General features: G+C 64.2%; 49 protein-coding genes, 2 tRNA genes, 1 other RNA gene and 2 pseudogenes (1 of these 54 cut by a window edge). 32 read left to right on the plus strand and 22 right to left on the minus strand.

All coding sequences use genetic code 11. From position 1 onward, the window contains the following. Positions 1–384 (plus strand): DUF2200 domain-containing protein (locus HMPREF0307_RS04740; protein WP_066488321.1); only part of this gene is annotated, 384 nt, incomplete at its 5' end. Here the strand turns inward: HMPREF0307_RS04740 and HMPREF0307_RS04745 are convergent. The 4 genes from HMPREF0307_RS04745 to HMPREF0307_RS04760 are packed head-to-tail and all read right to left on the minus strand — an operon-like array spanning position 365 to position 5832. Continuing rightward, positions 365–1477 (minus strand): aminotransferase class I/II-fold pyridoxal phosphate-dependent enzyme, encoded by a 1113-nt coding sequence (locus tag HMPREF0307_RS04745; RefSeq protein ID WP_066488324.1) that lies wholly within the window; start codon positions 1475–1477, stop codon positions 365–367. The two genes, HMPREF0307_RS04740 and HMPREF0307_RS04745, sit on opposite strands and share 20 nt — an antisense overlap. Further along, entirely contained in the window at positions 1477–2118 is a 642-nt protein-coding gene (locus tag HMPREF0307_RS04750; RefSeq protein WP_066488329.1) for a DUF3239 domain-containing protein, read from the minus strand. Before HMPREF0307_RS04750 ends, HMPREF0307_RS04745 begins: the two co-directional genes overlap by 1 nt. Continuing rightward, positions 2115–3755, minus strand: a complete 1641-nt coding sequence (locus HMPREF0307_RS04755; protein ID WP_066488334.1) for a DNA repair helicase XPB — start codon at positions 3753–3755, stop codon at positions 2115–2117. The genes HMPREF0307_RS04750 and HMPREF0307_RS04755 overlap by 4 nt, the downstream gene beginning before the upstream one ends. Positions 3756–3765: 10 nt before the next feature. Next, positions 3766–5832 carry a helicase-associated domain-containing protein gene (locus tag HMPREF0307_RS04760; protein WP_066488337.1) on the minus strand — a complete coding sequence of 689 codons (2067 nt, stop codon included), beginning with the start codon at positions 5830–5832 and terminating at the stop codon, positions 3766–3768. A gap of 65 nt (positions 5833–5897) precedes the next feature. Between HMPREF0307_RS04760 and HMPREF0307_RS04765 the strand changes: the two genes are divergently transcribed. Beyond that, a complete protein-coding gene (locus HMPREF0307_RS04765; RefSeq protein ID WP_066488345.1) occupies positions 5898–6086 on the plus strand; it encodes a hypothetical protein in 189 nt (62 codons plus the stop codon). Positions 6087–6290: 204 nt separating this feature from the next. Here the strand turns inward: HMPREF0307_RS04765 and HMPREF0307_RS04770 are convergent, their stop codons facing one another. After that, entirely contained in the window at positions 6291–6932 is a 642-nt protein-coding gene (locus HMPREF0307_RS04770) for a resuscitation-promoting factor Rpf1 domain-containing protein (RefSeq protein WP_066488353.1), read from the minus strand. Between the two features lie 406 nt (positions 6933–7338). On the opposite strand from HMPREF0307_RS04770, the gene HMPREF0307_RS04775 reads away from it, so the two are divergent. Further along, positions 7339–7719: a cold-shock protein gene (locus HMPREF0307_RS04775; RefSeq protein ID WP_066488595.1), complete on the plus strand. Its 381-nt coding sequence runs from the start codon at positions 7339–7341 to the stop codon at positions 7717–7719. 60 nt (positions 7720–7779) lie between these two features. On the opposite strand, the gene HMPREF0307_RS04780 is transcribed toward HMPREF0307_RS04775, so the two are convergent. Together HMPREF0307_RS04780 and HMPREF0307_RS04785 are read right to left on the minus strand one after the other, a co-directional pair. Further along, positions 7780–8352 (minus strand): DUF2771 domain-containing protein, encoded by a 573-nt coding sequence (locus HMPREF0307_RS04780; RefSeq protein ID WP_066488362.1) that lies wholly within the window; start codon positions 8350–8352, stop codon positions 7780–7782. A gap of 25 nt (positions 8353–8377) precedes the next feature. Further along, complete coding sequence (locus HMPREF0307_RS04785; RefSeq protein ID WP_082723237.1) at positions 8378–9244, minus strand: glutaminyl-peptide cyclotransferase; 867 nt, start codon at positions 9242–9244, stop codon at positions 8378–8380. A gap of 44 nt (positions 9245–9288) precedes the next feature. Here HMPREF0307_RS04785 and HMPREF0307_RS04790 point away from each other — a divergent pair, with 44 nt between their 5' ends. From HMPREF0307_RS04790 to HMPREF0307_RS04800, 3 genes are all read left to right on the plus strand, one after another. Beyond that, positions 9289–9948 (plus strand): DUF3027 domain-containing protein, encoded by a 660-nt coding sequence (locus HMPREF0307_RS04790; protein ID WP_066488368.1) that lies wholly within the window; start codon positions 9289–9291, stop codon positions 9946–9948. A gap of 91 nt (positions 9949–10039) precedes the next feature. Beyond that, positions 10040–11443: an NCS2 family permease gene (locus tag HMPREF0307_RS04795; RefSeq protein WP_066488597.1), complete on the plus strand. Its 1404-nt coding sequence runs from the start codon at positions 10040–10042 to the stop codon at positions 11441–11443. A gap of 34 nt (positions 11444–11477) precedes the next feature. After that, positions 11478–12287: a TrmH family RNA methyltransferase gene (locus HMPREF0307_RS04800; RefSeq protein ID WP_066488370.1), complete on the plus strand. Its 810-nt coding sequence runs from the start codon at positions 11478–11480 to the stop codon at positions 12285–12287. A gap of 210 nt (positions 12288–12497) precedes the next feature. Here HMPREF0307_RS04800 and HMPREF0307_RS04805 read toward each other — a convergent pair whose 3' ends face one another. The 3 genes from HMPREF0307_RS04805 to serC form a co-directional block, all read right to left on the minus strand. Then, positions 12498–13364: a DUF6928 family protein gene (locus tag HMPREF0307_RS04805; protein ID WP_066488372.1), complete on the minus strand. Its 867-nt coding sequence runs from the start codon at positions 13362–13364 to the stop codon at positions 12498–12500. Positions 13365–13410: 46 nt separating this feature from the next. After that, the gene (gene sepH, locus HMPREF0307_RS04810) at positions 13411–14544 is read right to left on the minus strand and encodes a septation protein SepH (protein WP_066488373.1); all 1134 of its coding nucleotides are present in this window, start codon (positions 14542–14544) and stop codon (positions 13411–13413) included. A gap of 66 nt (positions 14545–14610) precedes the next feature. Beyond that, positions 14611–15747 (minus strand): phosphoserine transaminase, encoded by a 1137-nt coding sequence (gene serC, locus HMPREF0307_RS04815; RefSeq protein WP_066488376.1) that lies wholly within the window; start codon positions 15745–15747, stop codon positions 14611–14613. A gap of 245 nt (positions 15748–15992) precedes the next feature. On the opposite strand from serC, the gene HMPREF0307_RS04820 reads away from it, so the two are divergent. From HMPREF0307_RS04820 to HMPREF0307_RS04845, 6 genes are all read left to right on the plus strand, one after another. Further along, positions 15993–17288 (plus strand): citrate synthase, encoded by a 1296-nt coding sequence (locus HMPREF0307_RS04820; protein ID WP_077210084.1) that lies wholly within the window; start codon positions 15993–15995, stop codon positions 17286–17288. A 169-nt stretch (positions 17289–17457) separates the two neighbouring features. Then, positions 17458–17817, plus strand: a complete 360-nt coding sequence (gene fkpA, locus HMPREF0307_RS04825; protein ID WP_066488386.1) for an FKBP-type peptidyl-prolyl cis-trans isomerase FkpA — start codon at positions 17458–17460, stop codon at positions 17815–17817. Positions 17818–18011: 194 nt separating this feature from the next. Next, complete coding sequence (locus HMPREF0307_RS04830; protein WP_066488396.1) at positions 18012–18875, plus strand: aldo/keto reductase; 864 nt, start codon at positions 18012–18014, stop codon at positions 18873–18875. A gap of 390 nt (positions 18876–19265) precedes the next feature. Further along, on the plus strand, positions 19266–19598 hold the full coding sequence (locus HMPREF0307_RS04835) for a DUF485 domain-containing protein (protein ID WP_066488599.1): 333 nt from the start codon (positions 19266–19268) through the stop codon (positions 19596–19598). Between the two features lie 3 nt (positions 19599–19601). Beyond that, positions 19602–21254: a solute symporter family protein gene (locus tag HMPREF0307_RS04840; RefSeq protein WP_066488399.1), complete on the plus strand. Its 1653-nt coding sequence runs from the start codon at positions 19602–19604 to the stop codon at positions 21252–21254. A gap of 147 nt (positions 21255–21401) precedes the next feature. Then, the gene (locus HMPREF0307_RS04845) at positions 21402–22241 is read left to right on the plus strand and encodes a hypothetical protein (RefSeq protein ID WP_148140168.1); all 840 of its coding nucleotides are present in this window, start codon (positions 21402–21404) and stop codon (positions 22239–22241) included. Here the strand turns inward: HMPREF0307_RS04845 and HMPREF0307_RS04850 are convergent. Next, complete coding sequence (locus HMPREF0307_RS04850; RefSeq protein WP_066488403.1) at positions 22238–23203, minus strand: DUF1906 domain-containing protein; 966 nt, start codon at positions 23201–23203, stop codon at positions 22238–22240. The two genes, HMPREF0307_RS04845 and HMPREF0307_RS04850, sit on opposite strands and share 4 nt — an antisense overlap. Before the next feature lie 228 nt (positions 23204–23431). Between HMPREF0307_RS04850 and HMPREF0307_RS04855 the strand changes: the two genes are divergently transcribed. The 4 genes and pseudogenes from HMPREF0307_RS04855 to HMPREF0307_RS04870 form a co-directional block, all read left to right on the plus strand. After that, positions 23432–23505, plus strand: a tRNA-Ile gene (locus HMPREF0307_RS04855). A 371-nt stretch (positions 23506–23876) separates the two neighbouring features. Further along, a complete protein-coding gene (locus HMPREF0307_RS04860) occupies positions 23877–25538 on the plus strand; it encodes a mechanosensitive ion channel family protein (protein WP_066488406.1) in 1662 nt (553 codons plus the stop codon). 94 nt (positions 25539–25632) lie between these two features. Next, complete coding sequence (locus HMPREF0307_RS04865; RefSeq protein WP_066488409.1) at positions 25633–26757, plus strand: trimeric intracellular cation channel family protein; 1125 nt, start codon at positions 25633–25635, stop codon at positions 26755–26757. A 37-nt stretch (positions 26758–26794) separates the two neighbouring features. Beyond that, positions 26795–27076 (plus strand): annotated as a pseudogene (locus HMPREF0307_RS04870) (SDR family oxidoreductase); the annotation flags it as partial. 88 nt (positions 27077–27164) lie between these two features. Here the strand turns inward: HMPREF0307_RS04870 and HMPREF0307_RS04875 are convergent. Beyond that, positions 27165–28421: an amino acid permease gene (locus tag HMPREF0307_RS04875; protein ID WP_066488415.1), complete on the minus strand. Its 1257-nt coding sequence runs from the start codon at positions 28419–28421 to the stop codon at positions 27165–27167. A 139-nt stretch (positions 28422–28560) separates the two neighbouring features. Here HMPREF0307_RS04875 and HMPREF0307_RS04880 point away from each other — a divergent pair, with 139 nt between their 5' ends. Then, complete coding sequence (locus tag HMPREF0307_RS04880) at positions 28561–29358, plus strand: serine hydrolase domain-containing protein (protein ID WP_066488418.1); 798 nt, start codon at positions 28561–28563, stop codon at positions 29356–29358. Positions 29359–29417: 59 nt separating this feature from the next. On the opposite strand, the gene HMPREF0307_RS04885 is transcribed toward HMPREF0307_RS04880, so the two are convergent. After that, positions 29418–30404, minus strand: coding sequence for a CE1 family esterase (locus HMPREF0307_RS04885; RefSeq protein ID WP_070594081.1), 987 nt, complete (start codon positions 30402–30404; stop codon positions 29418–29420). 304 nt (positions 30405–30708) lie between these two features. On the opposite strand from HMPREF0307_RS04885, the gene HMPREF0307_RS04890 reads away from it, so the two are divergent. Then, a complete protein-coding gene (locus HMPREF0307_RS04890) occupies positions 30709–31086 on the plus strand; it encodes a hypothetical protein (protein WP_066488431.1) in 378 nt (125 codons plus the stop codon). On the opposite strand, the gene HMPREF0307_RS04895 is transcribed toward HMPREF0307_RS04890, so the two are convergent. Beyond that, positions 31056–31364, minus strand: a complete 309-nt coding sequence (locus HMPREF0307_RS04895; protein ID WP_066488436.1) for an acyl carrier protein — start codon at positions 31362–31364, stop codon at positions 31056–31058. The genes HMPREF0307_RS04890 and HMPREF0307_RS04895 overlap by 31 nt on opposite strands. Positions 31365–31402: 38 nt before the next feature. Between HMPREF0307_RS04895 and HMPREF0307_RS04900 the strand changes: the two genes are divergently transcribed. Then, on the plus strand, positions 31403–32371 hold the full coding sequence (locus HMPREF0307_RS04900) for an alpha/beta fold hydrolase (RefSeq protein WP_066488449.1): 969 nt from the start codon (positions 31403–31405) through the stop codon (positions 32369–32371). Between the two features lie 71 nt (positions 32372–32442). On the opposite strand, the gene aceE is transcribed toward HMPREF0307_RS04900, so the two are convergent. Then, positions 32443–35199, minus strand: coding sequence for a pyruvate dehydrogenase (acetyl-transferring), homodimeric type (gene aceE, locus HMPREF0307_RS04905; protein WP_066488455.1), 2757 nt, complete (start codon positions 35197–35199; stop codon positions 32443–32445). A gap of 276 nt (positions 35200–35475) precedes the next feature. Between aceE and HMPREF0307_RS04910 the strand changes: the two genes are divergently transcribed. Together HMPREF0307_RS04910 and HMPREF0307_RS04915 are read left to right on the plus strand one after the other, a co-directional pair. Next, positions 35476–35886: a DUF3052 domain-containing protein gene (locus tag HMPREF0307_RS04910; protein WP_066488459.1), complete on the plus strand. Its 411-nt coding sequence runs from the start codon at positions 35476–35478 to the stop codon at positions 35884–35886. A 77-nt stretch (positions 35887–35963) separates the two neighbouring features. Continuing rightward, positions 35964–36039: transfer RNA gene (locus HMPREF0307_RS04915), tRNA-Val, on the plus strand. A gap of 702 nt (positions 36040–36741) precedes the next feature. Here the strand turns inward: HMPREF0307_RS04915 and HMPREF0307_RS04920 are convergent. The 4 genes and pseudogenes from HMPREF0307_RS04920 to HMPREF0307_RS04930 form a co-directional block, all read right to left on the minus strand. Next, a complete protein-coding gene (locus HMPREF0307_RS04920; protein WP_066488461.1) occupies positions 36742–37167 on the minus strand; it encodes a hypothetical protein in 426 nt (141 codons plus the stop codon). 204 nt (positions 37168–37371) lie between these two features. Continuing rightward, a pseudogene (locus HMPREF0307_RS13280) lies at positions 37372–37673 on the minus strand (helix-turn-helix domain-containing protein); the annotation flags it as partial. A gap of 349 nt (positions 37674–38022) precedes the next feature. Further along, positions 38023–39009 carry an SURF1 family cytochrome oxidase biogenesis protein gene (locus HMPREF0307_RS04925; RefSeq protein ID WP_066488467.1) on the minus strand — a complete coding sequence of 329 codons (987 nt, stop codon included), beginning with the start codon at positions 39007–39009 and terminating at the stop codon, positions 38023–38025. Between the two features lie 11 nt (positions 39010–39020). Beyond that, positions 39021–39521, minus strand: a complete 501-nt coding sequence (locus tag HMPREF0307_RS04930; protein WP_066488471.1) for a low molecular weight protein-tyrosine-phosphatase — start codon at positions 39519–39521, stop codon at positions 39021–39023. 46 nt (positions 39522–39567) lie between these two features. Here HMPREF0307_RS04930 and HMPREF0307_RS04935 point away from each other — a divergent pair, with 46 nt between their 5' ends. The 8 genes from HMPREF0307_RS04935 (at position 39568) to HMPREF0307_RS04965 (ending at position 47573) form a co-directional block, all read left to right on the plus strand. After that, on the plus strand, positions 39568–40701 hold the full coding sequence (locus tag HMPREF0307_RS04935; protein ID WP_066488474.1) for a Nif3-like dinuclear metal center hexameric protein: 1134 nt from the start codon (positions 39568–39570) through the stop codon (positions 40699–40701). A 3-nt stretch (positions 40702–40704) separates the two neighbouring features. Further along, positions 40705–41412 carry a zinc ribbon domain-containing protein gene (locus tag HMPREF0307_RS04940; RefSeq protein ID WP_066488477.1) on the plus strand — a complete coding sequence of 236 codons (708 nt, stop codon included), beginning with the start codon at positions 40705–40707 and terminating at the stop codon, positions 41410–41412. Between the two features lie 21 nt (positions 41413–41433). Next, positions 41434–42585, plus strand: a complete 1152-nt coding sequence (locus HMPREF0307_RS04945; protein WP_066488489.1) for a bifunctional RNase H/acid phosphatase — start codon at positions 41434–41436, stop codon at positions 42583–42585. Positions 42586–42596: 11 nt separating this feature from the next. Next, positions 42597–43032, plus strand: an RNA gene (rnpB, locus tag HMPREF0307_RS04950) — RNase P RNA component class A. A gap of 28 nt (positions 43033–43060) precedes the next feature. Next, positions 43061–44470 (plus strand): RNB domain-containing ribonuclease, encoded by a 1410-nt coding sequence (locus HMPREF0307_RS04955; protein ID WP_066488493.1) that lies wholly within the window; start codon positions 43061–43063, stop codon positions 44468–44470. A gap of 76 nt (positions 44471–44546) precedes the next feature. After that, positions 44547–44912 carry a hypothetical protein gene (locus tag HMPREF0307_RS04960; protein WP_066488496.1) on the plus strand — a complete coding sequence of 122 codons (366 nt, stop codon included), beginning with the start codon at positions 44547–44549 and terminating at the stop codon, positions 44910–44912. A gap of 236 nt (positions 44913–45148) precedes the next feature. After that, complete coding sequence (locus HMPREF0307_RS12875) at positions 45149–45808, plus strand: hypothetical protein (protein ID WP_156435903.1); 660 nt, start codon at positions 45149–45151, stop codon at positions 45806–45808. A 397-nt stretch (positions 45809–46205) separates the two neighbouring features. Next, entirely contained in the window at positions 46206–47573 is a 1368-nt protein-coding gene (locus HMPREF0307_RS04965) for a hypothetical protein (protein WP_156435904.1), read from the plus strand. Between the two features lie 62 nt (positions 47574–47635). On the opposite strand, the gene HMPREF0307_RS04970 is transcribed toward HMPREF0307_RS04965, so the two are convergent. Continuing rightward, a complete protein-coding gene (locus HMPREF0307_RS04970; RefSeq protein WP_066488504.1) occupies positions 47636–48901 on the minus strand; it encodes a galactokinase family protein in 1266 nt (421 codons plus the stop codon). A 192-nt stretch (positions 48902–49093) separates the two neighbouring features. On the opposite strand from HMPREF0307_RS04970, the gene HMPREF0307_RS04975 reads away from it, so the two are divergent. Next, complete coding sequence (locus HMPREF0307_RS04975) at positions 49094–49282, plus strand: hypothetical protein (RefSeq protein WP_066488506.1); 189 nt, start codon at positions 49094–49096, stop codon at positions 49280–49282. Positions 49283–49377: 95 nt separating this feature from the next. Here the strand turns inward: HMPREF0307_RS04975 and HMPREF0307_RS04980 are convergent, their stop codons facing one another. After that, positions 49378–51093, minus strand: a complete 1716-nt coding sequence (locus tag HMPREF0307_RS04980) for a CYTH and CHAD domain-containing protein (protein ID WP_066488508.1) — start codon at positions 51091–51093, stop codon at positions 49378–49380. A 95-nt stretch (positions 51094–51188) separates the two neighbouring features. Beyond that, a complete protein-coding gene (locus tag HMPREF0307_RS04985; protein WP_066488518.1) occupies positions 51189–52235 on the minus strand; it encodes a DUF2786 domain-containing protein in 1047 nt (348 codons plus the stop codon). A gap of 184 nt (positions 52236–52419) precedes the next feature. Here HMPREF0307_RS04985 and HMPREF0307_RS04990 point away from each other — a divergent pair, with 184 nt between their 5' ends. Next, a complete protein-coding gene (locus HMPREF0307_RS04990) occupies positions 52420–53757 on the plus strand; it encodes a glutamine synthetase family protein (protein WP_066488603.1) in 1338 nt (445 codons plus the stop codon). A 3-nt stretch (positions 53758–53760) separates the two neighbouring features. Then, positions 53761–55639, plus strand: the 5' portion of a protein-coding gene (locus tag HMPREF0307_RS04995; protein ID WP_066488521.1) for a bifunctional [glutamine synthetase] adenylyltransferase/[glutamine synthetase]-adenylyl-L-tyrosine phosphorylase. The gene runs 1232 nt beyond the window's last position; 1879 of the gene's 3111 nt are visible here — the first part of the coding sequence; it begins with the start codon at positions 53761–53763; its stop codon lies off the right edge, out of view.

Genomic DNA, 55639 nt, shown 5'->3' on the forward strand with positions numbered 1-55639 from the left:
CCCCCGACGTGTCTACTTTCCAGGGGTCAGGCCCAGCATAAGATTTACTCGTTTGCGTTTGGTGACATCTACGACGCCTATGTGGCGAAGGCCGAGCGGAAGGAGCCCACGGAGTCGGAGGTGCGTGAGCTCATCCAGTGGATGACGGGCTACGACGATGACGGCCTGGACGAGGTGCGTGCTGATGGCACGACCATGCGGGAGTTCTTTGAGAAGGCGCCGGCGCTCAACCCTGCCAGGGAACTGGTGACGGGCAGCATCTGCGGCGTGAAGATTCAGGAGTTGGAAAGCCCGCTGATGAAACTGATTCGCCAGCTCGACAAGGTCATTGACGAGCTGGCGAAGGGCAAAGCAATGGAAAAGATTAAGCGGTCAAACGCTTAACGGCCTCGCGGATGACCTCGGGGCGCTTGCAGAAGGCGAAGCGCACGAAGTTCTTCCACGGCTCGGGGTTGTCCGTAAAAGGGGACAAAGGGATGGCGGCGACGCCGCGCTCGGCAGGTAGGCGGGTGCAGAATTCGATGGCGTCTTCGTGGACGTCGGCCACCAGGTAATAGGTGCCAGGGGTAGCGAAGACTTCGTATCCCAGCGAGGCCAGGCCTTCAGCGAGGATGTCGCGGCACTCTTCGAGGCCGGTGACCATGTTGGTCTGCCACTGCTGCTCGTGGGTGAGGGCGTGGGCGACGGCGGGCTGGAAGGGCGTCGTGGAGACGAAGGACATGAACTGCTTGGCCTTGATGACGCCGTCGAGTAGCTCCGGAGTCGCGATAGCCCAGCCGGTCTTCCAGCCGGTCGCGTTGAAGGACTTGGCGGCAGACGAGATCTTGATGGTGCGCTCGGCCATGCCCGGCAAGTCGCGCACGGAGGTAAAGGAGCCGTGGAAGACGAGGTCCTCGTAGACTTCATCAGCGAGGATAAGGAGGTCGTGCTCGACGCAGAGCTCGGCAAGGGCGTCGAGTGCGGGGCGGGAGAAGACGGAGCCCGTCGGGTTATGCGGAGAGTTGATGATGATCATCGCCGTCTTGTCCGTCACGGCGGCGCGCACGGCGTCTACGTCGAGGTCCCACGTGCCGGCGGTAGGGGTGAGGGGGACGGGGACGCGGGTGGCATCGGCAAGCGCGATGGCCGCGGCGTAGGCGTCGTAGTAGGGCTCGAGGACAATGACCTCTTGGCCGGGCTCGACGAGGCCGAGGACGGTGGCCGTGATGGCCTCCGTGGCGCCGGCGGTGACCACGAGGTGGTCGGTGGGGACGCCGTAGTGGGCGGAGAGGGCATCGAGAAGCTGGGGCACACCGCGCAGGGGCGCGTACTGGTTATGGCCGGTGGCGATCTGCTCCTGGGCGATCTCGAGCATGCGGGCGGGGCCGTCGGTGTCTGGGAAGCCCTGGCCAAGGTTAATTGCGTTGTGCTTGGTGGCGAGGGCGGTCATGGTGGAGAAGACGGTCTCGCCACACTGCTGGAGGCGCTGGACTGTCATTAGAGCACCAATAGATCGAACTTGGTGGCCTTGACGTCCGTGAGGCGCTTGCGGGCGCGGTCGAGGCGGTGCCACTCTTCCTCGGGGATGGAGGTGCGCGCGATCTTGACGATGTCCTGGTCAGGCGTGCCCCAGGCGATGGGCATGGGGGTGATCTGCTGCCAGTGGTCCTGGTCGCTGCTGGCGCGGTGGCCGGAGACGGCGGCGACGGGAATCTTCGTGCCGACGGTGCGGTTCGCCAGGCCCGGGATAGTGGTGACGGTGCGCAGTGCTGCGCCCCAACGCGGTGGGAGGTTCGGGTCGACGTTGGTGTTGACGAGAGCCATGAGGACCATGTCGCGCTCGTTGACCTCGGCGATGACGGCGGGGGCGAGCGGATACGCGTTGTAGAGCTCCTGGGCGGTGCCGACCTTGCGGGAGGCGACGACGCCGACGATGGCCATCATGATGCCGAAGAGCGCTAGGCCGATGCCGATGGTGATGGACCAGATGGCGTCTACGAGGACGTAGACGGCGATGCCGGCGAGGATGAGCACGAGGCCCATGACGAGACCCGAATTGCGTAGACGTACGGAGTCGCGGAGAAGTTCGTTGTTTTTCTTGGCGAACGCCTCGTCGACGTCGAATTTGAAGATCTTCATAGTTCCTCCAAGTCTAGTGCGTCCACGAGCCGGTACGCGTAACCCTGCTCCGCGAGGAAGCGTTGGCGGTGGACGGCGTATTCGGCGTCGAGGGTATCGCGGGTGACCAGCGTGTAGAAATGCGCCTCGCGCCCGTCCGACTTAGGCCGCAGCAGGCGGCCCAGCCGCTGGGCCTCCTCCTGGCGGGAGCCGAAGGTGCCGGAGACCTGGATGGCCAGGGCGGCCTCGGGAAGGTCGATCGAGAAGTTGGCGACCTTGGAGACAACGAGGGTGTGGATCTCGCCGTCGCGGAATTGCTGGAAGAGTTTCTCGCGCTTGGCATTGGAGGTCTTTCCATGAATGACGGGTGCGCCTATGCGCTTTCCGATGCCCTCGAGCTGCTCGAGGTAGCCGCCGATGATGAGGGCTTGCTGGCCTTCGTGCTGCTTGAGCAAGGTTTCGACGACATGGTCCTTGGCTTCGGCGGAAGCGGCGATGCGGTAGCGGTCGCGCGGCTGGGCGGTGGCGTAGAGCATGCGTTCCTCGGGGCCGAGGTCGACGCGAACCTCGACGCAGTCGGCGGTGGCGATAAAGCCCTGCTGTTCGAGCTCCTTCCAAGGCGCGTCGTAGCGCTTGGGGCCGATGAGGGAGAAGACGTCACCCTCGGCGCCGTCCTCGCGGACGAGAGTGGCGGTAAGCCCGAGGCGACGGCGAGACTGGAGATCCGAGGTCATGCGGAACACGGGTGCGGGCAGGAGATGGACCTCGTCGTAGATGATAAGGCCCCAGTCGCGGGAGTCGAAGAGCTCGAGCGCGCGGTATTCGCCCTTCGTCTTGCGGGTGACGACCTGGTAGGTGGCGATGGTGACGGGTTTTATTTCCTTCTTCTCGCCGGAGTATTCGCCGATTTCATTCTCGGTAAGCGTGGTGCGCTTGAGCAGCTCATCGCGCCATTGCCGGCCGGCGACGGTGTTAGTGACGAGGATGAGCGTGGTGGCCTGGGCCTTGGACATGGCGGCCGCGCCCACGACGGTCTTGCCGGCGCCGCAGGGCAGCACGACGACGCCGGAGCCGCCGGCCCAGAAGGAGTCCGCGGCGTACTGCTGGTAGTCACGCAGGTGCCAGTCATCCTCGGTGAGCGCGATGGGGTGGGACTCGCCGTCGACGTAGCCGGCGAGGTCCTCTGCGGGCCAGCCGACCTTGAGCAGCTCCTGCTTGAGGCGGCCGCGCTCTGAGGGCGGGACGGCGATGGTGTTGCCGTCGATGCGCGCGCCGAGCATGCCGCCGACCTTCTTGTGACGTTCGAGCTCGACGAGGATGGCAGGCTCATCGGATTCGAGGATGAGTCCGTGGGCCGGGTGGGCCTGGAGGCGCACGCGGCCGTAGCGCGACATTGTCTCCGCGACGTCGATGAGCAGCGCCTGCGGGACGGGGAAGCGCGAATACGTCTCGAGGACGTCGACGACTTGCTCCGCGTCGAAGCCGGCGGCGCGGGCGTTCCACAGCGCGAGCGGGGTGATGCGGTAGGTATGGATATGCTCCGGGGCGCGCTCGAGCTCGGCGAAGGGGGCCAGGGCTGCGCGGGCGGCATCGGCAAGCTCGTGGTCGACCTCAAGGAGGACGGTCTTATCCGACTGGACGATAAGCGGGCCATTCATTCGGCCCAGTTTAGTCCTTAAGCCGCGCGCTCATAATCCGGTGGAGGGGGAAGCGGACGGGGTGGCCGTCGCGGTCGAGGGCGTCGACCTGGCCGCCGGCGACGGTGAGCGGGGTGACGGTGACCTCGCGCGGGCGGCCGTTGCGGTCCGCGTAGCCCACGACGATGAGTCGGGAGCCGCGGGCGGCTGCCTCGATGAGTCCGATGTCCGGTCCTTCTGGAGTTTGATTGGGCTCGGCGGTGCGGATGGCGGCGACGGCACGCGCGACATCGGGCTCCTCGCGGCGGGGCGCGTGCGCGCGAGGCGTGGGCAGGAGCGCTGGCTCGGGGTGGACAGCGATGGAGGCGCCATGCTCGTCTTCGGCGGCGGGGGCGAAACCGTTGCTTCGTAGCTCTTCGAGGACGAGCCTTAAGCGTTGCTGGGAGATGGCGACGGTGGGCGCAAGCAGCCTAAGGGAGTCCACGGCGGCGACGGCTTGGGCGAGCAGGGCCTCGTCCTCGCAGCGGACGTAAGCGAGCGCCGTGCCGGAGCGCAGTGTGCCGTGCCGGCGGGCGACGTCGTCGATGAGGAATTCCACGGCCTGAGGGACCTCGCCGAGGGCATGGGCCTGGAGGAAGTCCTTGATCTCCTGGGCCGTCATACCGGAGTCCATGCCGCGGCGCAGCGACTCGGTGGAGATGCGGTAGACGCTGGCCAGGCCCGGTGACTCGAGATCCGCGAGATTCTCCAGCGTGCGCAGCAGCTCCGTGACGAGCGGGCCCGGGGTGAGCACCGTCATGTCAGCCTGCATGATGAATTGCTCGACGGCCTCGGGCACGGGGCGCTCCTGGACGAGGGCGCCGCGGGCGGTAACGCCCAGCCACTGGGCCTCGGCGTGGAGGCGCTCGATGGTGGCCGGTTGCGTGTGCGCGGCGAAGAGAGGACTGGCAAAGCGGAGGTCTTCCCAGAACTCTTCGAGGTTGAGCGGTTGGCTGCTGTTCCTGTAGACGTCGAGGATTCTCGCCCGGTGGCGCGGCAGATAGTCGTGAGCGGTCTCCTGGTCGAGGCCGCGCTGCGACTCCCACGCGGCCCACGGGGAGGTCTCCCACGCGTCGAGGAGGACCTGGAGGCGGTCGGGGAGTGGGGCGTCGGCCCATTCTTGTGCCGCCTGCGTGGGAGCCAGGAAGTTGCCCTCCGGACCGCCCTTCGGTTCTCCGCGGCCGAGGAGGCGCGCGTGGAAGCCGAGCGCGATGAGTTCCTTGACGTAGTCCGTGTCGAGTTTCCTGGCCAGGTGTGCGAGGGGGCGGACGCCCACCGTCTTGTCCTTGAGCAGCTCGACCGGCTCTTGGCCCAGGATGTCGATGAGACGGCCCATGAGACGCACGACGTCGAGGCCCGCGGCGGCGCCGGCTTCGCTAGTCTTCTGGTCCTGTACCGGCCCACCTTGGCGGCCGGACGGCTCCAGCGGGATGTTGAGCGGCGCTTGGCCTCGGAGCGCGAGGCGCGTGGCCCGCGGCAGGCGGACGGTCCGCGCGTCGACGCGCTGGAGGAGCCCCGCCGCGATAAGCCGGGGGATGGGGCGCGCCGGGTCCGCGTCTGGGGCAGCGTCGCGCGTGGTGCCCAGGCCCGTGGGCGCGAGGGTCTCCAGCACGCGGCGTTGTTCATTGTCGAGTTTTTCGATATCCGCCGGGTCCACGGCATGCTGTTCGAGCAGCGACCAGTCTGCGGGAAGCGCCGCCATGACCTCGCGGGGGACCATGACGCGGGAGTCGTCGGTGTTAAAGACGAGGGCTTTGTCTTTCAACGCGTCGATGACCGCGGCGGTGCCTGAAGGAGCGAACTCCACGGGTTCGAATTCTGCACCGGCAGCCACGAGTCGTTCCAGTATGGCCAGTTCTGCTGCGGTGCACGTGGCGAGCGCGCGGGCGAGGGAGGTGCGCAGGAGCAGGCGCGTGGCGAGCGGGGCAATGCCTGGGGGTAGCGGATGCGTGGCATCGGGGCGGTGAGTGAGGATGCGCGCGAGTTCATCGTCGCTGCGTTTGCCCAGCCAGGAGCGGAAATCAGTGGCTGGGGTGGCCGGCGTGTGAGAAGAAACCATATCGGGTGACAAGTCTAACCCCGATTAAGTTACGTTTTCCGCGCAGGTTTGGCAGAATATAGGGCATGTCGAATGTAGAGAAGAAGGGCCACGTGTCCCCGGCTTGGCCGAAGAACGACGCCCGCGAGCACGCAATTACCGAAATTTCCGCTCCGTTTGCCGGCGCTTCGAGCCCGTACGGTGACGACACTGTTCTGCCTCTCCCGGCTGAGAAGCTGAACTACGTTCACCCGTACACGCGCATCAACCGCTAAGGTTTCGGCGCACGCATGGCACCCTTCGGGGTGCCTTTCGTCGTTTTCGGGTGGAGCAGGCGAGCAGAATCTGCCTCACTTCGTGGCTGCAGAGCCTCACTGGGCGCAGACTGTGGCGACTTTTGTTCGTGGCTACGCGACCCCAAAACCACGAAAGCCCACGCCGCTCCGCAGGGGAGCGCGTGGGCTGAACGCTATCGGTGCTTACAGGGAAGCGATGACAGCGGCAATCGGGTCGACCGAGTTGCGGTTGGCCGCGTAGAGGTTGTTGAGGGACTCGCGGTTGGCCTTGTACTGCTCCTTGAAGTTGGCGGGCAGCTGGTAGCCGTACTTAGTGGCGGTGTCCGTGATCAGCGCGTAGAGGTTGTCCACGGCGAGGTCATCGGACTCGGAGGAAGCCTGTGCCGGAGCGGCCGGGGCAGCAGCCTCAGGCTGAGCGGCGGGGGCCGGAGCCGGAGCCGGGGTGGCATCGAGATTGCGCGGCGTCGGGGCGGAGTTCAGGCCCAGGGACGCGGAGCAGGCCGGCCATGCGCCCCAGCCCTGTGCGGCGAGGGTGCGCTCGGCGACAGCAATCTGCTGCTCACGGGTGGCCTGGTTGGCGGTCGGGGCGAACTCGCCGCCGCCGTAGGCCTGCCAGGTGGAAGCGGAGAACTGCAGGCCGCCGTGGTAGCCGTTGCCGGTGTTGATGGCCCAGTTGCCGCCGGACTCGCACTGTGCGAGGCGGTCCCAGTCAGAATCCGGGGCCGCGGAGGCGGTCGGGGCCATGAGGGTGGCAGCGGCGCCGAAGGCGACGGTGGTGGCGGCGAACTTAGCGGCCGTGTGCTTCTTAGCGGAATGACGTCCCATGATTGAGTGTTCCTCTCTCTTCCCGCTATAAGTACTGAATGCGCGTCGGTCAAAAGTGTCGGGCTGGGTCAGGCTGCAACCGTTTGGATTGATAAGCGGGTGGTTGCCGGCCGTGAGCCGTGGTGCTCCGACTTAAGCGCTTGGGGGACACGGTACCGGTTTATAACGAAAGTGTCACGTTCTTTGACCTTTTCGTGACAATGTCCGCTCGCCGGAGCCGGCCGCCTAATGAAAAATCCCAGGTGAACGGATTTTGAGAAGCGTTACAATCGATTTTGTGAGACGCGCCACACGGGTCGCCGCGCCACGATTGTGATGTGATTTCGCAACCGGCGGGCGCGTAGTAAAATGACATCTTCCCCTGAATACTCTTTTATCCCTAAGACACAAGAAAGTGGTGAGCCTCGTGCCTATCGGCAAAGTGAAGTGGTACGACGCGGAGAAGGGCTTTGGCTTTGTCTCCAATCCCGGCAGCGAGGATGTCTTCGTTGGACGTTCCGTACTCCCGGAGGGCGTTGAGGAGCTGGTGCAAGGCCAGCGCATCGAGTTCGACTTCGCGGCCGGCCGCCGCGGCCCGCAGGCGTTGCGCGTGAACGTGCTCGACAAGCCGCGTCGCCGCACCCCGTCCCGCAAGCCCGAGGAATTGGGCTCCATGATTGCAGACGTCATGACGGTCCTCGAGTCCCAGGTGCAGCCTTCGCTCACCGCAGGGCACTACCCGGACCGCAAGACCGGACGCGATGTCGCCGCCATCCTGCGCGCCATCGCCAAGGAGCTTGATTCATAAAAAACGCACCGCGCGTCACCGTGAGACCACAGTGACGCGCGTTTGTTATTGGGGAGAAGATTATTCAGCCGGGGCAGAAGACGTCGCCGTCGCCGCCGCGAGCTCATCCGGGGCAAGAGTAGACAGGGACCATACAGCCGTATACGGCGTTTCCTCGCCGCCCTCATTGGTGCCCAGCAGCACCGCAGAAACCTCCACGACGGCCAGGTGCGCCTTCTTGCCTTCCGATGCCCCCTCCACCGAGCCCGGAACTTCCACCACCGTCGTCTCGCCGGCGCCGTGGAGCTGCTCATCGTTGGCCGCCGGGTCGTCGTAGATGGTGAGCAGCTGCCACTGGTTGGACGCGATATCGTCAGGCACCTCGATCTTCAAGGTGTCATTCTCGCCGACGACGAGGTTGGGCACCTCGCCCTCGGGGCAGTCCGCGCCGGGCTCGCACACCATGTACGGGGCGACCTCCATGGATTCATCACCGACGGATGCGGTGACCTTAATATCCTGCGGCTGCGCCCCTGGCTTATTGCTGCGCCAGTTCTGGAAGAGTACGACCGCCACGACGATCACGACGACGGCGATGATGACCGCCAGTAATTGGAGGAGGGATTTCTTCTTAGCCTCTTTGCGCGTTGCCATGGTGCAAAATACTACTCGACGGACACTACGTGTCGGACGCAGCGGGCTCGAAGCTCACTCGGTACAGATCCGGCCAGCGCTTGCCCGTGACGTAGAACTGGTCCGTGCCCTTGATGTGCGCGATGCCGTTGAGCACGTTATTGGGATCGTCCGCCGCGTTATTCTTCACGCCCGACGCGTCGATGACGCCGGTGACCTCGCCGGTGGCCGGGTCGATACGCAGGATGTCCGTGCTAAACCACACGTTGGCATAGACGTGGCCGTCGACGCACTCGAGCTCGTTAATCTCGTTGACCGGTGCGCCGTCCCGCGTGACCGTGACGCGCGAGCGCTCCTCGAAGTTATCCGGGTCGAGGTGGCGCAGTTCCGCTGTGCCGTCCGACATGATGAGTTCGTTGTCGAGCGCGCACAGACCCCAGCCTTCGCCCTCGTAGTGGGCGCGGCCGGTTTCTTTCAGCGTCGCCGCGTTGTAGCGGATGGCCTCGCCGGCCTTCCACGTGAGCTGCCAGATGGAATCCTCAAACTGGGTAATGCCCTCGCCGAAGAGCCGCGGGTCCAGGTCGACCGACGCGCGCTCGTCGCCCGTGACCGGATCAAAGCGGTAGAGGCGGGACTCGCCGTACTGGCCGGTGCCTACCCACAGCTCGCCGTCCTCGGTGGCCTCGAGGCCCTGCGTAAACGACGTCGCATCAAAAGGCAGCGTCTCGTGGACGACCGCGGTGAGTTTCTCCACCTCGGCCGGGGCGGCGGAGGTGGGGGAGGAGGAACCATCAGTGCCGCACGCGGCGAGGAGCGCGGCGGGCACGATGAGCGCGGCGACCCCGGCGGCCACCTGCGACCGCGGAGTGGCCGCAGGGGAAGAGGAAAACCGAGCTGTGAGAGAGCGAAGCATACCTAAGGACGCTACCACGGCGCGGATGGCCCATAATAGGAAGCGTGTCAAGCAAAAAGAGAGAGTCCACCCACCGCAACCCGCTCCTCGGCGCGCGCGCTGTGGAGGTGGCGCGGGAGGCCGTTGCCGAGCTGGGCGAAGGGGGCATCGGCAAGCATATTGGCGTCGCCGGGCTCACGCGCAACGTCGCGACGCACCGCTTTGAGGCCGACATGCCTGGCTACCCGGGCTGGGAGTGGCAGGCGGTGCTCGCGTGCGCGGCGGGCTCGGAGGACGTGACCGTCAACGAGGTCGCGCTCGTGCCCGGCGGCGACGCCCTCCAGGCACCCGAGTGGGTGCCCTATGCCGAGCGCGTGCGTCCCGGCGACCTCGGCCCGGGTGACCTCATGCCGGTGCCTGACGATGACCGTCTCGACGACTTTGGCAACCTCACCGAAGCCGCCGTCCAGGACGCCCGCACACGTTGGCGCACCGGCGAGTTCGGCCCGAATTCCGCCATGGCGGCTGCGGCCCCGCTGCAGTGCAAGACGTGCGCTTTCATGGTTCCGTTCATGCCCAACTTCGGAGTGTGTGCAAACGCATATTCCGCCGATGGCCGCGTGGTCCACGCCACGTATGGCTGCGGCGCGCACTCAAATACCACGGTCACAGAGACCGACAACGAGCCCGGCCGCGCCTTCGACGACGAAAAGCCCATCTTCTGATCTAGTCCAGTTTTGCGTTTTTGCCTGTGGTGGGGGAATCTTTGCAGGTAAAACTCAATCCTCCTGGCACTAGGTAAAGGGGCTCTTGATCGTGAAGACTGCTCTCGATCGGTATTTCCATATCTCTGAACGCGGTTCCACTGTAGGAACCGAAGTCCGCGCGGGAACGGTCTCGTTCTTCGCGATGGCGTACATCATCCTGCTCAACCCGCTCATCTTGGGCACCACACCCGACGTCAACGGCCACGCGCTCGGCATCCCGCAGGTCGCGGCCGCCACGGCGCTTATCGCCGGCATTATGACCATCGCCTTCGGCGCTATCGCCCGCTACCCATTCGCCATGGCGGCGGGCCTGGGTATGAACACCTTTGTTGCGGTCACGATGGTCGCCACCAAGGGCCTGTCCTGGCAGGAGGCCATGGGTCTCGTGGTCATCGAGGGCAGCATCATCGTGCTGTTGGCCGTCTCCGGCTTCCGCACCGCCGTCTTTGAGGCCATCCCGCACTCCATGAAGGCCGCGATGGGCGTCGGTATTGGTATGTTCATCGCCATCATCGGCTTCGTGGACGGCGGGTTTGTCACCCGCGTGCCGGACGCCGCGCACACCACCGTGCCGGTTGGCCTGGGTATCAACGGCTCCATTGCGACCTGGCCGGCCTTCGTCTTCGTTATAGGCCTGCTCATCTGCGCCTTCTGCGTCATCCGCAACGTCCCGGGCGGCCTGTTCCTGGCGATTGTCATCACGACCGTCATCGCGATCATCCTGCAGGCTCTCTTCCCCAACGAGGACTGGGGCATGGCCACCCCGGGCGCCCCGTCGTCGCTCGGCGGCATGCCGGATCTCTCCATCGTGGGTGAGGTGAGCCTCTTCGGCGCGTTCACCAAGCTGGGCGTCGTCGCCACCGTGCTACTCATCTTCACGCTGCTGCTCACCAACTTCTTCGACGCCATGGGCACCATGACGGGCCTGGGCAAGCAGGGCGACCTCGTCGACGAGGACGGCGTTCTGCCGGACATGAAGAAGGCCCTGGTCGTCGAGGGCTTCGGCGCCGTGGCCGGCGGCCTGGGCTCCGCCTCCTCCAACACCGTCTTTGCAGACTCTTCTGCGGGCATCGCCGATGGCGCCCGCACCGGCCTGGCCAACATCACGACGGGTGTGCTCTTCCTGCTCGCCATGTTCTTGACCCCGCTCTATGAGATCGTCCCGATCGAGGCCGCCGCACCGGTCCTCGTCATCGTGGGCGTGCTCATGGCCTCCCAGATCACCGAGATCGAGTGGCACAAGATGGAGGTCGCCATCCCGGCGTTCCTCACCATCGTGGTCATGCCGTTTACTTACTCCATCGCCAACGGCATTGGCGTGGGCTTCATCGCCTTCGCTGCCATGGCTGTCTTCGCAGGCAAGGCCAAGCAGGTCCACTGGATCATGTGGCTCGTGGCCGCGATGTTCGTGGTCTATTTCGGCATGGGACCGATTTCCTCCGTTATCGTTTAGTTCGCTGCATTCCCGACACGGTAGTGTCGGGTACATGCGCTACGTAATTGAAGACGTCAACGACCCTCGCCTAGATGACGTTCGGAACTTGAAAAAGTCCGACGCCCACGGCGAGGGTCTTGTCATTGGCGAGGGCCCCATCATCGTCGAGCGCCTGCTCGCCTCCGCGTACCCCACCCGCTGCATTGTGGGCTTCAAGGCGAAGATCGACACCTACCTGTCGCAGCACGAGGTGCCCGACGACGTGCCCATCTACGAGGTCACCCGCGACATGCTCACTGAGGTCGCCGGCTTTGACATGCACCGCGGCCTGCTCGCGTCCGCGGACCGCCTGGACGCCTGGTCGGTCGACGAGGTCATCGAGGGTGCACAGACGCTCGTCGTCATGGAAGGCGTGGGCGACCACGAGAATATCGGCGGCATCTTCCGCAACGCCGCGGGTATGGATGTCGACGGCGTGCTGCTGGGCTCCGGCACCGCGGACCCGCTCTACCGACGCAGCGTCCGCGTGTCCATGGGCCACGTCCTGCGCCTGCCGTGGGCCCGCTTCGAGGGCGGCTACACCAATTGGCAACATAAGCTGGCCAAGCTTTCCGATGCCGGCTTCCGTCTCGTCTCCTTAACCCCCAGCGAGGACGCGGTCCACCTGGCCCAAGCTCTCAAGGGCGCCGAGAAGGTCGCGCTCCTCGTGGGCGCCGAAGGCCCCGGCCTTACCGAACACGCGATGAAGGCCACGGACGTCCGCGCACGCATTCCGATGGCCCCGGGAACCGATTCCTTGAACGTGGCGACGTCCGCGGCGATTGCGTTCTACGAGCGCCAGCGCTCGCTGCTCGACTTCTAGCCCCGCGCTCCCCAGTCCTGGCGGCATTGTTACGCTTCAGGCCGAGATGTGCCGATTTTCGGCTCACGCGGAGGGCACAGTCGGCTTGGAGTGTGATTGGCCGCGGCTGGATCTACGTTCAGGACATATAGGGCACCGTGTGGGCGCTCGGGAAGGGGCTTATATGTCCTGAAGGGACTTTTGTGTCAATTTTCAGCGCGCGCGGAGGGGCTAGCGGCGGCGGTTCTTGAAGAACGTGACGACGCGCGAGGCAATGGTGCGGCCGAGGTCCGCGAGGTCGTGCGCGGTGCGCTGGGCGGACTCGGCGATGGTGGACTCGGGCTCGGCCTCGGGGTCTGCGTAGTCGTCGTAAGCGCCGTTGGCGGGGCCGACGCCCAGCTTCGCGGCGGAGGTCTCGACGAGCTCGGAGGTGGACTTAGGTGCGGGGGCCGGGTCGACCTTGGGCTCGGGGCGGCCGTCGATGGCGTAGCCCACGACGTCGAGGTTGGGACCGTTCTCGCCGATTTCCACGCCGAGCCAGGTGCGCTCGGCTTCCTGCATGAGCTCCTGGGGGACGAAGGGCAGCGTGATGGCACCGAAGGTGGAGGGGCGGTGCTCGCCGGCCCAGTAGGGGCCTTCGTAAGGCTCGGGCAGGCCGATGTCCTCGATGAACTCGGTGCGCGTCGAGCACAGGGAGCGCTTGAGCTCGTAGTTCTCCCAGTGTGCCATGCCGGCGTAGCCCTCCTCCTCGTTGGACGCGAAGGCGAAGATGTGCTTGGCGTTGATGGCGCGCAGCAGGAGCGGGGAGAGCTTGGAGAGCGTGAGGGCGTCGTCCATGATGACGGTCTGGACCACGGTCACGCCGGGGTAGCCGCCGATGTAGAACTCGCCCACGTCAGCCTGCGCGGAGCGGCCGAGCGGGAACTGGCCAATGGGCGTCACGGGGAACGCCGGATTGAGCTGGCTCAAGTACTTGCGCCCGAAGCCGCGGTCCGCCTTGGGATCGGCGTTGAGGACCTTCGCGATGTCAGCGGCGGGCTCGGAGCTGTCGCCCACGGTGACGTACCAGAGAGTAAGGACTGCGCGTGAGATGTTCATGAGAGGGAATCTTTCTTGAGTGAACGTCTAGAGCTGGACTGGGCGGTTAGTCGCGGGGACGCTTCGTGTTGCCGCGCACGCCGAGGAGGACGTCTTCCCAGTTCGGCGTCGAGGCGCGACGACGGCGCTTGGACGGCTTGGGCGCGGGCGACGGATGCTGGAGAAACTCCTCGTCCTTGTCGTTGGACTCGGACGCTGCGTTGGCTTTTTCCTCAGAGGGCTCCGCATCCTCGGAGTCGTGCGGGGTGCCCACGGGCGCGATGGTAGGAGCGGTGAGGTCCGTGACGTCGGTGACCTCGACCACGGTCTCGTCCTCCTCGGAGGCGTCGGCGCGGCGGGAGTGGCGCAGCGCGTCCAGTTCGTCCTGCTCGCCGTAGGAATACGGATCGAAGTCCTCGTCCTCGCGGGCGTCGAGTGCCTCGACACGGCGGGAACCGCGGCCGACGGAGGTGAGCGAGCGTACCGGCTGGACGAAGTCCGGGTCAGTGAGGTCAGCGGCCACGGTGTTGCGGGCGACGAGGGTGGACGCGGAGCCGGAGGACTCACGCAAGGTCCACTCGGCCTCGTTTTCGCTCAGGCCCGTCTTCCACGTGACGCGGACGGTCCAGGGCTGGCCCTTCTCGCGGTAGGCGTCCCACGCGGCGTCAGAAAGTGAGTGGCCGCGGGCGGCGAAGGCGGTGGCGAGGACCTCGTAGATGGTGAGCTTGGCTGGGCCGTCCTCGCGGACCGGGTGGGCCTGTTTGGCGAGCTCCGCGATGCGCGAGCGCTCCATGAGCACGGGGTGTGCGAAGGGCTCGACGCGGGATTCGGCGACGCCCATTTCCTCGGCAAGTTCGGCGACGGTGGCGCCAGCGCGGATGCGGTGCTGAATCTCCGGCGGGCGCATGCTCAGCTTCTCGGTGGTGGGACGGCGCGGCGCGGAGCCGACGGCCGTCAGCCGCGGGGCAGGAGCAGGTGCTGCGGGTGCTTCCGATGCCGCCGGTGCCTCCGGCACATCCTGCTCGGCCGGAGCCTGGGGCTCCGGTGCGGTAGAGGGGGCATCGTCAGGCTGGGCGGCAAGCTGGGCGCGAATATCCGGGGCGAGGGCGCCGAGATCGAGGAAGAATTCCTCTCCGTCTTCGGTGCGCAGCACCAAAGAGGTCTCGGTCGACTCGTTGTCGACCACGAATAATTCGCGCATGATCGCTCTCCTTTAATTCCTGTCGCGATGGCGGACTGTGGTGTCCACCATATCGCAGGAAAGGAGCTACTTGGCGGCTGCCGCGCCCGAATCGAGCACGTAATCGATAGCCTTCGTGAGCTTTTCGACGTCCTCGGTCTCGATGGCGGGGAACATGCCGATGCGCAGCTGGTTGCGGCCGAGCTTGCGGTAGGGCTCCGTGTCTAGGATGCCGTTGGCGCGCAGGGCAGCGGCAAGAGCGGCGGCGTCGATGGAGTCATCGAAGTCGATGGTGCCGACGACGAGGGAGCGTGCGTCCTTTTCGGCGACGAACGGGGTAACACCCTCGCGGGCCTCGGCCCAGTTGTAGAGGACATCCGAGTTGGCGGTGGTGCGTTTGACCATGCCCTCGAGCTTGCCGTTGGCGTTCATCCACTCGACCTGGTCGGCGAGCATGAGCAGGGTAGCGACGGCCGGCGTGTTGTAGGTCTGGTTCTTACGCGAGTTGTCTACGGCGGTCTGCAGGTTGAGGAAGGCCGGGATGAAGCGGTCCGAGACGTTGATCTTCTCGATGCGCTCCAGAGCCGCCGGGCTCATGGCAGCGAGCCACAGGCCGCCGTCCGAGGCGAAGCACTTCTGCGGGGAGAAGTAGTAGACGTCAGCTTCCTTCATGTCGACAGGCAGGCCGCCGGCGCCGGAGGTCGCGTCGATAGCAACGAGGGCGTCCGAGTTGGGGCGCTTGATCTGAGTCATGGCACCCGTGGAGGTCTCGTTGTGTGCCCACGCGACGACGTCTGCGCCCTCGAGGTTGAGATCCGCGGAGGAGGGGGCGGTGCCGACGGGGGCATCCGTGATGTTCGGCTCGTCGAGCCACGGAGCCTGCTTGGAGGCCTTGGCGAACTTGCCGGAGAACTCACCGAATGTAAGGTGCGAGGACTTCTTTTCGATAAGGCCGAAGGTGGCGGCATCCCAGAAGGCGGTGGCGCCGCCCAGGGAGAGGATGATCTCGTAACCGTCGGGCAGAGAGAAGAATTCAGACAGGCCGTCACGGACGCGGCCGACGACGTCCTTAACAGCGGGCTTGCGGTGGGAAGTGCCGATGATGTCGATGCCGTGGTTGGCGATGGCCTCGATCTGGGACGGACGAACCTTGGACGGACCGCAACCAAAGCGGCCATCGGACGGGACAAACTCTGCAGGAATCTGAATGCTGGGGTTGCTCATGCGGTTATAATAGCCACCACTCACGGGTTTTCGGTTGCTTACTAGAAAAAGGGGACTAATTCACCCCGACCGCAGGTTGTAGTAGTGGTCACATTTCCTGGTAGGGTGGGGAGTTGGCAAAACCGAAATGCGCGTACTGTTTACTAGTAAAGTGATCCTTAAAGCGCGCACTGCGAGAGCCTTATGAGGTGCCTCCAGCGATGGCACATGCTTTATTCACTGGTTTAACAAAGAAAGGAACCAACGTGGCTACCGACAATAACAAGGTTGTTCTCCACTACCCGGGTGGCGAGTACGAGATGGACATCAAGCAGTCCACCGAAGGCGACTCCGGCTTTGACATCGCCAAGCTGCGTAACGAGACCGGTCTCGTCACGTTCGACCCGGGGTACGCCGCCACCGGCTCCACCGAGTCGAAGATTACCTTCATCAACGGCGAAGAGGGCATCCTCCGTTACCGTGGCTACGACATTGCTGACCTGGCGCAGAACGCCACCTTCAACGAGGTGTCCTACCTGCTCATCAACGGCGAACTGCCGAACCAGGAGCAGCTCACCAAGTTCAACACTGAGATCCGCCACCACACCCTCCTCGATGAGGACTTCAAGGCGCAGTTCTCCATCTTCCCGCGCGACGCGCACCCGATGGCTGTGCTCGCCTCCTCCGTGAACATTCTCTCCACCTACTACCAGGACCAGCTCAACCCGCTGGACCCGGAGCAGCTCGACAAGGCGACCGTCCGCCTGCTCGCCAAGGTGCCGATGCTCGCGGCTTACGCTTACCGTGCCTCGGAAGGTAAGCCCTACATGTACCCGGATAACAACCTCAACGCACGCGAGAACTTCCTGCGCATGATGTTCGGTTACCCGACCGAGGACTACGAGGTTGACCCGGTCGTCTCCAAGGCTCTGGACAAGCTGCTTATCCTCCACGCAGACCACGAGCAGAACTGCTCTACCTCCACGGTCCGCATGATTGGTTCCGCCCAGGCCAACATGTTCGTCTCCATCGCTGGTGGCATCAACGCCCTGTCCGGCCCGCTGCACGGTGGCGCCAACCAGGCCGTCCTGGAGATGCTCGAGGACATCCAGAAGAACAACGGCGGCGACGCAACCGACTTCATGAACCGCGTGAAGAATAAGGAAAAGGGCGTTCGCCTCATGGGCTTCGGCCACCGCGTCTACAAGAACTACGACCCGCGCGCGGCCATCGTCAAGGAGACCGCACATGAGATCCTCGAGCATCTCGGCGGCGACCCGATGCTCGACCTGGCCATGGAACTCGAGCAGATTGCACTCTCGGACGACTACTTCGTCTCCCGCAAGCTGTACCCGAACGTCGACTTCTACACCGGCCTTATCTACCGCGCCATGGGCTTCCCCACGGACTTCTTCACCGTGCTCTTTGCCATCGGCCGTCTGCCGGGCTGGATCGCTCAGTACCGCGAGCAGCTGGAGCTCAACACGAAGATCAACCGCCCGCGCCAGATCTACACCGGTGAGTCCCTCCGCGCCTTCACCCCGCGCTCGGAGCGTAAGTAATCCCTAATTTTTTGTGGCGCCTTCGCTGCATAAATAGCGAGAAACCGCACGGTGTCCCGTATAATGGGCTGCTAGTGCGGTTTTCTCATAGCTGTTGTAGTCCACTGTGCGGCCGCAGCGCTACCGCTAAATCTCGCTTAACAATTCGCTCCAAGGAGAGGTGCATCCCATGGAAAAGCCACTGATCGAAGCCCAGACCGGCCCGGCCCCGACGGAACTCGTCATCGAGGACATCGTGGTCGGCGACGGCGCCGAGGCGCAGCCGGGCGGCGTCGTGGAGGTCCACTACGTGGGCGCCGATTATGAGACGAACCAGGAATTCGATTCTTCTTGGGACCGCGGACAATCCATCGAGTTCCCGCTCACCGGCCTCATCGCCGGTTGGCAGGAAGGTATTCCGGGCATGAAGGTGGGCGGCCGCCGCCAGCTCACCATCCCGCCGGAGAAGGCTTATGGCCCCGTGGGCGGCGGACACCCGCTCTCCGGCCGCACCCTGGTCTTCATCATCGACCTCATTCGCGCGGCCTAAGCCACACGGCCTCATTTCGTGGCGCCCTCGGGTCTGTCTTTACGGCGGGCTCGGGGGCTTTCGCGATCTCTGGGGTTCCTAGTGTGAATGAGTTGGTCGATTTCTTGAAATTTTCCCGTGACTCATTCACGTTTCGAGCTCTTGTCCCTGCCTAGTGTGAGAAACGCGGCGGCGGCAGGCCGCGGTAGGGCACAATGGGGGACATGACTGTAGAGAACGTTTCTTTTAATGACGACCGTGAGATGCCCCAGCTGGGCTTGGGCACCTACAAGCTGCGCGACGACGAGTGCGTGCGCACCATCCGCGAGGCCATCGAGATTGGTTACCGCAAGTTCGACACCGCGACCTTGTACAAGAACGAGGAAGCCGTGGGCAAGGCCTTGAAGCAGGCCATGGATGCCGGCGACGTCACCCGCGATGAGATCTTTGTGACGACGAAGGTATGGCACGATCACCACGGCGCGGATCTCGCGCCGCAGGCTTTCCATGAGTCCCTGGACAAGCTGGGGCTGGACTACATCGACCTTTACCTCATCCACTGGCCGTGGCCGCAGGGTGGCAAGTACGTGGAGACGTTCAATGCGATTGCGCGCCTGCAAGGCATGGGCCAGATTGCATCCATCGGCGTGGCCAACTTCTACGAGGAGACGCTCGATACGCTCATCAAGGAATCCGGCATTGTGCCGGTGCTCAACCAGGTGGAGCTGCACCCGGGCTTCACACAGCCGGAGCTGCGCGCGTACCACGACGAACACGGCATTATCACCGAGGCGTGGTCGCCGCTCGCGCGCGGTGTGGTGCTCACTAATCCGGATATCAAGGCGATCGCTGCGAAGTATGAGGTGACCACGGGCCAGGTGGTGCTCGCGTACCTGCTACAGCTGGGCATCTCGGTTATCCCCAAGTCCGCGCGCAAGGAGCGGCTGGCGGAGAACTTCGCGGCGGCAGAGCTTACGCTCACGCGCGCGGAGATGGACGTCATGAACTCCCTCGACGGACGTGAGGGATTCGGGCGCATGTTTAATGATCCGCGCGACTTTCCGGGTGCGGAAGGCTAGTTCGCACTCGCCGGCCGCGAACGTTGAGGCCGCTGTCCCCGGTGGGGCAGCGGCCTTTTGAGTGCGGTTTTCCTAGTGAGACGTGTGACACATTGGGGTTTGCAAAGTTGGCAAAAGGCGCTTGTATGCAAGTTGGGGGTAGTTTTGCAAGCTGTAAATATCCATGTTGAGGGTGGGTATGGGGGTAGTTAATTCTTGCAAAGGATGAATTTTTAGCGACAGCTACAACGTTGCACATAATCCTCTGTAACTTACACATCAAGCAAAAAATGTGACCTCTGCCTCAGGCGGTGTGAGCCGGTGCGGCGGGGTCGGGCTTAAATTTTTGACCTATCCCTCGCCCTTTTGGAAGGAGCACATGCAATGTCTGCACTCTCTGCCGACTCCAGCATGACGGCCCCGGCGCAACGCCGGGAGCCGACTGCGGAGGAATTCATCGCCATGCGCGAGAGCGCCGAATTTGGCAAGCTGCGCGGGGCCTACCGCAACTTTACGTTCCCCATGACCGTCGCGTTCTTCTCGTGGTACATCGTCTACGTGCTGGCCGCGGTCTTCGCGCCGGGCTTTATGGGTACCGAGCTGCCGGGCGGCTGGAACGTTGGCCTGGCCTTCGGTATTGCTCAGTTCGCGACCACGTTCATCATTACGTGGGTTTACGTGAAGTATGCCAATAAGAACATCGAGCCGCGTGCGGCCAAGATTCGTGAAGAACTGGAGGGATAGACAATGACTACGTTCCACCTCGCCGCCGCGAGCGCCGATGCCGCCGCGGGCAACCCGATTCTCAATATTTCCGTCTTCGTCGTCTTCCTTGTCGTGACCATGTGGGTGGTCCTGCGTGCCGGCAAGTCGACGAAGGAAGCCTCAGACTTCTACACCGGTGGCGGCTCCTTCTCTGGCCGCCAGAACGGCCTCGCCATCTCCGGTGACTACCTGTCCGCCGCGTCCTTCCTTGGTATCGTCGGCGCCGTCGCGCTCACCGGTTACGACGGCTTCCTGTACTCCGTGGGCTTCTTCGTCGCATGGCTCGTGGCGCTCATGCTCGTGGCTGAGCCGCTGCGTAACGTGGGTCGCTTCACCATGGCTGACGTGCTGAGCTTCCGTCTCAAGCAGAAGCCGGTCCGTGTGGCCGCCGCTATCGCGACGCTCTTCGTCTCGCTGTTCTACCTCATCGCGCAGATGGCCGGCGCCGGCTCCCTGGTTTCGGTCCTGCTCAACATCCACGACTTCTTCTGGCAGGCCGTCGTCGTTGGTATCGTGGGCGTCCTCATGATTGTCTACGTCCTCGTGGGCGGTATGAAGGGCACGACCTACGTTCAGATGATTAAGGCCGTCCTGCTTGTTACCGGTGTTGTTGCGATGTGCGCCATGGTCTTCATCTCCATCAAGGGTGGCTTCGGTGCCCTCTTCGATGGCGCGGTGCAGGCGCACGCTGGCTCTGAGTACCTGGCGCAGAAGGGCTACGAGGCCTCCCAGATTATGGAGCCGGGCTTGAAGTACGGCAAGTCCCTCACTACGAAGATTGACTTCATCTCCCTGGGTATCGCCCTCGTCCTCGGTGTCGGTGGACTCCCGCACGTCCTCATGCGCTTCTACACGGTTCCGACTGCGAAGGAAGCTCGCCGCTCCGTGACCTGGGCCATCGTCATCATCGGTGCTTTCTACCTCATGACGCTCATCCTGGGCTTCGGCGCCGCCGCTCTGGTTGGTCCGGACCGCATCCTCGCCGCGCCGGGTGGCGCGAACTCCGCCGCACCGCTGCTGGCCCTCGAGCTGGGTGGCTCCGTGTTCATGGCGGTCATCTCCGCCGTTGCCTTCGCAACCGTCCTCGCGGTCGTCGCTGGCCTGGCGATTACCGCCTCGGCGTCCATCGCCCACGACGTCTACCACTCCGTTATCCGTAACGGTCAGTCCACGGAGGCTGAGCAGGTCCGCGTCTCCCAGATGACCGTCGTTGTCCTCGGTGTCGTCGCCATCATCCTCGGCATCCTGGCCATGACCCAGAACGTCGCCTTCCTGGTCTCCCTGGCCTTCGCCATCGCGGCCTCGGCTAACCTGCCCACCATCCTGTACTCCCTGTACTGGAGGCGCTTCAACACCGCGGGTGCTGTGGCCTCCATGTACACCGGTGTCATCTCCTGCCTGGTCCTCATCTTCTTCTCCCCGGCAGTCTCCGGCACCGAGACCTCGATGTTCCCCAACGCGGACTGGGCACTGTTCCCGCTGTCCTCGCCGGGTATCGTCACCATCCCGCTCGCATTCATCGTCGGCTGGGCTGTCTCGCTCATGACCAAGCCGGACAACTTCGAAGAGCTCTCCGCCGAGATGGAAGTTCGTTCCCTCACCGGCGTGGGCGTTGAGGCTCCGGTTGACCACTAAAGGGGACCGCTAAAGGTCGAACACGCAACGGTTAGCTTCTCAACGCTCACACCCGCAGGGGTAGCCCGCCCCGTCGCATACGCTGAATGCCACCGCCTTCTTTCTGAAGAAGGCGGTGGCATTAGTAATATGTGGTGAGTGAATCGGATGATAAGTCTGGCCCTCGCCGCGGCGCTGGCGGGGACGCTGGTGGCGTGTACACCGCCGCATGAAAAGCCTGCGGACGCGGCTCAGGAAACAGGGGAGATGACCGCCGCGCGGCTGTCGGCGCCGCGCCCCGTGGAAACGCTCACGGTGGAAGCCCCGCCGTCGAAAAAGAATATCGCCGCGGACCTCGACGGCGAAGTGAAGTTCGTCGCCAACGCAAAGGCCCGCGAGTTGTCCTATTACCGCATGGACGGCATGCGCATGGGCACCGACGGGGAGCGCAACGCCATGCCGGCACTGAGCCTTATCAAGCTCTATCTCGCCAAGTACGTGCTTGACCACGGCACGCTGGAAGACCAGTACGAAGCGCTCGACATGATTGCGGATTCATCGGACGTCTCCGCGTCGGATCTCTTCAAGCGCTACCCGGAGTCCATCGACACGGTGGCGGAAGACTATGAGCTCGAATCCACGCGCGCGGGAAGCGAGTGGGGCAAGTCTGTGACGTCCGTCTACGACGTGGTCAACTTCATCAAGGCGCTGCGCGAGGAATCACCCACGCATCCCATCCTCGTCGCGATGGCGCAGGCTACGACCACGGCGGAAGATGGCTACCGTCAGGATTACGGCACGGCGCGGCTGTCGAATGTGCTGGGCTCCAAGTGGGGCTGGTCCGACGATAAGACGCTGCACTCCTCCGTGAGCTTCGGGAAAAACTTCATCGTCGCCGCCTCGGTGTCGGGCTCGGCGGAGGATCTTACGAAGTTCGTGAAGAAAGAAGTCACCGTCAAGGCCCTTAACGAGGCGACGACGAAATTTATTGAAGGGCAGAAGTCCTAGCGCATCGCCCCCAGGACGGTCTGGACGAGGTCCACGCCCGCCTGAATCTGCTTGGAGTCGACGGACGAGCCGTTGAAGCTCACGCCCTCAGGGGAGACCTGCGGCAGGTTGAGTCCCGGCACGGCGTTCTGGACCTGCGAGGACATCTGGCCGACGGCGTTCAGCGGGTTGCTGTTGTGGGCGGGGGCGGCGGGCGCGGCCGGTGCCGGCGCTGCAGCGCCTCCCGGCGTCCACTGGCCCCAGTCCTTCGCGTAGACGTCATTGATATCGCAGACCACGCCGCCGATGGTGCGCTGGCGGTTCTGCGGCAGCTGGTGGATGGTCGTGCGCGGATGAATGCGGCCGCCCGAGCCCCAGTCATGCATCCAGAAGAAGCTGCCAATCCCGTCGCGTACGCACCAATCGATGACGTTGTAGTTGCCGTACACGCCCACCTGGTAGCCCGCCGCCTTGAGTGCGGTGGAGAACGCCATGAGGTAGGGCTTAATCTGGCCGTCGTACTGTGCGCGGGACGGGTTGTTGTCGATCGCGATATAAATCGGTCGGCCCGTGGGGCCGCCCGCCGCCTTATGGATGGCGATGGCCTGCGGCGCGTGTTGGGCTGCCGATGCCGCCCCGCCCGCCCAGTCCGGATTGTCCGAGCCGTTGTATTGGTAGACGGAAGCAACGGCGAGGCCGGCGGCGGCATCGGCAGCAGCCTGGGCGCGGGTGACCGGCTTGCCGGCCATCCAGCCTGCGCGCGGCTTGGAGACGTAGCGCACCGCGCCCATCTGACCCGCGGCCTTGAGTGCGGCGGAGGAGGGAACACCCGCCGAGAAGTCGACAACGGTGCCGAGCACTGGGCCGAGCGCAAACGCCTGCGGGGCGGCCGTGCCCACGGCACCCGCGGCGAGGGCAATCGTGCCCGCGCGCAGGAGGCTGCGGCGACTGAAGTGGACGGAAGAATGCGAGGTGGACGACATAGAGGCTCCTAGAGAAGACGGACTGTCGCGACGCCCTAGGTTACGAGATTGTTGTCACAACAGTCACTCTAATTAACATCTGTACCGTACCACCGGCTTCCGATGCCGTCGAGGGTGACGCGCCCAGCGTCCGACGGACTCGCTTTATGCACCCACGGGGGAGCAATTGCAGTCCGCGGCGCAGGGCACGATAGGATACTTCGCAGCACCTCGCACGGTGCGTTTTAAGGGGCTATAGCTCAGTCGGTTAGAGCTACGGACTCATAATCCGTTGGTCCCGGGTTCGAGCCCCGGTGGCCCCACTTTATAGTCGTTGAACTGCGCGTATACCTGGTAATAGCGTCCTGCGCAGTTCCAACGCGTCCCCCTAAAACGCGTCCTGATAGCGCGTTGTTACAGGAACTGGAAGAATACGTGCAAGGGGTCCAGCGGGAAGGGGGAACGGTAATGAATAGTTTCCCAGCGTTTCTCATTGAATACCGCCGCAGCACGGGTGCTGTGAGTGTGAGAGTATTTCTTGTTGACCGAAGCGACGCGGGCGCGCGCGGTATCTCTACCGCGAAGATGATCCTTTCCCCGCAGCGTCCTAACGCTCGCGCCCAATCGTAGAAAACGCTATTAATCCACCGCTGCCACGCCCGCCGTGTCGGCGGTGGTTTTAGTATCGGAGAGTATGAACGTCCGGTATTTCTTTTTCCAGTTCTGGCAACTTATCGTCGACCACGCGTTGCCGTTGGCGGCGTTGTTGCTCATGGCGATTTTGGTGCCGCGTGTCGGGCGCCTGGTCATCAGGCTTATTGACTCGCGGCTGGATGACAATGAGGAATCCACGAAGACCCGTCTCGCCCTGGCAGGCGCGTTGGTCTACGTTGCGCAGGCGGTGGCGTATTTCCTGCTTGCCATCGCGGCGCTTACCAACGTGGGCGTGCCGGCGCTCGGTGCGGCGATTCCCGCGACGGTCGTCTCGGCTGCCCTTGGTTTCGGTGCGCAGAAGATCATCGGCGACTTCCTGGCGGGCTTCTTCATTTTGAGCGAGAAGCAGTACGGTGTGGGCGATTACGTGAGCTTCGACGGCACGTCTGGGGCGGTGGAAGGCACCGTCGTGGCGTTGACGCTGCGCACGACGAAGGTTCGCACGCCGACGGGCGAGGTCGTCATGGTGCCTAACGGCTCGGGCGGCGTGGTGACGAACTACTCACAGGATTGGTCGCGCGCCGTCGTCGACTTGCAGGTGCCGGTGCGCGCAGGCGAGACGCTGGCCGAGGTCACCCGCAAGGTTGAGGAGATTTCCTCGCATGCGGCGCAGGACGCAGCCATCGCCGAAGATATCGCGGGCGAGATCGAGATTCTGCCGGTCACTGGCCTTATCGAGCCCACCGTCGCCGGTCAGCCGTGGCAGATCAAGTACCGCGTCATGGTCGTGGTCAATCCCTCCCGCCAGTGGGCCGTCGAGCGCGGCATTCGCTCCGCCCTCGTCGCGGCCTTCTGGGATCACTACAACTTGTCCTCGGCCGCCCCGCTAGCCGATGCCCCCGTCACCGCCGCTCCGCCCGCCCCCGCAGGGTCGGCTGGAGCCGGCGCGCCGACCGAAGTCATGCCGGCTGCGGCAGGAACCGACAAGGCGGAGGTGCGCGACGCTGTGGCTCATGCGGCCGCGCGCGATACGCACGACCCGAGCGACCAAGGACCGGGCCGGCCGTCCGAGTCGGACCCGGATGTGGCGGCGCAGCACCCGGATGCCTCACAGACTGAGGTCATGAACGCCGTCGACGCGGCACCGCGTACCATCTGGCGCGATGACCATCCCACGACGCGCTGGGACAAGCTGTGGACGCTTGGCGGTCGCGTGCGTGGCTCGACGACGGGCCTCTTTGTGGGGCTCGCCGTGACCGGCCTGTTGCTGCTCTTCTCGGCGAACCCGGAGGACGCGGACGCTGGCTGGCTCTCGCCGTCCTACTGGACGTCGAAGTCCAGTGAGACGGAAAGTGCGGCGACAACCGCGCCTGCGCCGACCGCGGCAACGCAGCCGGAGGAGAGCGTCGAGCCGACGCAGGAGACCGTCGAGCAGCCCACAGACGCGTCCGAGGACACGGCCATTGACGAGCCGACCGCGGCGCAGGAGAACGGCACCACCGCGGAGCAGGCAACCACGACGGCGCGCCGGGAACGCGCCGCACGCCGCGATAGAGAGGACGAGGAGACGCCCGCGGCGACGACACAGGCCGCCACGACCGCGCCTGCTGAGGAGCCGACCGTCGAGCCCACGGGTGCGGTGGAGCAGCCCACCGGCGCAGCAGCGCTCACGGGTGACGCGGAGGCCACGGCCGCGCAGTAACTGTGCAGCCTCTGTGCAGCCTCTGCTCGCGCGGCGCGCAGCTGCCCCGTAGCCACGTGGGCGGCGGGGCAAGGCGCTGGCTACAATAGCGACCATGGTTTCCGAGGTTGACCCGCTCATCGAATCGATCTATCGCTGGTCGGACGTGAGCGGCGTGTTGCTCATGGGCATTATCGGCGGCACAATTGCGCGCCAACGCGGCTATGACATCATCGGGTTCTTCTTCATTGCGATGTTTTCGGCGCTGGGCGGCGGCATGATCCGCGACGTGCTCATCAACCGCGGCACCGTCGCGGCGATGAGCCAGCCCGAATACCTTTACCTCGCTTTCGCCGGTGCGCTCATCGCGCGCTTCGTCTATTTCAAGGGTAAAACGTGGGAACACCTGCAAGCCCACGGCGACGCCCTCGTCTCCGCACTGTGGGCCGGGACTGGCACGGTGAAGGCTCTTACCTATGGCCTGCCCGTCGTTCCGTGCATCATGATGGGCGTGTTCACCGCGACCGGCGGCTCCATGATTCGCGACGTGTGCATGGGCCGTGAGCCCGCTGTCTTTGGTGGCAACCAGCCCATCGTCATCCCGGCAGCTGTCTGCTCCGTCATCGTGCTCGCCGGCAATGGGCTCGGTTTCCTGGCGTGGGGCATGATACTCGGACCCGTGGCGAGCTTTGCGCTCGCGCTCTTGGGGTATTGGACCGGCTGGCGCGTGTCCACGGACCAAGAGTGGGCGCCGGTCAACGAGACTGCAGCGCAGGTTGCCGTCCTCGCGCGTAAGGCCGAGGACAAGTCGCGTGCCGTGGGCCGCCGCCTCGAGCCGCGCCGCCTGCGTTCGTGGCGGCACAAGCAGATGGAAAATGCCCTCGAGCGGCGTATCGCCCGCGAGATCCGCGAGGGCAAGCGTCCCGCCGAAGCCCAGGCGGCGGCCAACGAGTTCCTCGAGGAGTTCAACTCCGAGGTCGCGCAGCTGAGCGAAGCCTCGCAGGTAGCGGCCGACGCGGGGGAGAAGGGGGCATCGGAAAGCGCGGCGGAGACGGGCTCGACTGTGCTGAGCACTTTTGCCAACGACATCGGCATGGACTTAGCCGGCGACTCCTATCAGGACAAGCCGGACCATCAGCGCATGCTCGACGCGATTCTTGCGGACGACAAGCTCACGGACGAGCTCATTGACAAGCTGGTGGAAAAATACGATAAGCGTCAGCCAGGGGCTAACGCTTAGAGGTTGCGACTTTTACATCGGGGCCACGACGACGCCCACGATGGCGGCGATGAACTCGATGTCCAAGGGCCTGTCCACGCAGCTTGCGCCGCGCGGCATTCGCGTCAACGCCGTGGCGCCCGGCCCCGTGTGGACGCTGCTGCAGCCCGCGGGTGGCCAGCCAACCGAGGGTGTTATGGAATTCGACACGAAGTCCTTCCTCGGCCGCGCCGGGCAGCCGGTGGAGATGGCCGGTGCGTACGTCTTCCTGGCCTCGGAGGAGGCGAGCTTCGTCTCGGGTGAGACCATCGGCGCGACGGGTGGTTTCCCAACTCCGTAGCTTAAGGCGCGAGAAAGGCCCACGGCGCAGGTGTGCAACCGTGCCGTGGGCTTTCGTGTGTCCCGGTGGGCCTAGAACGAGGTGGGTTTTAGAAGAAACCCCAGATGGTCGAGCCGAGAACGACCGCACCGAAGGCGATGATGACGGCGTTGCCGGGGCTGCGGCGCAGCGGCGCCAGGCGTGCGACAGCGTAGACGGCGAGCATGGGCACGCCGAACTGGAAGATGGTGATGAGGAGGCCGCCGGCGACCGTGATGAGGTCCATGACGGAGGGCTCGACGATGGCCACGAAGGTGGCGACGGTGAAGATGAACAGGTAGACGGGGGCATCGGAAAGCTCACGCTGGGAGGGATTCAAGCGAGCGCCGAGGAACTGCAAGCCTTCGCGCGCGCCTAGGGCTACGCCGATAAAGCTGGAGGCGATGGCGCAGATGGCGACGATCGGGGTGACAAGCGCCAGGAACGGGGTGCCCGTGGTGTTCGCGAAGTAGGAGAGCACCGGCAGGTTATCCGCGGCGGCCTGAGCCATGCCGTCTGCGCCTAGGGCGAGCGCGCAGGACCAGACGAAGAACATCGTGAAAACGGTGAGCAGGACCGTGGTGAGCATAATGACTCGGGAGAGGCGAGCTTCGGCGAACTCGCCGTGACTGCGCTGGGTGGAGACGGCGAACTGGGACAGCGAGCCGATGAAGGTAAACGAGAAGACCAGCACCGGAAGGATGAGCACCAGGGATTCCCAGAAGGAGTGCTCGGAGGAGACCGTGAGGAAGGAGCCTAAGTCCCACTGCGGGATGAGGTAGAGCGAGAAGGCGCCGAGTGCAATGAGCAGCGGGACGACGAGAAGCTCTGCGGCGGCGAGCATGATGCGTTCGCCGAAGGCCAGGGCTGCGACGAGGAGACCGATGAGGATCGGTGCGAGTATCCACCGCGGGATCTCCGGGCCGCCGAGCTGGTTGACGATGAAGTTATCGACGGTGGTGGTGATGCTCACCGAATACACGAGGAGCACGGGAAAGAGCATGATGAGGTAGGCCACGGCGAGCCATGCGCCGGTACTCTGGCCGAAGTAGCTGGTAAGCGCCGCGAGGAGATCCGCGCCGGGCTGCGGGGAGCGAGCGATGATGCGCGCGTAGGCGTAGTGGGAGAGATACGTAAGCGGACCGATGAGCACGGTGGCAATGAGCAGCGGCCAGAATCCATAGGCGCCGGCGGACAGAGGCAGGAAGAGAATGCCCGCACCGATGGCGGTGCCAAAAAGCGTGGAGGCCCAGCCAAACGTCGAGTGGGAGCTTGCCATCGTGGGGCCCTGGACGTAGGCCGAGCTGGGTGCGGTGGTCGCAGACATCGCGGGGCCTCCTAGAGAGATCGAGGAATGTGTTGCCATTGATTGTGCGACAGGACACGCTCAAAAGACTAGACCGAGCGGTACTTTTATTCAGTTGATGTGCGTCGGCGTGCGGGCGGGTTCGCTAGGCTAGGGTCCTATGACTGCCTTTGATTCTGTGGCCGATTTCCCGGCTGACCATGTCTCCGCCGCGTTGCTTGTAGACGGTGATGTTCGGACGTTGGGGGATACGTCCCGCGTGTATTCGATTGCCTCGGTGACCAAACCTGTGGTGGCCTACGGCATCATGCTCGCCGTCGAGGAGGGGGCGGTGGAGCTCGACCAGCCGGCGGGGCCTTCCGGTTCCACGCTTCGGCATCTGTTGGCGCACGCGTCTGGTGTGGGGTTTGATACGCGCGAGTCGCAGAAGCCCGTGGGGGAGCGGCGCATCTATTCCTCAGCGGGCTATGAATGGGCCGCGGATATCGTGGCGGAAGTCACCGGCATGGAGTTTCCGGAGTACTTGCGCGAGGGCGTCTTCGAACCACTGGGAATGAAGGATTCGGCTTTGGTTGGCTCGGCGGGACACGGCCTTGACACGACGGTGGACGACCTGGTCCGGTTCGCCCGCGAGGTGCTCGACCCGCAGTTGTTGCACCCCACAACGGTCGAGGAAATGCTCACGCCGCAGTTCCCGGGCCTGCGCGGCCTCGTGCCAGGCTATGGCTCCTTTAAGGACTGCTCCTGGGGCCTGGGCTTCGAGCTCCACGGGGACAAGGAGCACTGGATGGGCTCGTTGCCCGCGGAGGCTGCGGGGCACTTTGGTATGTCGGGAACCTACCTCTGGCTGGCGGAGGGGAAAGCTATGGTCATGCTCACTGACCACGACTTCGGGGACTGGGCCAAGCCGCTGTGGGCGGAGACGAACTCGGCGATCTGGAGCGAGCTGCAGTCATAAAAAGCTGGAGGCATAAAAATACCCCGGCAGGACCGGGGCACGGACAGGCTAGCGGGAAGCTAGTGGCGCTGGAAGAAGTTCCACACCTCGCGCGTGGCGTTGGGGTTGGAGGCAAACCACGTGTGGCTGCCGCCGTTCACGCGGTAGAGCGTGGTCTCAGCGAGGCAGCCGGAGTAGCTGAAGGAGTTGTAGCCGTTGCCGGAGCCGGTGCGCATGGACGCGCCGGAGGTGTCGCAGGCGTTGCGCTTGCCGATGCGCTCCCAGGCGCCGCGGGTGGCGTAGTAGGAACCGCCGTGGCCGTTGGAACCATCGTTGTAGTACGGCGCAATCTTGTCGTCGGTGCCGTGGATGAGCAGCGTGGGCACTTGGCCTGTGCAGCCGTCGAAGATACGCGTATACGCGGCGGTGGAGACGCCGGCAACGGCGGCGAAGGTCTCCGGGGCCTGGCACGCGGCGGCGAGCGCCATGCCGCCGCCGTTGGACAGGCCGGTGGCGTAGACGCGGCTGCGGTCGACGGAGTAGCTATTGGCTACGTCATTGAGGATGGCCTTGGTGAAGGCGACGTCCTCGCCGCGGCTCGTCGTGGCGTAGTTGGGGCCTTCCCACGCCAGGCCGCCGTTGACGCTCGCGCGCGGGTTGGGGTAGACGACGATGGCATCGGAGCCCGTGGCGCGCTCAAAGTGGGAGTGGCCGTGCATGTCTGAGCCATCGAAGTCCATGCCGGAGTAAGCGAAGACGACGGGGTAGTCGCGGGATGAGTCATAGTCGGAGGGGACGTAGAGCTCGTAGGAGCGCGTGCCCTGGCCAGAGACGGAAACCTGCTTTGTGGAATGGGTCGTCGCGCCATTGCCCATGGTGAGGGCCTGGCCCAACTTTGACGACAGCGTGAACGCGTCAGAGATGGAGGAGCCGTTGCTCGAGCCCTTGCTCGAGGTGGAGCTCATGTCCGAGCTCGTGAGGGCGTTCGCGACGGGCAGGCCGACGGAGGTCCACAGAACCGTGGCGGAGGCGAGGGCAGCCACGCGAGTAGCAAAAGTCTTCAACATGAAGTCTAAGAGTAGCGGGGCAAGGTATCGAAACCCTAACTTTTGTGATGATTTCGTTGCGCTGTAACGATCTGCGGGGCGCGGTCACAGGGAAGTTCTAAGTCTCAAGTGAAACTTCAGTAAATGGGGGTTGAAGCAGGGGTTTAGGGTTGCTCGTGTGACTGGAGGGGAACAAAATGGGTTGCGTTACGCACGGTAATTACATCCGATGTCATTTCACAAAACTGTTCGAGTCGGTTCGTTGGGGAAGACGATGCTCGTCTTGTAACAGGAAATGAAAGGTATTCGGCTTGTGGAAACATGCGTGAAAACCACTGCCGCCGAACCCTCGGCGCCAGTGCGCCCGATAACCTCCGGCGTGCTCATCATTGAGAGTATGCCTGCTCGACTGCGCCCGCGCGTGGAAGAGCTCATGGTCACGTGCCTGCCCAGCGCGTCGACGTGGGAGATCCCGGGCGATGATCCCCTCACGGCTCAGTGGTGTACCCGCTGGTACAAGGACTGGCCGGGCCAGGATCTCGCGGCTCTTGCCGCAGGTGCAGGCAGCGAGTTTGACGCCGTGCCGCCGGGCATTGGCTGCCGCCAGGTACTCACGGGTACTCAAGCGGAGCTGCACGCGCTGGAGACGGCGGTGCGCGATCTCGCGCAGCGCTACTGCTTCTCGGTCCGCGTGTCGATGTAGTCGGCGACCTCGCCCACGGTCTCAAAGGCCGCGGCGGTGCCCTCATCGAAGCGGACCTTGAAGCGCTCTTCCGCGCGCACCGTCAGCTCAATCAGGTTGAGCGACGTAATCCCCACATCTTCCAGCCGGTCTTCACGCGCCGGTTCCTCCACCCCCGCGACCTGGGTGATGAGCCGCGCGAGCTCCCCATACGTATCCGTCGCGGCGGGTTTATCCTCGTGTTCTTCTCTTCCCAGCGCTGCGCGCAGCTGCGCGGCAAAGTCTTGTCCATCGGCCATGCGTACCAGTGTAAGTGAGCGACTAGACTAGACGTGTTATGTCCACCCCATCCCGCCGCCGTGTGCGCACCGCCACCCAGGTTTGGCGCCGCCGCCACACTCACGACCGCCACCCCGGCCTCACACAGCCGTACTCCCACGACATGTCCGATGGCATCGCCTGGTATATCTCGGGCCCCGAGCCTTCCGATGCCCCCGTCACCGTTATCTTCGTTCACGGTTACGGTCTCGCGGCGGAGAGCTTCTACGACCAGGTTGACTTCCTGCGCGCGTCGTATCCGCGCGTGCGTGCGGTGCTGCTCGACCTTCGCGGGCACGGCAGCTCGGACCGCGTCCCGGCCGAGGACTGCACCGTCGACGACGCCGCGGATGACGTCGCTGCCATCCTTACCGCCCAGGCACCCACCGGGCCGCTCATTATCGTGGGCCATTCGCTCGGAGGCATGGTCGTCGAAAACCTCATTCGCCGCCTGCCTGTTGAGGACTACGAGCGCATCGCCGGGGTGCTTCTTATTTCCACGTCCATGCGTCCCTTCGCAGAGACTGGCGTCGCGGCGCTTCTCCAGACCCACGCCGCAGAAGCCCTCTACGACGCCGCCCAGCGCCTACCCAACAAGGTCAACCGCGCCCGCCAGCGCATCGCGCGCATCATCGCGCCCATCTTCGCCGCCGGCGTGACCGGTTATCCCCGCATGGAACGCCTCGAATTCCACGTCGACATGCTGCTCGACACCCCGCTCGATTCCTTTGTAGGTTTCTTCGACGACCTCGTCGACCACTCCGAGCTCGCCGCCGCGGACCGCCTCGCCGGCCTGCCCGGCATCGTCCTCGTCGGCTCCATGGATATCGTCACCCCGCGCTCCCAGTCCGAGCTCATCTGCTCCCACTGGCCCGAGGCCGAGCTCCGCGTCGTCGACGGCTCCGGCCACATGGTCATCCTCGAAGAACCCGAGGCCGTCTCCCAAGCGCTCGCCGAGCTTATCGAGCCGGTCCTCGCTCAACGCTGACATACGCACCGCGTATGCCGAAAGCCCGCCAGCAGAACTGCTGACGGGCTTTTCATGAGCGCGGCGTGGAATTACTCCTCGTCGGTGCTCGTGGAGTAGGTCTTCGTCGGATCATCCAGGTGGAGGTCCTTCGCAGCCTGCTCGGCGACGGAGCGGTCGATCGTGCCGTCCTGGGCCAGGCCCGAGAGCACGGCCACGACGATGGATTCGGTATCCGAGTTGAAGAAGCGGCGAGCCGCCTCACGCGTATCGGAGAAGCCGAAGCCGTCGGTACCCAGCGCGATATAGGTGCCCGGGACGTACGGACGGATCATTTCCTGCAGGTCCGTGGTGAAGTCAGAGACACCCACGAACGGGCCGTCGAAGCCCTCGAGCTGCCGCGTGGCGAACGCCTTCTCCGGCTCCTGGCCCTTCTGCAGAGCAGCCTTGGCCTTGGCGGCGCCATCGCGGGCCAGCTCGACCCACGAGGTCACGGAGAACAGCGAGGCCTTGACGTCGTAGTCCTCCGCCAGGATCTCCTGGGCGCGCAGCGCCTGGTGGACACCCACACCGGACGCCAGGATGTTGGCCGGAATCGAACCCTTCTCCGGGGTGGAGTAGTGGTAGATACCGCGGTGCAGGCCCTCGACGTCGAGGTTCTCCGGCTCGGCCGGCTGGTGGACCGGCTCGTTGTACACGGTGAGGTAGTACATGATGGCCTCGTCGTTGTCGCCGTACATGCGGTCAATACCGCGGTGGACGAGGTGCGCAATCTCGTACGCGAACGCCGGGTCGTAGGAGACGACCGCCGGGTTCGTGGACGCGAGCACCTGGGAGTGGCCGTCCATGTGCTGCAGGCCCTCGCCCGTGAGCGTGGTGCGGCCAGCCGTGGCGCCGATGATGAAGCCGCGGGCCATCTGGTCCGCCGCCGCCCAGAATGCGTCGCCGGTGCGCTGGAAACCGAACATCGAGTAGAAGATGTAGAGCGGGATCATGGCCTCGCCCTGCGTCGCATACGACGTCGCCGCCGCGGTAAACGACGCGGTGGCGCCGGCCTCGGTCAGACCCTCGGCGAGAATCTGGCCCGTCTCGGACTCACGGTAGGAGAGCATGAGGTCGTGGTCGACCGGCACGTAGTTCTGGCCCTTGGGGTTCCAGATCTTCAGCGTCGGGAACCAGGAATCCAGGCCGAAGGTACGGGCCTCGTCTGGCATCATCGGGACAATGCGCTTGCCAATCTCCTTGTCGCGCATGATCTCCTTGAAGGTACGCACCAGAGCCATGGTCGTGGCGACCTTCTGCTTGCCCGAGCCCTTGCGCACGGAACGCAGCTTGTCGATGTCCTGCACGTGCAGACGCTCGAAGTCCGCGCGGCGTTCCGGCAGGAAGCCGCCCAGCTCTTTACGACGCTCGAGCATGTACTTGATCTCCGCTGCATCCATGCCCGGGTGGAAGTACGGCGGGTTGTACGGATCGGCCTCGAGGACCTCATCCGGAATCGGGATACCCTGCTTGTCGCGGAAGAGCTTGAGATCCTCCAGCGTGAGCTTCTTCATCTGGTGGGTGGCGTTGCGGCCCTCGAAGTTGTGGCCCAGGCCGTAGCCCTTAATCGTGTGGGCCAGGATGACGGTCGGCTTGCCGGTGCCGCGGTTCTCCAGCGCCTTGGAGTAGGCGGCGTAGATCTTGCGGTAGTCGTGGCCGCCGCGGCGCAGCGCCCAGATTTCCTCATCCGACATGTCCTCGACCAACTTGAGCGTGCGCTCGTCGCGGCCGAAGAAGTGCTCACGCACGTACGCACCGTCATTCGCCTTGAACGTCTGGTAGTCACCGTCCGGCGTGGTGTTCATGATGTTGATGAGCGCGCCGTCTTTATCGGCCTCAATGAGCTTGTCCCACTCGCGGCCCCAGATGATCTTGATGACGTCCCAGCCCGCGCCGGTAAAGAAGGACTCGAGCTCCTGGATGATCTGCGTGTTGCCACGCACCGGGCCGTCGAGACGCTGCAGGTTGCAGTTGATGACGAAGGTGAGGTTGTCCAGGCCGTAGAGCGGCGCCATCTGCAGCAGACCGCGAGACTCCGGCTCGTCCATTTCGCCGTCGCCCAGGAATGCCCACACGTGCTGGTCTGAGGTGTCCTTGATGCCGCGCTGCTCCAGGTACTTGTTGAAGCGTGCCTGGTAAATCGCGTTAATCGGGCCGAGACCCATGGACACGGTCGGGAACTCCCAGAACCACGGCAAGCCGCGCGGGTGCGGGTAGGAGGGAAGGCCCTCGCCCTCGCCGCGGGAGTGCTCCTGGCGGAAGCCGTCCAAGTCATGCTCGGACAGGCGGCCCTCCATGAAGGCGCGCGCGTACATGCCCGGGGAGGCGTGGCCCTGGAAGAAAACCTGGTCGCCGCCGGACGGATCGTCCTTGCCCTTGAAGAAGTGGTTGAAGCCGACCTCGTAGAGCGGAGCTGCGCCTGCGTACGTGGAGATGTGGCCGCCCACGCCAACGCCCGGGCGCTGCGCGCGGTGCACCATAATGGCCGCGTTCCAGCGGATCCAACGGCGGTAGCGCTTCTCCAGTTCCTCATCACCAGGGAACTCGGGCTCGAGGGTGGTGGGGATGGTGTTCACGAAGTCAGTGGAGGTCAGCGACGGCATGGGCACGCGCTTCGCAGACGCACGCTCCAGCAGGCGCAGCATGAGGTAGCGCGCGCGTTCCGGGGTGTTGTCTTCCAGCAGACCGTCGAGAGAATCCATCCACTCACGAGTTTCTTCCGGGTCAGTGTCGTGCATGTACGACGCGACGCCGTCACGGATGAGCGGGAAGTTAGAGTCGCTGCCGAGCGATTCCAATTCTGCCATGGTGCATTCCTCCAAATGGTGGGCTTTTAAAACAGTACGTTCCAGAATACGCGTAAACGACCCCGGAGCTTTGCTAAGGATAAGTGAAGAATCTCTCGTGTTAAATCCTGCAGCTTAATCCCGGTCGTCCTGTGAATATTGCTAACTTTGTGGCCTTTACCTTTGCGGCCCCGCTTTCCGATGCCCCCTCGCCCCACCGTGTCCTCTCCACCGCAATCACCGAAAGTGGCGTGGACAACGAGAATTTTCCCTAATAATGCGTTAAAGTGCCCAGATATGACCACTCAATTGGAGGATTACGCACGCAAGTTAGGCATCGAAGAGGGGCAGGTCGCCCTGGAACTGGGTTGGGACGAAGACTGCGACCCTGCCATCTCCGAAGCCATTGAAGATGTCTTGGGTGACGATTTCCTCGATGAAGAAACTGATGAATTGTGTGACGTCGTTGTCATCTGGTGGCGCGAGGAGGACGGCGACTTGGTCGACGGCCTCGTCGATGCACTGCGCCCCCTCGCCGACCACGGCACCATTTGGCTTTTGACCCCGGGTGCTGGCCTGTCTGGCACCATCGCCCCTGGCGTGATTGCCGAGTCCGCGCAGCTCGCCGGCCTCGTCCAGACCAAGGCGGAGCGTCTCGGCGACTGGCAAGGCTCCTGCCTCGTCGGCCGCGGCTACACCAAGAAATAACCCCCATTTTGTCCGGCGCCGCGCGTCCTATACACTTTCCTGAGTGTTGTGACGCGCTCCGCGCGGCCGGCATTCACGCGGCGTTAGCTCAGCTGGGAGAGCAACTGGTTTACACCCAGTAGGTCGGGGGTTCGATCCCCTCATGCCGCACCACTCTGAAGTCTCGCGAAATCGTTCCTATCGATGTCGCGAGATTTTAATTATTTTTCGGGGGTTCATGGGTTAAGGGACAATGTCCCTTAAGCCTCATTTGGCGGGTCCTGACCCAGTAAGTTTGGGTGGTATTTCTTTGATTCGTCGAGTTTGTGTTTGTCCCATATTTCTCCGGTGTGAGGGTCTACTGCTGTGATGTTGTTGTTGATGCATACGAGGTTGATGTCGGCTGTTGCGTGTTTTCGTCCGACGTAGAGTTTGCGCAGTTGCCCTTTCCATCTGAGGGTTACTTTGCCTCATCTCACCCATGACGCCGGTGGGCTCAATGACCCAATCGGGAAACACGACCGTGGAATAGTGCCCGTCGACATCTAAGATTTCGTCCGCATCCCCTTCTATTCCTTAGCCCCGTACCCAGGTCACGCAAAGCTTTGTTTTGCATCACGGTGCGCCGTTAAAGCCCCATCCAAAGGAGAATCGGGCTCTCCAACCTCTGAATACTCAAACCCGTTGACTACCACGACTACTGCTCTAGCGGCCTTCATCTACGGATTCCTCTCCGTGTTGATGTACATCACCAAAGCAGAGTTTGGCCCCAAACGCCTCAAACCATCTTCAGTTGCTTTGCTACTGGGCTGGAGAACCTGCAACCAGATAGCGGAGATTTCCGACGAACTTCGAACACGGGAAAAGCTGCCAGGCCTATTCTTCCGTTTCTCTTTTTCTGGCTTGTCTGCGCTCACGCCTTTGGGCACGCTTTGCTTTGCGGATATCGACGACCCAACGCGGAACAAAAGGCCACGGAAGTGGAACCCCAACCGCGCCCGTAAATCCAATGACTCCGACAACGAAAGCTGCCACGAGCGGAACCTTCAGCACCGTGTAGACAAACTCGGGAGGGTTGGCACTTGCGACCAACCCCATGGCGCCGCCAGCGCCCATAATGAGCGAGCAGTAAGGATAAATGAAAAGGACCCCATCACTTTCTGCGCCTACAAAGTCGACGTCGTCGTACCACTTTTCCGATCTGGGTTGCCTCCGCACGCACCGGATGTAGTAGGTCCAGTAGAGCACCATGACAAGCACTAACCCGGCGCATACAAGCAGCACAGTAACATCGCCGTTCATAGAATAGGCCTCCCGTGGCTGTCGGTTGCGGTATGTATAAACGCTACCAGCGCCTGCAGGGGTGCGGCGTAGGACGAAAACAACATGTGGATGCGGGTAAGCGCCCGAACCACGGACGCGGACTTGACCTTTTGGAAGCAGATCCCGCCACAGGAAATAATAGAAATCAAGGCAAATGCCTAGGAACAAAACTCGGGGCACTTCAGTTCCTTCTTTTTCGAGGTGCCAGCGGATGGTGTGGGCGCCGTTGTCTTGGCCGGTGTCGGTGAGTTCCTGGCGCAGTTCGAGGATGCGTTTAACGATCTGTGTCGGGGTTGCTCGGGGGTTGGTGTGCGGGCGTTTGGATTGGGGTTCTAGGGCTTGTAGGCCGCCGTGGCGGTAGCGCTTAGGAGGGTGCGGATCCATCGGGTGCTTACGCCGAAGAGCTCGGCTGCGTCGGTGTGTTTCATGCCGGTCATAAGGATGGTCTCGACGATGACGCAGTTGGAGGTTTGTTGCTTTCCCATGTGCTGATTGTGGCTGGAAATGGGCGGATCGATGTCTCGCTACATCGCCGGGGGCTTCAGTTGGACTCATTTGTGCAGGCCGGCTTAGTTTGGGTGGAACAGCGGAACGGTGTTGTCGGACATCAGAGGCGTGGGTGGGCGGATCGATGTCGCGAGACATAGCGGATCGATGTCACGGAACCAGACACCCCATGCCGCACCACAAGAAACCCCGTTCTGGCTCGCAGAACGGGGTTTCGTGCATGAGCCGCACTCTTCCTTGAACTCCTTGGACTTAATCCGGTCCGCCGTCGCGAAAGCCGTCCTTAGGTTCAATCAACTGACGTGGCGAGGGCGTCCCAGAGTCTGGCTAGAAGCGCTCGCGCCCGCGCTTGTTGAACTTCTCGTAGTAGTCCGGCTTCGCGTCGCCGTAGCGCGTGCGGGAACGGCGCGACGCGGGCGCAGCGGGGGTGGTCGCGGGTGCTGCGGTCGCGGCAGGCGCTGCAGCTGTTTGAGCAGATTCCGCAGACTCAGAGGACTCAGCCGGTTCCGGCGAAGGCTCCGGCGCGGAACCCGCGGCCTCGGCGTCGGTCGTTGCGGCGGCAGCCATGGCGGCTTCTTCTTCGCGCAGGCGGCGGCGTTCACGCAGCTCGGCGTAGACGAAGTAGATAAGGCCTAGCGGAGCCATGATGCCGAAGGCGATCCACTGGAAGCCGTAGGACAGGTGCGAGCCGCGGTCGAGTTGGGGGACCGGAATGGGGTTGAGCACGCCGGGCTGGTCGTCGTGGGAAATTTGGACGTAGTCCGTGCCCAGCGTGAGGTTCTCAAGCTTGCCCACCTGGCCGGGGTTGATGGAGTAGACCTGCGTGTAGCCCTGGTCCTCGATGGGGGCGGAGGTGTGGACGCGCTCGGCGGTGCGCAGCATCGCGGTGAGCGTGACCTCGCCGGTGGGTACCGGCTCGATGGTCGGCACAGCGTTGCCCTCGCCGGCGGCGACCCAGCCGCGGTCGACGAGCATGGTGAGTCCGTCGTTCGTTTCGAAGGGCACGAGCGACTGATACGTGGGGCCGGACTCGACGGGGCGCAGACGCAGGAGGACTTCCTTGTCCGCGAGGTAGCGGCCCTGCAGCGTGACGCGGGTCCATTCCTTGTTGGCGATTTCGCCGGTGGACGTCACCGCATCAATGAGCGGGACGGGATCGGACTCGTAGGCGGCCTCGATCTCGTGATTGCGCTCGACGATGTCGTGGTCCTTGCCCAGCTGCCACGGCGCGAGCGTGGTGAATGCGAAGTAGGAAAAGACCACGACGAAGAGCGTGAGCAGAACCCACTGGGGCTTGAGAAACGTCTTCAACACAGTTGGGAAGTCTACGCGTTCTCGCGAATCCAATCGAGTAGCCCGGGTACCGCCGCTTCGATGTTCTTGCGGGTCGTCGTGAAGTCGTCCTCCGTCCCGTAATACGGGTCAGCGACATCGGGGCCAGACGCATTCGGGTCGAAGGAGCGCATGAGGACGACGCGCTCCGGATCAACGCCGCGCTTGAGGAGTTCCTCGCGGTGGCCGGAGTCCATGGCGATAAAGAGGTCGGCGTCCATGTGTTCTTCGCCCAGCTGGGCGGCGCGGTGGGCGGCGCCGTCGTGGCCAGCGCGGCGCAGTTCGGCGATGGCGCGCTCGTCCGCGCCCTGGCCCACGTGCCAGCCGCCGAGGCCGCACGAAGAGGTACGGGCGGCGAGATCGAGCATGTCGTTTTCCATGGCGTCGCGGACAATGACCTCGGCCATGGGGGAGCGGCAGATATTGCCGGTGCAAACAAAGACGAGGTGCAGGCGCTTATCCGGCTCGCCGGAGTCGACATGAGGTGTGGTCATGGCGTCTAGGATAGTGGGCCAGAGCCCGAAACGAGAAAGCGAGATTATGACTACTGTTGGCGACATTCGCGCGGTGATGGATGCGGCCTACCCGCCGCACCTGGCGGAGAAGTGGGATGCGGTGGGGCTTATCTGCGGCGACCCCGCGGCCGAGGTGAAGAAAGTAGCCTTCGCGCTCGACTGCACGCAGGCCGTCGCCGAGCGCGCCGTGGCGATCGGCGCGGACATGCTCATCGTCCATCATCCTCTGCTGCTGCGTGGCGTGACAAGCGTTGCTGCCGATACCCCTAAGGGCAAGGTCGTCCACACCCTCCTCGCCGGAGGGGTTGCCCTTTTCGCCGCGCATACCAACGCGGACAAGGCCCGCCCGGGTGTGAACGATCGCCTCGCCGAGCTCGTGGGCATAAAGCCTGGCCGTCCCATCGTGCCGGTCGACCCTGAGGTCATCGACCACTGGGGATTCCACGTCCCGGCCAAGGATGCCGAGACCGTCAAGGCCGCCGTCTTCGCCGCGGGCGCTGGCGCCATCGGCAATTACCACGAGTGCTCCTTCGAATTTGCGGGCCAGGGCCAATTCAAGCCGGTGGAGGGAGCCAACCCGACGGAAGGGGACATCGGAAAGCTTGAGCGCGTCGACGAACTGCGCGTGGAATTTGTCGCGCCCTCCTCGAAGCGCGGTGCCATTGAACAGGCGATCTTTGAGGCGCATCCGTACGAGGTGCCGGCCTTCGAGGTCGTCGAGACAGTCGGCCGTAAGGATCTGGACACGGCGCTGGGGCTGGGGCGCATCGGCAAGCTTGAGCGGCCTATGCGTCTGCGGGAATTTACGCAGCAGGTGGCCAATGCTCTGCCGGAGACGGTGTGGGGCGTGCGCGCGGCCGGCGACCCGGACCGGACGGTGGAGACCGTCGCGGTGAGCTCCGGCTCGGGCGATAGCTTCCTGGAGGCGGCGGCGAAGCTCGGCGCGGATGTGTACGTGACCTCGGATCTGCGCCACCATCCGGTGGATGAGACCTTGCGCGCACACGATATCGCGGTGATCGATACCGCACATTGGGCGAGCGAATTTCCGTGGACCGGGCAGGCGCGCGATATTGTGGTGGAGGCAACCGGCGTCAGCGCCGAGATTATCGAGTTGCGCACCGACCCATGGACGATCAGCGCACACAAGGAGAACTGAACTATGAAACTGCGCGTAGAACTGCACGAGGTACTCCTCGAGCTGGCGAACCTCCAGCGCTCCCAGGGCGTGGCTGTAGATGAACAGCTGCCTGAGGAGAAGGAAGTCGCCAAGCAGGAACAGAAGCTCGCCCGCCTGCGCAACGCCGCGGGTTCGGCCCAGATGGCTGTGGACGATATGGAGGCGGAGATTCTGCGCATCCAGTCTGACGAGCGCAAGCTGCGTCGCCGCGAGCGCGACGACAAGGCGCAGCTCACCGCGGAGCTCGACCCGGAAAAGCGCCGTGACCTGGAGCACGACCGCTACACCGCGAAGTCTCGCATTGCGGATCTCATGAGCGAGCTGCAGGAAGCCCACAACGAGATTCACGCGCTGCGCAACAACGTGGACGTCCACGGCGCCCAGATTTCCGAGGCCGAGCGTCAGCTTGAGGCCGCCCGCCGCGAAGCTCAGGCTGCCCGCGATGCCCGCGAGGCCCAGCCGGATCCCACGGTGCGCATCTCTGAGCTGCGCGACCTGCTGCCCACGGACGTGCTCGAGGAATACGACCGCCTCCGCGTCGAAAACGGCGTGGGCGCCGCGAAGTTCAAGAACCGCGCGTGCGGATCCTGCTACATCGAGCTCCCGCCGGCCGCCGTGGGCTCCATCCGCGGCGCCGCTCCAGAAGAGCTGCCCGAGTGCCCGGACTGCGGCGCGCTCCTCATTCGCTAACTATTTTTTAAAGGCTGGTCAATGAAGGTCGTCATGTACACGGACGGCGGCTCGCGCGGCAACCCCGGCGTCGCCGGCTCCGGCACCGTCGTCTACGCCGCGGACGGAGTCACCGTCCTGCGTGAAATCGCCTACGTCGTGGGCAAGGGTTCTACCAATAACGTCGCCGAGTACCACGGACTCCTGCGTGGCCTCGAGGCCGCCCGCGACCTAGGTGCCACCGAGGTGGAGACCTACATGGACTCCAAGCTCGTCGTCGAGCAGATTTCCGGGCGCTGGAAAATCAAGCACCCGGACATGCAAAAGCTCGCGCTCGAGGCCCGCCGGATCATCTCTGGCTTCCAGTCTTTTTCCATTACCTGGGTCCCGCGTGCGAAGAACAAGGTGGCCGACGCCCTGTCCAACGACGCCATGGACGCCTGTGCTGCCGGGCACCCCGTCGGCATTGTCCAGCGTGCCGATGCCCCCGCTACCGAGACTCCGTCTCCCGCCCCCGCGCCGGCCTCTGACTCGGAGACCCCTATTCCTGCCTCCAACCTGTCCTGGCTCGGGGAGCGCGGACCCGTCACGCGCCTCATCCTCCTGCGGCACGGTGCCACCGCCATGAGCGAGGCCTACCAGTACGCCGGGCGCACCGACGCTGAGCTGTCCTCCGCGGGCCGCGCCCAAGCCGAGGCCGCCGCCCACGCCGCCTCCCGCTGGAGCATAGATGCCATCGTCTCGAGCCCTTTGCAACGCTGCCGCGACACCGCGCAGGCTGTCGGCTCCGCTGTGAACCTGCCTGTGCTCACCGCCGACAACCTGCGCGAGGTGGACTTTGGAGCCTGGGAAGGCCACACCTTCGACGAAGCCCACCAGCGCGACCCCGAACTACACTCCGAGTGGCTCGAGGACACGTCCATCGCCCCGCCGGGCGGCGAGTCCCAGCAGGCGCTGCACCGCCGCGTGCTCAAAGCCCGCCGCGCCCTCGTCGATGAGTACCCCGGAAAGACCGTCCTCGTGGTAAGCCACGTGGGCCCCATCAAGGATCTCCTGCGCCAGGCCCTCGGCACCGGCGCCGCGACCGTAAACCACATCTTCCTCGACCTGGCCTCCGTCTCCGTTGTCGAGTTCTGGGATTCAGGCTCGCTCGTCCGCTCGATTAACGATGTCTCGCACCTGGGGCTAAACTAGAAAGTCGCGAATGAGCCGACCGGACGAACGCGACGCGCCGAACTACCGCTTTGACAGCGGCCAGCGGACGCCGAGGAAAGTCTGGACTCCACAGAGCACGGTGGTTGCTAACAGCAACCCGGGGCGACCCGCGGGCAAGTGCAACAGAAAGTAGACCGCCGTTTCCTCACTCCGTTCGGAAACGAACGCTGTGCGGAACCGGTAAGGGTGAAACGGTGCGGTAAGAGCGCACCAGTACCGTCAGCGATGGCGGTAGCTGGGTAAACCCCACTGGGAGCAAGGCATCACGGCTCGCCACTGGCGGGCCTGCTCAGGTGATTGAGGGCTGCTCGCCCAAGCCTGAAGGTAGCTGCTTGAACCAACTGGCAACGGTTGGTCTAGATGGATGTTCGTCGCGCCACCCACACGGGCGGCGTACAGAATCCGGCTTATAGGTCGACTCATTCGCCCTTTTTAACGGCTAGGCTGGCTCACTATGAAGCTGTATGCCGCCCCGCTCGATTTCCAACCCGTCGCCGAGGAATTCGGCATCGAGCGTGCCTTCCCGCCCACTGTCGAGGAGGAAGCCCGCAACGCGCGCGACCGCTTCGCCGATATCCGTCGCGACGCGCGCCACATCCCGCTGGTGACCATCGACCCGGCCGGCTCCATGGACTTGGACCAGGCCGTCCACATCGAGGCCACCGCCACCGGCTACACCGTCCACTACGCCATCGCTGATGTTATGGCGTTCATCGCGCCGGGCTCGCCGCTGGAAGTCGAGGGCTTCAAGCGCGGCCAAACCATCTACCTGCCGGACGAACCCGCACGCCTGCATCCCGCAGCCTTGTCTGAGGACGCCGCCAGTTTGCTTCCCGATGCACCCCGCCCCGCCGTCCTCTGGACCTTCCAGCTCGACTCTGCCGGCGAGGTGTCCTCCTTCGACGTCGAGCGCGCCCTCGTCCAATCCCGCGCCCGACTTGATTACGAGGCCGTCCACGCCGATCTCGTAGCAGGCCACCTGCATTCCTCCATCGCGCTCTTGCCCGAGGTCGGCGCCCTGCGCCAGACTTCGAGCCTGCGCCGCTCCGCCATCAACCTGCGCGTGCCTTCCCAATCCGTCGAGGAGACCCCCACCGAGTCCGGCGAGACTGTCTTCGAATTGCTCGCCGAGCCGCGCTACGAGGTGATGGACTTCAACTCGGAGATCTCCCTTCTTACCGGCATGTGCGCGGGCCAGCTCATGGCCTCCCACGGCGTCGGGCTCTTGCGCACCTTGCCGGCTGCTTCGCCTGAGTCCGAGGCTTCCTTTCGCTCCGAAGTCGCCGCACTCGGTTTCGACCTTACGGACCAGTCGATTTCGGAATTTTTGCTCAGTGTCGATCCCGATACCCCGCGTGGCATGGCCGCGATGCGTGAAGCCCAGTACCTCCTCCGCGGCGCCGGCTACCAGTGGCTCACCCCTGACGAGGAGCCTGAGGTCCACGCAGGTATCGGCGGCTACTACGCCCACGTCACCGCGCCGCTGCGCCGTCTCGCGGACCGCTTCGCCACCGAGGTCTGCCTCGCCCTGTCTGCCGGCGAGCCTGTGCCCGAGTGGGTCTCCTCCCGCGCAGATGATCTCCTGGAAACAATGAAGCGCACGAACACCGTCGCCTCCCAAGTCGACCGCGCCTGTCTCAAGCTCACCGAGGCCACCGTCCTCGCCCCGTGGGTGGGCACCAACTTCGATTCGATCATCCTCGACTCGGATCCCGAGAAGTCCAAGGCCCGCGCGTTCGTCACCACGCCGCCCATCGTCGCCGACGTCATCGGTGCGCCCGAACCCGGCGCCGAGACGGCCATTTCCCTCGTACGCGCCAATCCCGCCGAGCGCTCCGTTGCCTTCGCCTGGCCTGCGGATTAGCTTTCCTGGCCTTCGTGTCAGGGGCAATTGTTAGCCTTTCGGCCCATCCACCCATCGAGTAGAAAGGACCGGATTGATGATGGACTATCCAGTATCTGAGGCCAGCCTCGTGAAGGCATGCACTGCACTCTACGGTGATGACAGTAAAGTCGATGAGTATCGGCAGACCGTCCGCGGCGCGTTCAACCAGCTTGTCGCCACCGGCATGAATGAGACCGTGGCCCGCGAAGTCGTCCAAGCCCAGTACATCGACGAGGTCGTCGAAGGCGAACGCCAGCGCCGCGCCCATGAGGACCGTCTGGCCACCATCACGCCCATCCCAGTGCCCGACGACCCTGATGAGTACGACGCCATCCTTGAACAGGGCATGCGGGAAATGAACGGCGACGGCGAGTGCGAAACCGAGGAAGAATTCCAGATTCGTTACAAGAATTTCTTCTAATCATCCGCGCCAGCGTGCAACAGCGTGGGACGAACACCGCGTTCGTCCCACGCTTCCTTTATCCGCCCAGCCTTCCGTCGGCGCAAAATGAATTTTTGGTGTCCAACGCGACAAATCATCGAGTTTCGGGCATGCTTGGTGGGCAGAGGGGGACGCCTTTCGGGGCCCAGCCGACGGCGTTGAACTCCTTGAACTCCCCAACGTTTATTTGTTGATCGAAGTTTTAAGGAAAATACATGTTAAGACCACTGCATAATGTGGCGTGCCTTGGCATAGTTGCAGCCTTTCTCACAGGCTGCACCGTCAGCGACGCCGAGCCACAGCCTGCCGTCGGAACTGCCGCCGCCGCAAGCCCCGCGGCGCCTGCACCAGACACCGCTGACGACGAAGCACGAGAGGACCAAGCGTCAATTGATTTGGGCGGCTGGTCGATGCCTGAACCGGGACCTTTTGATTTGGCAACCTATCAAGCAGATCCTTTCGAGCCGTGTAAGGAAATCCCAGAGGTTGTCCTGCAACGGGCTGGCTTGATTAAGAAAGAAAACCCTCTCGGCCATCTAACGCCGTTTCCGTGTGAACTTCTCCCGCTCCACCAAGATTTGGAGGGCGCATTGCTGACGATTAATGCGTGGCAAGGCAATCCACTGAATCTAGCGGAATCGGCGGGGCAGTTTGTAGACGGGCGGGGTAACCCGTCCATGCCAGAAATTGTAGTTCTACGGCCAGTTGACCCAGCTATGAAGCAAGTTTGTGAAGCTGCCGTTGAAACTCCGCGAGGGACAATTTCAGTTACCTATGCTTTTGTGACAGCGCCAGGGCATGGCTCAGAACAATGCCGCATGCCAGAGAAAATTCTCTCCTCTCTATATGCGAAGGAACTTGATGATGCGGCTTAATACTTCGAATCTTCAAGATAATGGTTCGCGTGCTGTGAATCTCGAGCACACTATTTCTCGTGGCTCGAGTTTTGCAGGAGGAATGACGTCTGCAATTTCTACAATTTCTGGTGTGCGTGAAGCCGGACAGATTCATTCGAGACTTCTAAATTCGGATCCTTCATCCGCTCAACAAGTCGTCCAATTGCTGGGACAACAGATGGGGTGGATTGGGGGACAGTTAAGAAAGTTCGCTGTTGGAGCAATTGCCCAGGATATGCTTGCGGCGCATTCGCTAGAAGCCGTTGAGACGGGCGGAATTTCTCCGGATGAGATTTTCATGTTGGACCCGCAGCCTGATGCGAGCTATGGCGCGGTTCATTTCGTGAAGCCAGTGGTGACAGTCGGAATGGATGCCTTGTCAGTTATTGCTGAGGTGCTGTCGCTCGACGCCAATAGCATCTCCGCGACGCTGAATCAGTGGAAATCTGTTTCCGCGTCGGCAGGGGAGGCTGCGGCGCAGCTGGAGTCGATGGCAGCGTCGCTCGAAGAGTCGAACGAGGGCGAGTCGATTGACGCGGCGGTGGCGAAGATCCGTGAGATTGCAGGGACGGGCTCGGAGATTGCGGCGAATGCAGGGGCGATGGCTGGACGCACGGGTGCGATGTTGGGATTGTCCCAGGTATCGAAGTTGATGGCGCTGTCCATGGCGTCGACGTTGTCTCTGCCGATGGATCCGGTGAGCCGGGAAGCCGTCGAGCAGTCGGGTCTGGTCATGATGCAGAACGCGCTGCAGTCGATGGTGGATGTCTCGCTGCCGCCGGTGGCGAGCATCGCGCAGCCGCAGATGCGTGCCTCGGGAGGAGACTTCACGGCAGGCATGGACGCGGTCAACGCGAGCGGATTTGGTTTGTCGACGGATGAGGTGGAATGGCCGAAGTCCTTTGAGGAAGCGGTTGTGCGCGGTGCGGTGGGACCAGGGTCCTTCGAGATTGTCAATGGGCAGCTGCGGCCGGTCAATGATATCGGGTTGTCGGCGGAGGACCTGGCGCAGCTCAATAAGGCCGCGCAAACGTACGTTCCGGCGATTTATGACGCAGCTGGATTGCCGGAGCTGTCGCAGGCGCTGACGACGCCGGCATCGGTCGGAACGCTGCCGAGCGCGGCGGGGTTGACTGCAGGTCTGCCCGGCGGAGTGGGTGGTGCCGCGGGTGGATTGTCGGGTGGCGCGCCGGGTATCGGGGCGTTGTCGGGCGGAGGAGCGTCGCCAGCGAATCTCGGTGGTGCATCGGGACTTGGAGCGGCAGCAGGACTGGGTGGGGGAATAAACTCAGGGCTGGGTGGCTCAGGCATCGGTGCCGCACCGATGGGTGCGCTCGGAGGTGCTGGCGGCGGTGCGGCTGGGGCTGCGGGTCGTGGCGGAGGTGTGCGCGGTGGCATCGGAAGCCGAGTAGGCATGCCGGCAGCGGGGGGACTCGGCGCGGGTGTAGGACGCGTTGGGCTGCCTGGTGCAGGTGGAGTCGCGGCCGGTGGCGCGCCAGGTGCTGGTGCTGCGGGCGTGGGTTCGACGGGCGCTGGGGTGCGTGCGGGCGGTGTCGGCGGTGGTGCTGGCGCTGCGCATCGCGGCATGATGCCGATGATGGGCGCTGGTCACGGTCAAGGAGACAAACGGGGGAAGGTAAAGACCGTGACGACGGCGGTGGAGCAAGACCAGAACCGGCGGGCGCTGCTCGGTGAGGTGCCGCCGTCGGTGCCGGGCGTAATTGGAGCGTGGGTGCGCGACTAAACGTGCGTGTCCGCTTTAGACGAAGACCCCGAGCGGTGCTCGGGGTCTTCGTGCGTCACGGTTTATTCGGGGCGGGCGGGCTCGCCGGGGTGGAGGGCGATGACATCGAGGCCAGCCTCGGAGAGATCGTCGGCGAAGTGGTCTGCCTTGACTGCGGGGACGTAGGCGACGACGGCGTTAGCTATTCCGGCGGAGGCGGCGCGGGTGCCGACGGCGCCGCGTAGAGCGGAAAGTTCCGCGATCTGCTGCGCATTTTCCAGGCCGTAGATGGCAGCGAGTTCGGTCTGCGAGGACCCGAGGACGGAGAAGAGCTCCGTGCCGCGGCGCGAACGCAGGGACCGGGCGACGCCCTGGGCGCGGGTGGTCTCATCATCGAAGAAAGCGAGCCAGTTGCGGGCATCGGGAAGCGTGGGCTGGCCTTCGGGACCGTCGATTTCGTGGACGGCCGTGAGCCAGTCGACGACGCGCGGGGCGGCATCGGGAAGCAGACGCAGCGAGTCCGTGCCGAAAGCGTGGCAGGCGTCGTGGACGAAGCGCTGGCGGGCGCGAATGTGGGCTACGGAGGCGGCGATATCGCCCGCGGCGGGGACGGAGACGACGAAACCACTCATCTCCTTGCCCAGCGGGTGCGGTGCCTGGGTGACCGAGTTATCCGCGTAGTCGATGACGGAGACGGTCTCCGCGGCACCGCGCAGCGCCGCCGTGTGGCGGGCGCGCAGGGGTGGGACCTCGGAGAACAAAGTGACAGCCTGGGCGCAGACATCGGCGATGCGGGCGCGCATGGGGGCATCGGCAAGCTCCTCGTGGTCGCTGATGAGGGCGAGGGCCGTGGCGACGTCCATGGCCGAGCGGGCGCCGAGGCCAGCGTGCGGTGGGATATCCGAGACGACCGTGATATCCATGCCGGAGGTCTCGCGGGAGAGGAGCTGGCGGTTGATGAGCATCCACACCATGCCTGCCACGCGGGTGTGCGTGTTGCCCGTGGGCGCTGGCGGGACGATGGTGCGGCCCTCCGAATCTGTGGTGGGCTGTTGCGCCGCTGCCAAGGCGGCGAGGGCCTCGAGGGACGAGTCCTCCGTGGTCTCCTCGTTGTTTTCTGCGATGGTCACGCGAATGACGTCATCCGTGCGGGGGCTCACGGCCACGGCGGCGCGCAGATCCACCAGCCCGATGACGGTCACGCCGCCGTAGTAATCCACGTGCTCGCCAATGACATTCCACGTCGCAGGAGCGCTGGCCACCGCCTGTGGCTGCGCGCCAGTCAAGCGCGTGTGCAGCTCACGGGCACGGTCAGCGGCGGGGGAGTCGGGGTGGTGCCACATCGGCATGAAGAATTACTCCTTTGGACTGGGGTGCATGCCTCCCCGGCGCTGCGCGACAGGCGCGCGCTGCGGGGAGACCAAGCGGAACAGTCGACATTCTACCGGTCGCACGGCCCGCGTTTCGCGGTAGCCTGGGTGGCACAGATTACGACGAACGCGCCGCGACGTCCCCGTCGCGGCAGACAAGGAGCAAAGACAATGACGAACGCAGGCAACACCAAGTGGTACTACGACGTTGCTACCGGCCAGGTGACCGAAGGCCCCGAGTCCGGTTGGGATAATCGCATGGGCCCGTACGATACCCGCGAAGAGGCCGAAAACGCCCTCAAGCTCGCTGCAGAGCGCAACGCTGCTGCCGATGCCGCCGATAAGGCCTGGGAGGACTAACTCCCGCGCGCAGCCGCGCTGCGCCTATCTGTGCGAACGGCCGCCGTCCCCGTATGGGGGCGGCGGCCGTTTCTGCGTTGCGGCTCGGCGCGCGGTTAGGCGTCCATCTTCTTGCGCAGCGGCTTGAAGGAGGACTTAATAGCCTTGAACGCTTCGTGGTAGTCCGCGAGGGCTTCGAGACCAATCATGCGCTCACGCTGGTAGAGCAGGCCGTAGCCGAAGGTGTCCTCGCCGCGGCGGCGGGCGGCCTCAGCCAGTTCGAGGAGCTTGTCGCGCGAGGTGACGGAATCCTGGAAGTCGCCGAGCACGGACTGCATATCCTTGCAGGCCTTGTAGAGTGCTTTCGTCTTGAGGTTCGTGGCGGAACCGGCGGCCTCTGCGGCGTAGCGCAGCTTCTTTGCGGCCTTGCGCATGTCGTGGAAGTAGTTCTCGCGCTCGTGGAGCGGGAGCTCGTCATTGCTCCAGTTCTTCACGGCCTTCTTGTGGCGCTTGACCAGCTTCGCATAGGCCTCGCCCAGGTGGTTGGCCATGACGGTTTCCATGTCGTGGGCGGGTTGCTCGTGGGCGGCGGGCTCAGCCTCGGGCTGTGCGTCCTCAGGCACGGGGGTTGCGGCAGCGGTGTCCTCGGTAGTCGTGTCCTCGGCGGGGGTGTCTGCGACGACCGGCGGATCGAGCAGGAGTTGGTCGAGTTCTTCGAGCAGGCCCAGGTAGCGATCCGAGTTGAGGGCGCCGATCACGTGGCGGTGGGCGCGGCGGTATTCGCGGCCCATGTCGTGGGCGATGTGGTCGCGGGTGGCCTCGTCGAGAACGTCGGAATCCTCAGACGCGAGGAGGGACTGCCAGCGCTCCTCGACGACCTCGGCGTCGCGTGCGACACCGAGTAGGCCTGCGAGGGACTTGAGTTCGCTTTCAATGTGCGCGATCTGCGGGCCCTCGACGATGCCATGGAAGGTCTCCATGTGGCTGCGCAGCTCGCGGGTGGCCACGCGCATCTGGTGGACAGAGTCCCACTCGTTGGCGCGGACCTTGGAGTCGTACTCGATGATTTTGTCGCGGTTGGTCTGCAGTGCGGCGATGACGGCCGCGGCGGCGGAGCCCGGCTCGACGGTGGACTCGCGCATGCTCGGCGGCAGCGGCACGTTGTCCACGGAGTCGCCCAGCGCGGTGGCCAGCTTCGACGGGGACTTAGACGGGAAAGCACCGGCGGCGATGAGCGCCTCGGAGCACAGCTGGAGCAGGTTCGCGGGAGCCGGGGCGTCGGCTGCGGGAGCCTCGGCGGCCTGGGCGGCGGCCTCGGCGGCGACGCCGGTGAGCTCGACTTCCCACTCGCGCCAGCGGGTCTCCTTGCCGGCGGGCAGGAAGGACTTGGCGGTGACATGGTCGTCACAGAACTCGACGACGGGGTTGCCTTCGGGGTCCGCGTAGGTGATCTCGGCGCGCTTATTGTCCACCTGAGCGATGGGCTTGAGGGGGAGGTTGCGCACGAGCGAGCGGATTTCGGCGAGCAGCTCGGCGGGGACGATGTAGTTGCCGTCCGCGGCGTCATCGAGCGGGGCGTGGAGTTCTTGGCGGCCAGCGGCGGTGGGGGTCTTGATGTGCCAGCCGGAGTCGTTGCCGCCGGTGCGGCGACGCAGCGTCATCTTGGCGCGGGTGAGACGCAGGTCCGGGGTGTCGAAGTAGATGGCGGAGAGCTCGTGGTGCTCCTCGCGGGCGACGGAGCCGATCTCAGGCAGCGTGGTGAGATCCGGCAGCTCGGCGGAGCTGTCGACTGCGAATTTGGCCTCGATTTCGAGGGCACTGGTAATGGCCATCTACTCTTTCCTTTTCCTCGACGTGTGGGTGTCCTTCTGGGCCCGATCCTACCTTTTAGGGGTAGAAAGTGGCCCATAATGATGCGTGGCTGTGGTTACGCGGTGAGCGCCCGCTGGCGCGCGTCGAGTCCGGCCGAATCGCCGCCCAAGCGCGCGGACTCAGCGGCGGCGATGCCGTCATGCAATCCGTCGAGGTGCGTCGCCGACAGCGAGAGCGTCGACAGGTGAGGGAAGAGACGGTCGCGGGTTTCCTCGGCTGCGGTCAGGCGGCGGGCGAGGACGGGCAGTGCCTGCGAAGCCACGGTAGCGAGGTCCGTGGACGAGGAGGGCGCATCTTCACAAGACACGGCGGAGCCGGAAGTGGAGTCGTAAGAATTCGCCTCCTGCAGCAGGTCACCAATCCTGGTGGCGTAGGACAGGCGGAAGCTACGGCGGTAGGCCGCGGTGGTGCGGGTGCGCTTGGCCTCGGCAGCGCCGGGGGAGGACGTGAGGAAGTGCTCGCACTGGCGGGCGAGTGAAGCGTGGAGATCGATGACATGGTCGAGGTCGCCTGCGGTGCCGATGAGCGAGACCAGCCCGCGGGAGTCGATGAGCACGCCGGTGACGCCGTTGGCGTAGCAGACTGCGGCGAGCAGGCTGAACTTGTGCTTGACGTACGGGGCGTCGAGATAGACGCGGCGGGTGATGGGGGCGGCATGGGGATCCTGCAGGGCCTCAGTGAGGCGGTGGGACTGGCGCAGGGACTGGGCGCGGGCGATGAGTGCGTCGGCCTCCCCTTCGAATTCGGTGGACTCGGCCTTGCGCAGGAGGGCCTCGATCTTGCGGCGGATCTTGGCGGCGGGGTCGGATTCGGGCGTCGTGGGTGGGGTGAGGAGTTCGACGTCGCGGAGCACCTTGAGGGAGGTGAGCTCCGCATGCCAGGAGGGTAGAAGACCCACGTCGTAGAAAGGATCGGCGGGTGGCAGTAACCTGAGCCAGGCGGCGCGCAGGTAGGGCGAGGCTACGCGCGCGGGCACGCGGATGGCAGCACGGTGGGCTAAAGGATGGATGGCAGGGCCGAGGATGTGGAATAGGTCGTCTGGGGTCCAGCCGCGCAGGGCGGCGATGACGATGTCGTCGACGATGGTGGTGGGGCTCATCATGGCGTTCTCCTTGAGTGGTTTTAGTAAGAGTGTTCTAACGGAGTGCGCTTAGACTCGCATGGTGCGTGGACATGAATGAGGCGAGACACCCCCGCAGGCTACCCCCGAGATGCTCTGGTGAGCTGGGCAAAGCGGATGAAAAGTACTGCCCAATAGAGTTGGCAGCTCCGCTAGAGTGAAGGGCATGAATAGCCAACACGAGTTTGTCCTGCGCACCGTCGAGGAGCGCGATATTCACTTCATCCGCCTGTGGTTTACCGATATTTTGGGCGGCTTGAAGTCCGTGGTCATCAGCCCCTCGGAGTTGGAGGACGCATTTGAGGAGGGCATCGGCTTCGATGGCTCCTCGGTGGAAGGTTTTTCGCGCATTTCGGAGTCGGACACCATCGCGCTTCCGGACCCGTCCACGTTCCAGATTCTTCCGTTTGACCAGGACGATCCCAACCTGCAGTCGGCGCGTATGTTCTGTGATATCCAGCAGCCGGACGGTCAGGCCTCGCTCGTGGACCCGCGCCAGATTCTGCGCCGCCAGGTCGCGGACGCCGCGGCGGATGGCTTTAGCGTCAAGGCCTCGCCGGAAATTGAGTTCTTCCTGCTTAAGGAGCTCAAAGAGACGGGCAAGTTGAAGCCCACGGATAACGGCGGCTACTTCGACCAGGCGAGCCAGAACACCGCGCCGCGTTTCCGCTCGTATGCGATGCTGGCGCTGGAAGAGATGGGCATCTCCACGGAGATGAGCCACCATGAGACAGCGCCAGGGCAGCAGGAGATCGACCTGCGGCACGCGGACTTGCTCACCATGGCGGATCACATTATGACCTTCCGCTTCGTTATTAAACGTGTGGCCACCAACCAGGGCATTCGCGCGACGTTTATGCCCAAGCCTTTCGAGGAGCACCCGGGCAACGGCATGCATACGCACTTCTCGTTGTTTGAGGGAGAGACGAACGCCTTCCACGATCCGGATGACGAGTTCGCGCTGTCTACGACGGCGAAGCAGTTCATCGCGGGCATCCTCGAGCACGCCACGGAGATGACCGCCGTGACCAACCAGTGGGTCAACTCCTATAAGCGTTTGATGTTCGGCAACGAGGCGCCGGGTTCGGCGACATGGGGCGTGTCCAACCGTTCGGCGCTCGTGCGCGTGCCCACGTATCGCCTGGGAAAGGCGGAGTCGCGCCGGGTGGAAGTGCGCAATATCGACGCGCTCATGAACCCGTACCTGGGCTACGCCGTCATCCTTGCTGCGGGGCTCAAGGGTATCCGCGAAGGCTACGAGCTGGGCGAGCCGGCCGAGGACGACGTCCATTCGCTCACCCGCCGCGAGCGCCGCGCGATGGGCTACAAGGATCTGCCCACCTCGCTCGACCAAGCGCTGCGCGTCTTCGAGCGCTCCGAGTTCATGGCGGACATCCTCGGCGAGCACGTCTTCGAATTCTTCCTGCGTTCCAAGTGGGACGAATGGCACCGCTACCAGGCGCAGATCACCACCTCCGAGCTGCACACCAACCTGGACTTCTAAGCTATGGCGAAGATTCCCTCACCTGCCACGCTGGGGCTTACTCGTCCCACCGCGGCGCAAGACCTCGAAGAACTCGGCTGGACCACCGAGGAGACCATTCCGCTGCTGTGGACGCTCGCGGCCTGCGGTAACGCGGACGTCGCGCTCAATACCCTCATGCGCATCCACGACGCCGCCCCCGAGCTCGAGCCCGCCATGCGCGCTGACGAGGCCCTGCGCGTGCGTGTCCTCGCCCTCCTCGGCGGCTCCACGGCGCTGGGCGATCACCTCGCCGCGAACCCCGAGCTGTGGCACGAACTCGCCAAGCCGCTGCCCACCGTCGCGGAGTTCTACCAAGAGATGCTCGGCGCCATCGAGGCACGCCCTGCGGCCTATGAGACGGAGCTGACGCGGCCGGATGGGGCATCGGCAAGCTTGAGCGGGCCCGGCACCTACGTCGCGGGCATCCGCGAGGCCAAGATTTTGCTCAAGTCCACCTACCGCACGCTCGTCATGCGCCTGGCCGCGCACGACCTGGCCGGCACGCTTCATTCCCGCAAGGGGCAGACCGTGGCCCAGCCCGAAGTCCCGTTCCGCGAGGTCACGCGGCTGACCACAGGGCTTGCCGATGCCGCCCTTACCGCAGCGTTAGCCGTCGCCGTCCGCGTCGTCTATGACGAGGCTCCGCTCGACGCCCAGCTGGCCGTCATGGCCTTGGGCAAGTGCGGCGCGAACGAGCTCAATTACATCTCGGACGTGGACGTTATCTTCGTCGGCTCCGAGGCCACCCCGCGGATTACGCGCGTCGCGGCGGAATTCAATCGGATTGGTTCCGCGTGCTTCTTTGAGGTCGACGCGAACCTGCGGCCGGAGGGCAAGTCCGGCGCGCTCGTGCGCACGCTTGATTCGCACGTGACGTATTACAGGCGCTGGGCGGAGACCTGGGAGTTTCAGGCGCAGCTCAAGGCCCGCGTGCAGACGGGCTACCTGCCGCTGGGCGAGGACTACATCGCGGCCGTCAAACCGATGGTGTGGGAGGCCTCCCTGCGCGACTCCTTCGTCGAGGACGTTCAAGCCATGCGCCGACGCGTGCTGGAGAACGTCCCTCCGGAGCTGAAGACCCGCGAGCTCAAGCTCGGCACGGGCGGCCTGCGCGACGTCGAATTCGCAGTGCAGCTCCTCCAGCTCGTGCACGGCCGCTCGGATGAGTCGCTGCGCGTGCTCAATACGATCGAGGCGCTCGAGGCGCTGGTCGCCGCAGGTTACGTCGGCCGCGAGGATGGCCACCAGCTCATCGAGGCCTACGAGTTCCTGCGCCTGCTCGAGCACCGCCTCCAGCTCGAGCGCTTCCGCCGCACTCACCTGCTACCGGAGGAGGGCGACGCCGTCGCATGGCAATGGCTCGCGACCGTCGCCGGGTTCAACCCGGACGGCGCGCAGTCCGCCTCCCAGGCGCTCGCGAAGCGCCTCAAAGAAATCCGCGTGCTCGTCAATGATCTGCACTCGCGCCTGTTCTACCGGCCGCTTCTGCATTCGGTGGTCAATCTCGACTCGGATACGCTCAAGCTCTCGCCGGCCTCGGCGAAGCTGCAGCTCGCAGCACTCGGCTACACGTTCCCGGACCGCGCCTTCGAGCACCTCACAGCGTTGGCCACAGGGTCCTCGCGCAAGGCCCGCATCCAGGCCATTTTGCTGCCCACGCTCATGGGCTGGCTTGCCGAGGCCGCGGACCCCGACGCCGGCCTGCTCAACTACCGCCGCTTGTCCGAGGCCGCCTACGACGCGACGTGGTTCCTGCGCATGCTCCGCGACGAGGGCATCGTGGGCCAGCGCCTCATGCATATCCTCGGCACCTCGCCGTACGCCGCCGAGCTCATCATTTCCGCGCCCGACGTCGTCAAAC

Origin of the sequence: Corynebacterium sp. DNF00584 (genome assembly GCF_001552965.1) — a bacterium.
GTDB classification, from domain to species: Bacteria; Actinomycetota; Actinomycetes; order Mycobacteriales; family Mycobacteriaceae; genus Corynebacterium; species Corynebacterium phoceense.

What these genes read in the sequence shown, in the direction of transcription:
- HMPREF0307_RS04745 (WP_066488324.1), bottom strand. Translation starts at nt 1,477, where the DNA reads ATGACAGTCCAGCGCCTCCAGCAGTGTGGCGAGACCGTCTTCTCCACC.
- HMPREF0307_RS04750 (WP_066488329.1), bottom strand. Translation starts at nt 2,118, where the DNA reads ATGAAGATCTTCAAATTCGACGTCGACGAGGCGTTCGCCAAGAAAAAC.
- HMPREF0307_RS04755 (WP_066488334.1), bottom strand. Translation starts at nt 3,755, where the DNA reads ATGAATGGCCCGCTTATCGTCCAGTCGGATAAGACCGTCCTCCTTGAG.
- HMPREF0307_RS04760 (WP_066488337.1), bottom strand. Translation starts at nt 5,832, where the DNA reads ATGGTTTCTTCTCACACGCCGGCCACCCCAGCCACTGATTTCCGCTCC.
- HMPREF0307_RS04765 (WP_066488345.1), top strand. Translation starts at nt 5,898, where the DNA reads ATGTCGAATGTAGAGAAGAAGGGCCACGTGTCCCCGGCTTGGCCGAAG.
- HMPREF0307_RS04770 (WP_066488353.1), bottom strand. Translation starts at nt 6,932, where the DNA reads ATGGGACGTCATTCCGCTAAGAAGCACACGGCCGCTAAGTTCGCCGCC.
- HMPREF0307_RS04780 (WP_066488362.1), bottom strand. Translation starts at nt 8,352, where the DNA reads ATGGCAACGCGCAAAGAGGCTAAGAAGAAATCCCTCCTCCAATTACTG.
- HMPREF0307_RS04785 (WP_082723237.1), bottom strand. Translation starts at nt 9,244, where the DNA reads ATGCTTCGCTCTCTCACAGCTCGGTTTTCCTCTTCCCCTGCGGCCACT.
- HMPREF0307_RS04800 (WP_066488370.1), top strand. Translation starts at nt 11,478, where the DNA reads ATGCGCTACGTAATTGAAGACGTCAACGACCCTCGCCTAGATGACGTT.
- HMPREF0307_RS04805 (WP_066488372.1), bottom strand. Translation starts at nt 13,364, where the DNA reads ATGAACATCTCACGCGCAGTCCTTACTCTCTGGTACGTCACCGTGGGC.
- sepH (WP_066488373.1), bottom strand. Translation starts at nt 14,544, where the DNA reads ATGCGCGAATTATTCGTGGTCGACAACGAGTCGACCGAGACCTCTTTG.
- serC (WP_066488376.1), bottom strand. Translation starts at nt 15,747, where the DNA reads ATGAGCAACCCCAGCATTCAGATTCCTGCAGAGTTTGTCCCGTCCGAT.
- fkpA (WP_066488386.1), top strand. Translation starts at nt 17,458, where the DNA reads ATGGAAAAGCCACTGATCGAAGCCCAGACCGGCCCGGCCCCGACGGAA.
- HMPREF0307_RS04830 (WP_066488396.1), top strand. Translation starts at nt 18,012, where the DNA reads ATGGGGGACATGACTGTAGAGAACGTTTCTTTTAATGACGACCGTGAG.
- HMPREF0307_RS04835 (WP_066488599.1), top strand. Translation starts at nt 19,266, where the DNA reads ATGACGGCCCCGGCGCAACGCCGGGAGCCGACTGCGGAGGAATTCATC.
- HMPREF0307_RS04840 (WP_066488399.1), top strand. Translation starts at nt 19,602, where the DNA reads ATGACTACGTTCCACCTCGCCGCCGCGAGCGCCGATGCCGCCGCGGGC.
- HMPREF0307_RS04845 (WP_148140168.1), top strand. Translation starts at nt 21,402, where the DNA reads ATGATAAGTCTGGCCCTCGCCGCGGCGCTGGCGGGGACGCTGGTGGCG.
- HMPREF0307_RS04850 (WP_066488403.1), bottom strand. Translation starts at nt 23,203, where the DNA reads ATGTCGTCCACCTCGCATTCTTCCGTCCACTTCAGTCGCCGCAGCCTC.
- HMPREF0307_RS04860 (WP_066488406.1), top strand. Translation starts at nt 23,877, where the DNA reads ATGAACGTCCGGTATTTCTTTTTCCAGTTCTGGCAACTTATCGTCGAC.
- HMPREF0307_RS04865 (WP_066488409.1), top strand. Translation starts at nt 25,633, where the DNA reads ATGGTTTCCGAGGTTGACCCGCTCATCGAATCGATCTATCGCTGGTCG.
- HMPREF0307_RS04875 (WP_066488415.1), bottom strand. Translation starts at nt 28,421, where the DNA reads ATGTCTGCGACCACCGCACCCAGCTCGGCCTACGTCCAGGGCCCCACG.
- HMPREF0307_RS04880 (WP_066488418.1), top strand. Translation starts at nt 28,561, where the DNA reads ATGACTGCCTTTGATTCTGTGGCCGATTTCCCGGCTGACCATGTCTCC.
- HMPREF0307_RS04885 (WP_070594081.1), bottom strand. Translation starts at nt 30,404, where the DNA reads ATGTTGAAGACTTTTGCTACTCGCGTGGCTGCCCTCGCCTCCGCCACG.
- HMPREF0307_RS04895 (WP_066488436.1), bottom strand. Translation starts at nt 31,364, where the DNA reads ATGGCCGATGGACAAGACTTTGCCGCGCAGCTGCGCGCAGCGCTGGGA.
- HMPREF0307_RS04900 (WP_066488449.1), top strand. Translation starts at nt 31,403, where the DNA reads ATGTCCACCCCATCCCGCCGCCGTGTGCGCACCGCCACCCAGGTTTGG.
- aceE (WP_066488455.1), bottom strand. Translation starts at nt 35,199, where the DNA reads ATGGCAGAATTGGAATCGCTCGGCAGCGACTCTAACTTCCCGCTCATC.
- HMPREF0307_RS04910 (WP_066488459.1), top strand. Translation starts at nt 35,476, where the DNA reads ATGACCACTCAATTGGAGGATTACGCACGCAAGTTAGGCATCGAAGAG.
- HMPREF0307_RS04920 (WP_066488461.1), bottom strand. Translation starts at nt 37,167, where the DNA reads ATGAACGGCGATGTTACTGTGCTGCTTGTATGCGCCGGGTTAGTGCTT.
- HMPREF0307_RS04930 (WP_066488471.1), bottom strand. Translation starts at nt 39,521, where the DNA reads ATGACCACACCTCATGTCGACTCCGGCGAGCCGGATAAGCGCCTGCAC.
- HMPREF0307_RS04935 (WP_066488474.1), top strand. Translation starts at nt 39,568, where the DNA reads ATGACTACTGTTGGCGACATTCGCGCGGTGATGGATGCGGCCTACCCG.
- HMPREF0307_RS04940 (WP_066488477.1), top strand. Translation starts at nt 40,705, where the DNA reads ATGAAACTGCGCGTAGAACTGCACGAGGTACTCCTCGAGCTGGCGAAC.
- HMPREF0307_RS04945 (WP_066488489.1), top strand. Translation starts at nt 41,434, where the DNA reads ATGAAGGTCGTCATGTACACGGACGGCGGCTCGCGCGGCAACCCCGGC.
- HMPREF0307_RS04955 (WP_066488493.1), top strand. Translation starts at nt 43,061, where the DNA reads ATGAAGCTGTATGCCGCCCCGCTCGATTTCCAACCCGTCGCCGAGGAA.
- HMPREF0307_RS04960 (WP_066488496.1), top strand. Translation starts at nt 44,547, where the DNA reads ATGATGGACTATCCAGTATCTGAGGCCAGCCTCGTGAAGGCATGCACT.
- HMPREF0307_RS12875 (WP_156435903.1), top strand. Translation starts at nt 45,149, where the DNA reads ATGTTAAGACCACTGCATAATGTGGCGTGCCTTGGCATAGTTGCAGCC.
- HMPREF0307_RS04970 (WP_066488504.1), bottom strand. Translation starts at nt 48,901, where the DNA reads ATGCCGATGTGGCACCACCCCGACTCCCCCGCCGCTGACCGTGCCCGT.
- HMPREF0307_RS04975 (WP_066488506.1), top strand. Translation starts at nt 49,094, where the DNA reads ATGACGAACGCAGGCAACACCAAGTGGTACTACGACGTTGCTACCGGC.
- HMPREF0307_RS04980 (WP_066488508.1), bottom strand. Translation starts at nt 51,093, where the DNA reads ATGGCCATTACCAGTGCCCTCGAAATCGAGGCCAAATTCGCAGTCGAC.
- HMPREF0307_RS04985 (WP_066488518.1), bottom strand. Translation starts at nt 52,235, where the DNA reads ATGATGAGCCCCACCACCATCGTCGACGACATCGTCATCGCCGCCCTG.
- HMPREF0307_RS04990 (WP_066488603.1), top strand. Translation starts at nt 52,420, where the DNA reads ATGAATAGCCAACACGAGTTTGTCCTGCGCACCGTCGAGGAGCGCGAT.